Annotated in this window: 46 protein-coding genes and 1 other annotated feature (2 of these 47 cut by a window edge); of the genes, 9 read left to right on the top strand and 37 right to left on the bottom strand. The window is 43.2% G+C overall.

Features of this window, described 5'->3' with window-relative positions; genetic code table 11:
- From ACSYSH_RS05470 to ACSYSH_RS05455, 4 genes are all read right to left on the bottom strand, one after another.
- A protein-coding gene (locus ACSYSH_RS05470) for a hypothetical protein (protein ID WP_491702222.1) crosses the window boundary here: on the bottom strand, positions 1-17 show its 5' end (the start). 298 nt of this gene lie to the left of the window's left edge; the window shows 17 of its 315 coding nt (coding positions 1-17); it begins with the start codon at positions 15-17; its stop codon lies off the left edge, out of view.
- 31 nt (positions 18-48) lie between these two features.
- Positions 49-984, bottom strand: a complete 936-nt coding sequence (locus ACSYSH_RS05465; RefSeq protein WP_491702223.1) for a ribokinase — start codon at positions 982-984, stop codon at positions 49-51.
- Positions 985-1,102: 118 nt separating this feature from the next.
- On the bottom strand, positions 1,103-1,663 hold the full coding sequence (locus ACSYSH_RS05460; RefSeq protein ID WP_489816191.1) for a hypothetical protein: 561 nt from the start codon (positions 1,661-1,663) through the stop codon (positions 1,103-1,105).
- An 825-nt stretch (positions 1,664-2,488) separates the two neighbouring features.
- Positions 2,489-4,207, bottom strand: coding sequence for a BspA family leucine-rich repeat surface protein (locus ACSYSH_RS05455; protein ID WP_491702224.1), 1,719 nt, complete (start codon positions 4,205-4,207; stop codon positions 2,489-2,491).
- A gap of 582 nt (positions 4,208-4,789) precedes the next feature.
- Between ACSYSH_RS05455 and rpiA the strand changes: the two genes are divergently transcribed.
- On the top strand, positions 4,790-5,476 hold the full coding sequence (rpiA, locus tag ACSYSH_RS05450; protein WP_252773263.1) for a ribose-5-phosphate isomerase RpiA: 687 nt from the start codon (positions 4,790-4,792) through the stop codon (positions 5,474-5,476).
- Positions 5,477-5,643: 167 nt separating this feature from the next.
- A complete protein-coding gene (locus ACSYSH_RS05445; protein ID WP_491702225.1) occupies positions 5,644-7,005 on the top strand; it encodes a threonine/serine exporter family protein in 1,362 nt (453 codons plus the stop codon).
- Between the two features lie 264 nt (positions 7,006-7,269).
- Here ACSYSH_RS05445 and ACSYSH_RS05440 read toward each other — a convergent pair whose 3' ends face one another.
- The gene (locus ACSYSH_RS05440) at positions 7,270-8,226 is read right to left on the bottom strand and encodes an AEC family transporter (RefSeq protein WP_252773265.1); all 957 of its coding nucleotides are present in this window, start codon (positions 8,224-8,226) and stop codon (positions 7,270-7,272) included.
- A gap of 174 nt (positions 8,227-8,400) precedes the next feature.
- Positions 8,401-10,023 carry a malolactic enzyme gene (locus ACSYSH_RS05435; protein WP_252773266.1) on the bottom strand — a complete coding sequence of 541 codons (1,623 nt, stop codon included), beginning with the start codon at positions 10,021-10,023 and terminating at the stop codon, positions 8,401-8,403.
- Positions 10,024-10,224: 201 nt separating this feature from the next.
- On the opposite strand from ACSYSH_RS05435, the gene ACSYSH_RS05430 reads away from it, so the two are divergent.
- Together ACSYSH_RS05430 and ACSYSH_RS05425 are read left to right on the top strand one after the other, a co-directional pair.
- Positions 10,225-11,142, top strand: coding sequence for a LysR family transcriptional regulator (locus ACSYSH_RS05430; protein ID WP_252773267.1), 918 nt, complete (start codon positions 10,225-10,227; stop codon positions 11,140-11,142).
- Complete coding sequence (locus ACSYSH_RS05425) at positions 11,139-12,050, top strand: metal ABC transporter solute-binding protein, Zn/Mn family (RefSeq protein WP_491702226.1); 912 nt, start codon at positions 11,139-11,141, stop codon at positions 12,048-12,050. Before ACSYSH_RS05430 ends, ACSYSH_RS05425 begins: the two co-directional genes overlap by 4 nt.
- 139 nt (positions 12,051-12,189) lie before the next feature.
- On the opposite strand, the gene argH is transcribed toward ACSYSH_RS05425, so the two are convergent.
- The 25 genes from argH to ACSYSH_RS05300 all read right to left on the bottom strand — a co-directional run bounded on the left by argH (position 12,190) and on the right by ACSYSH_RS05300 (position 43,156).
- Positions 12,190-13,572 carry an argininosuccinate lyase gene (argH, locus tag ACSYSH_RS05420; RefSeq protein WP_491702227.1) on the bottom strand — a complete coding sequence of 461 codons (1,383 nt, stop codon included), beginning with the start codon at positions 13,570-13,572 and terminating at the stop codon, positions 12,190-12,192.
- A gap of 11 nt (positions 13,573-13,583) precedes the next feature.
- Positions 13,584-14,798, bottom strand: a complete 1,215-nt coding sequence (locus ACSYSH_RS05415; RefSeq protein ID WP_491702228.1) for an argininosuccinate synthase — start codon at positions 14,796-14,798, stop codon at positions 13,584-13,586.
- 113 nt (positions 14,799-14,911) lie between these two features.
- A complete protein-coding gene (locus ACSYSH_RS05410; RefSeq protein WP_491702229.1) occupies positions 14,912-15,655 on the bottom strand; it encodes an amino acid ABC transporter ATP-binding protein in 744 nt (247 codons plus the stop codon).
- Positions 15,648-17,111: an ABC transporter substrate-binding protein/permease gene (locus ACSYSH_RS05405; protein WP_252773272.1), complete on the bottom strand. Its 1,464-nt coding sequence runs from the start codon at positions 17,109-17,111 to the stop codon at positions 15,648-15,650. The genes ACSYSH_RS05410 and ACSYSH_RS05405 overlap by 8 nt, the downstream gene beginning before the upstream one ends.
- 58 nt (positions 17,112-17,169) lie before the next feature.
- Positions 17,170-17,397, bottom strand: a binding site (T-box leader).
- A 437-nt stretch (positions 17,398-17,834) separates the two neighbouring features.
- A complete protein-coding gene (locus ACSYSH_RS05400; RefSeq protein ID WP_252773273.1) occupies positions 17,835-18,509 on the bottom strand; it encodes an ABC transporter ATP-binding protein in 675 nt (224 codons plus the stop codon).
- 4 nt (positions 18,510-18,513) lie between these two features.
- A complete protein-coding gene (locus ACSYSH_RS05395) occupies positions 18,514-19,566 on the bottom strand; it encodes an ABC transporter permease (protein ID WP_489816184.1) in 1,053 nt (350 codons plus the stop codon).
- Between the two features lies 1 nt (position 19,567).
- Entirely contained in the window at positions 19,568-20,083 is a 516-nt protein-coding gene (locus ACSYSH_RS05390) for a TetR/AcrR family transcriptional regulator (RefSeq protein WP_491702230.1), read from the bottom strand.
- Positions 20,084-20,446: 363 nt separating this feature from the next.
- A complete protein-coding gene (gene pgmB / locus ACSYSH_RS05385) occupies positions 20,447-21,139 on the bottom strand; it encodes a beta-phosphoglucomutase (protein ID WP_491702231.1) in 693 nt (230 codons plus the stop codon).
- Between the two features lie 45 nt (positions 21,140-21,184).
- Positions 21,185-23,380: a glycoside hydrolase family 65 protein gene (locus tag ACSYSH_RS05380; RefSeq protein ID WP_491702232.1), complete on the bottom strand. Its 2,196-nt coding sequence runs from the start codon at positions 23,378-23,380 to the stop codon at positions 21,185-21,187.
- 14 nt (positions 23,381-23,394) lie between these two features.
- The gene (locus tag ACSYSH_RS05375; protein WP_491702233.1) at positions 23,395-24,726 is read right to left on the bottom strand and encodes an SLC45 family MFS transporter; all 1,332 of its coding nucleotides are present in this window, start codon (positions 24,724-24,726) and stop codon (positions 23,395-23,397) included.
- 492 nt (positions 24,727-25,218) lie between these two features.
- Complete coding sequence (locus ACSYSH_RS05370) at positions 25,219-26,385, bottom strand: PTS sugar transporter subunit IIC (protein ID WP_420842373.1); 1,167 nt, start codon at positions 26,383-26,385, stop codon at positions 25,219-25,221.
- A 283-nt stretch (positions 26,386-26,668) separates the two neighbouring features.
- A complete protein-coding gene (locus tag ACSYSH_RS05365; RefSeq protein WP_252774419.1) occupies positions 26,669-27,772 on the bottom strand; it encodes a PTS sugar transporter subunit IIC in 1,104 nt (367 codons plus the stop codon).
- 522 nt (positions 27,773-28,294) lie between these two features.
- A complete protein-coding gene (locus ACSYSH_RS05360; RefSeq protein ID WP_491702234.1) occupies positions 28,295-29,962 on the bottom strand; it encodes a formate--tetrahydrofolate ligase in 1,668 nt (555 codons plus the stop codon).
- 10 nt (positions 29,963-29,972) lie between these two features.
- Complete coding sequence (gene purD, locus ACSYSH_RS05355; protein WP_491702235.1) at positions 29,973-31,235, bottom strand: phosphoribosylamine--glycine ligase; 1,263 nt, start codon at positions 31,233-31,235, stop codon at positions 29,973-29,975.
- A gap of 18 nt (positions 31,236-31,253) precedes the next feature.
- Positions 31,254-32,780 carry a bifunctional phosphoribosylaminoimidazolecarboxamide formyltransferase/IMP cyclohydrolase gene (gene purH / locus ACSYSH_RS05350; protein ID WP_491702236.1) on the bottom strand — a complete coding sequence of 509 codons (1,527 nt, stop codon included), beginning with the start codon at positions 32,778-32,780 and terminating at the stop codon, positions 31,254-31,256.
- A complete protein-coding gene (purN, locus tag ACSYSH_RS05345) occupies positions 32,777-33,382 on the bottom strand; it encodes a phosphoribosylglycinamide formyltransferase (protein ID WP_491702237.1) in 606 nt (201 codons plus the stop codon). The genes purH and purN overlap by 4 nt, the downstream gene beginning before the upstream one ends.
- Positions 33,367-34,425 (bottom strand): phosphoribosylformylglycinamidine cyclo-ligase, encoded by a 1,059-nt coding sequence (gene purM / locus ACSYSH_RS05340; RefSeq protein ID WP_491702238.1) that lies wholly within the window; start codon positions 34,423-34,425, stop codon positions 33,367-33,369. Before purM ends, purN begins: the two co-directional genes overlap by 16 nt.
- Entirely contained in the window at positions 34,426-35,967 is a 1,542-nt protein-coding gene (gene purF / locus ACSYSH_RS05335) for an amidophosphoribosyltransferase (protein ID WP_491702239.1), read from the bottom strand.
- Between the two features lie 11 nt (positions 35,968-35,978).
- Positions 35,979-38,222, bottom strand: a complete 2,244-nt coding sequence (purL, locus tag ACSYSH_RS05330; protein ID WP_491702240.1) for a phosphoribosylformylglycinamidine synthase subunit PurL — start codon at positions 38,220-38,222, stop codon at positions 35,979-35,981.
- A gap of 30 nt (positions 38,223-38,252) precedes the next feature.
- The gene (purQ, locus tag ACSYSH_RS05325) at positions 38,253-38,927 is read right to left on the bottom strand and encodes a phosphoribosylformylglycinamidine synthase subunit PurQ (RefSeq protein WP_489816172.1); all 675 of its coding nucleotides are present in this window, start codon (positions 38,925-38,927) and stop codon (positions 38,253-38,255) included.
- A 14-nt stretch (positions 38,928-38,941) separates the two neighbouring features.
- Complete coding sequence (gene purS, locus ACSYSH_RS05320) at positions 38,942-39,190, bottom strand: phosphoribosylformylglycinamidine synthase subunit PurS (protein ID WP_252773287.1); 249 nt, start codon at positions 39,188-39,190, stop codon at positions 38,942-38,944.
- 16 nt (positions 39,191-39,206) lie between these two features.
- Entirely contained in the window at positions 39,207-39,959 is a 753-nt protein-coding gene (locus ACSYSH_RS05315; RefSeq protein ID WP_491702241.1) for a phosphoribosylaminoimidazolesuccinocarboxamide synthase, read from the bottom strand.
- Positions 39,960-39,977: 18 nt separating this feature from the next.
- On the bottom strand, positions 39,978-41,102 hold the full coding sequence (gene purK / locus ACSYSH_RS05310; protein WP_491702242.1) for a 5-(carboxyamino)imidazole ribonucleotide synthase: 1,125 nt from the start codon (positions 41,100-41,102) through the stop codon (positions 39,978-39,980).
- Positions 41,099-41,587, bottom strand: coding sequence for a 5-(carboxyamino)imidazole ribonucleotide mutase (gene purE, locus ACSYSH_RS05305; protein WP_252773290.1), 489 nt, complete (start codon positions 41,585-41,587; stop codon positions 41,099-41,101). Before purE ends, purK begins: the two co-directional genes overlap by 4 nt.
- A 249-nt stretch (positions 41,588-41,836) precedes the next feature.
- A complete protein-coding gene (locus tag ACSYSH_RS05300; protein ID WP_491706147.1) occupies positions 41,837-43,156 on the bottom strand; it encodes a chloride channel protein in 1,320 nt (439 codons plus the stop codon).
- A 1,115-nt stretch (positions 43,157-44,271) separates the two neighbouring features.
- Between ACSYSH_RS05300 and ACSYSH_RS05295 the strand changes: the two genes are divergently transcribed.
- Together ACSYSH_RS05295 and ACSYSH_RS05290 are read left to right on the top strand one after the other, a co-directional pair.
- Positions 44,272-44,493, top strand: coding sequence for a hypothetical protein (locus tag ACSYSH_RS05295; protein ID WP_491706146.1), 222 nt, complete (start codon positions 44,272-44,274; stop codon positions 44,491-44,493).
- A gap of 342 nt (positions 44,494-44,835) precedes the next feature.
- Complete coding sequence (locus ACSYSH_RS05290) at positions 44,836-46,587, top strand: RNA-directed DNA polymerase (RefSeq protein ID WP_491706145.1); 1,752 nt, start codon at positions 44,836-44,838, stop codon at positions 46,585-46,587.
- Between the two features lie 227 nt (positions 46,588-46,814).
- Here the strand turns inward: ACSYSH_RS05290 and ACSYSH_RS05285 are convergent, their stop codons facing one another.
- The 3 genes from ACSYSH_RS05285 to ACSYSH_RS05275 form a co-directional block, all read right to left on the bottom strand.
- Positions 46,815-47,015: a hypothetical protein gene (locus ACSYSH_RS05285; protein WP_489816160.1), complete on the bottom strand. Its 201-nt coding sequence runs from the start codon at positions 47,013-47,015 to the stop codon at positions 46,815-46,817.
- Positions 47,016-47,298: 283 nt separating this feature from the next.
- Positions 47,299-47,865: a hypothetical protein gene (locus tag ACSYSH_RS05280; RefSeq protein ID WP_491706144.1), complete on the bottom strand. Its 567-nt coding sequence runs from the start codon at positions 47,863-47,865 to the stop codon at positions 47,299-47,301.
- Between the two features lie 439 nt (positions 47,866-48,304).
- Positions 48,305-48,826, bottom strand: a complete 522-nt coding sequence (locus ACSYSH_RS05275; protein WP_491706143.1) for a hypothetical protein — start codon at positions 48,824-48,826, stop codon at positions 48,305-48,307.
- A 510-nt stretch (positions 48,827-49,336) separates the two neighbouring features.
- Here ACSYSH_RS05275 and ACSYSH_RS05270 point away from each other — a divergent pair.
- On the top strand, positions 49,337-51,649 hold the full coding sequence (locus ACSYSH_RS05270; RefSeq protein ID WP_491706142.1) for a heavy metal translocating P-type ATPase: 2,313 nt from the start codon (positions 49,337-49,339) through the stop codon (positions 51,647-51,649).
- A gap of 87 nt (positions 51,650-51,736) precedes the next feature.
- Positions 51,737-52,474 (top strand): MIP/aquaporin family protein, encoded by a 738-nt coding sequence (locus tag ACSYSH_RS05265; protein ID WP_252773299.1) that lies wholly within the window; start codon positions 51,737-51,739, stop codon positions 52,472-52,474.
- A gap of 43 nt (positions 52,475-52,517) precedes the next feature.
- Here ACSYSH_RS05265 and ACSYSH_RS05260 read toward each other — a convergent pair whose 3' ends face one another.
- Both ACSYSH_RS05260 and ACSYSH_RS05255 read right to left on the bottom strand, forming a co-directional pair.
- Entirely contained in the window at positions 52,518-53,429 is a 912-nt protein-coding gene (locus tag ACSYSH_RS05260) for an RluA family pseudouridine synthase (RefSeq protein WP_489816151.1), read from the bottom strand.
- 44 nt (positions 53,430-53,473) lie between these two features.
- Positions 53,474-55,681: an LTA synthase family protein gene (locus ACSYSH_RS05255; protein WP_489816150.1), complete on the bottom strand. Its 2,208-nt coding sequence runs from the start codon at positions 55,679-55,681 to the stop codon at positions 53,474-53,476.
- 159 nt (positions 55,682-55,840) lie between these two features.
- Between ACSYSH_RS05255 and ACSYSH_RS05250 the strand changes: the two genes are divergently transcribed.
- Positions 55,841-56,614, top strand: coding sequence for a TIGR01457 family HAD-type hydrolase (locus ACSYSH_RS05250; protein WP_252773302.1), 774 nt, complete (start codon positions 55,841-55,843; stop codon positions 56,612-56,614).
- A 70-nt stretch (positions 56,615-56,684) separates the two neighbouring features.
- Here ACSYSH_RS05250 and ACSYSH_RS05245 read toward each other — a convergent pair whose 3' ends face one another.
- Positions 56,685-57,671, bottom strand: the 3' portion of a protein-coding gene (locus ACSYSH_RS05245) for a DUF2075 domain-containing protein (protein WP_491702247.1). 228 nt of this gene lie beyond the right edge of the window; only the last 987 of its 1,215 coding nucleotides appear in the window; its start codon lies beyond the right edge, outside the window; its stop codon occupies positions 56,685-56,687.

Here is a 57,671-nt window from a genome sequence, read left to right as displayed (position 1 = left end):
ATCTCAGCAATTTTCAACGCTCAGGGCCTCCTTTCTTCTGTTATCTTATTACTTAGTCTTTGGTAATTGGGCCAAAATGGCATCCTCAAACGGAATCGATGGCAGGGCCCCCGGCTGAGCAACCGTCAAAGATGCCGCTGCAACCCCGTACTTGATTGCACCTTCGATATTGGCAAAAGATGGCATCAAACGTGATAATAAGGCCCCAATAAAGGTGTCCCCGGCTGCGGTAGTGTCGATGGCAGTCGTCTTAATGGCATTAACCATGACCTCCTTGCCATCAGCTGATTTATAAAAAGCACCCTTGTCTCCAAGAGTAATCAAAACGTGCTTAACACCCGCCTTGAAGAAGAAATCAGCATTCCGAATCAAAGACTCGCGGTCCGTGACCGGAATATTAGTCAGCAATTCCGCCTCATGCTCATTTGGAATAACCAAGTCACTTTCCGCCAGTAATTCTTTTGGAAAATTTTCTTGGTCTGGTACCGGTGCCGGGTTCAAAACCGTCACAGCCGCGGCCTCGTGGGCATCTTTAAAGGCTGAAAAAACCGTTTCCAATGGGATTTCCAGCTGTGCCAAGCAAAAGGCGGCATCCTCAAAGGCAGCCCTTTGGTCCCAAACGTCTTTTGCTAAAAGTTGACCGTTAGCGCCTTCATAAACATAAATAATATTATCACCAGTGGCCTTGGAAACCGTGATGTAAGCCTGACCCGTTTCGGCATCCTGCGATTGCAAAACATAGTCAAGGTTCAACCCCTCCTCGTGGACTCTGCCAGCTAAATCAAAGCCGGCACCCACCTTGGTAATAAAGTTGGCTTGGCCACCAGCGCGGGCAACAGCAACCGCCTGGTTGAGGCCCTTGCCACCCATGACCTCTTCTTGGTGCTGGGGCGTTGCGAGTGTTTCCCCGCTATTGGCTAACCGGGGCACCCGGGTAACTTTATCCAAATTAGTTGAACCGATAATTGTTGTCTTCTTGACCATGACGAAATCCTTTCGCAGCCGTCAGTTACTTCACTTTCCTTCTACTATTTTACAAGAAAAGCGACCATTTTTCTGCCTGCATGGCAGACTTTTCCAGACCAAAAGGTGTGTCCGTCAATTAAGTCGTCTTTTGTTGCCCCTGATAAATCAGTTTCGTAAACCGTTCTGATTTTGGATCATAGTGCGCTTGATAGCCATCAACAATCGTACTCTTCGTACTTGAACCGGACTTCGTCACGGTACTTTTAACCTCAATGGTCATATCACCGGCCGTCTTGCCCTTTTGAAAGGCTTGCGAGCCCTCATAGGTTGACTGGAGTTTCGTCGAATTGATTTGGCTTTGGCTGTCGTCATCTGGCATTACCTGATTAATCACTTCAGCGTTGGTCACATCATTTTGAATAATCTTCTGCTTGTTATTGGCGTACTCTTGATCATTTGACCACTGATAAAGGTTCTTCATCAAGTCATCCGCCTTCGTTCCTGCCGTTTTTGCCTGGCTTTGACTGAGTTTTACGCTCGGTTGCTTCTCCTGGTTGTTGCCAAAGACATGGGGCAAAACTGCCAAGGCAATAATCTCAACCACCGCTACGATGGCTAAAACTAGGTAAATAATTTTTGCTTTTTTACTCACTGATTTCCCCTTAAATCGGCCAAGTTGATCTTGGCCTACTCTCATCTCGATTCTTCTATTATAGGTTGCAGATAATTCGTAATCAACGCCAGAATTAGCCAAAGTTGCTCGAAGCGTTGTTAAAAATGGTCAAAACAATCGCTTTAGCCAGCCCTTAAAACAACCCTCGCTAATCCCGTTTTGGGCCCAGCCCCTCAGCCCCAGCAATTGATTGGACCAGACCAGAAATAAAATTTTCAAGTGACATCCTAATCATGGCCATTGCGGCTAAGAAAAGTCGATCGAACATAATGGCGATTAACGAAAATTAAAAAAGCAGGACCCTGTGATTGGGGCCTGCTTTTTCTTAAAAAATTTTTTTACTCAATTTAGACCGAAACAATTGGTTTGACTCTCAAAAAGCTATTCTCCTTTGTGAAATTAACCTTGCTGAGAATCTTGCTGCGCTCATTTTTTAAACCTTTTACTAACGATAAAATAAGCTGTCATCACAATATAAAAGACAAGTGTTGATAGTAAATCTTGTAAGAGCGAATTCGTATGGAACACAAAATGAAGAATCACAAAATAGACGAGTGCCCCAAATAAATTATTCATATAGATTGACCCGATAAATTTTTTCATCGATCCTTCTCCTATTTTCTGATTTCAACGTCAATATTGTATCTTACTTTTCCTCGTCAACAAAATGCACCATTTCTAAACAAAAATAGACTGTTTTTCGATTGACCTGATTGGCAGTAAACTCAAAGTTTAGAACAAATGGCGTCAGTGTTCATCTCATCAAAAAAACGGCCCTGAAACTCCAGAAACCGGTTTTTTTAGCTCTTTTCAGGAAACATACTGTTATGTCACTAAACTAAATGCCTTTTAGTTCTTCTTTTTCTTCATAGCAGTAAAGACAGTCGCGATTGCATAAAAAAGCAATGCTGCTAATCCTAACAAAATATTATTCTTTCCTGCAATCTGCTTTGTAGCAGTGTTCGGTAATGATGAATTAGCGCTATTACTGGTTGTGCCTTTGTTGGTGGTACCACTATTGTTGGCTGTGCCGCTATTTGTAGTGTCGCCATTGTTGGTCGTGTTACCACCATTATTGATTGCACTGCTGTTGGTGGTAGCGTTATTTGTAGTACCCGTTTTATTGGCGGTGCCGCCGTTGGTGGTTGTGCTGCTGTTGTTAGTCGTGTTACCGCCATTATTGGTGGTGCCACTTTTGTCGGTTGTTCCACCATTAGTTGAATCTTGGTTAGGCTGTGGATTGACATTTTCTTTCAATTCGTAGACACCTGGATTTTCACCGTTATAGCGGTTCATAAAGTCTTGACTACTGTTATACACAACACTTGGTTCACTTGGAGTGGTTCGAACCCACTGGCCCGCTTGGTCCAAACCAACACCTGCTATGCTTTTAACTTTCGATCCTAAAATGATTTTAGAAAGCTGAGAATCTCCATAAAACATACTTTCCATGTCGGCGACTTCTGATGTATCCCAATTTCTCATATTGGCATTCATTAAACTGGCGTTATTCATGAACATACCTGACATGTCCGTGACCTTTGACGTATCCCAGTTCTGCAAACCATCGACATTCTCTAAATTGGCGTCATTCGCAAACATATCTGACATATCTGTGACTGTTGATGTTTTCCAATTCTGCAAACCATCAACATTCGCTAAACTACTGGCCGCAAAAAACATATTAGACATGTTGGCGACCTTTGATGTATCCCAATTCTGCAAGCCACTAATATCCGCTAAACTATTGGTTCCAAAAAACATTTCAGACATGTTGGTAACTTTTGATGTATTCCAGTTCTGCAAACCGTTGAGATTTACTAGACTCGCGTTTCCAGCAAACATATCCGACATGTCTATCACGTTGCCTGTGTCCCAACTCTTCAAACCATCAACATTCGCTAAACCATTATCATTAATAAACATAAGCGACATGTCCGTCACATTGCTTGTATTCCAGTTCTGCAAACCATCAACATTCTTTAAATTTTTGTTTTTACTAAACATCTCAGACATGTTGGCGACTTTTGATGTATCCCAGTTCTGCAAACCATCGACATTCGCAACAGTGGTTCCATAAAACATATACGACATGTTGGTGACTTTTGATGTATCTAAATTACCATTAACTTCATTTAAATTAGCAAAGTTCTTAAAAAGATTCGAACTATCTTCTGGTGCTGAGACATTATCTCCAAAGGTAATCGTTTGAATATTATTTTTAATATCATTGCTTAATTGATTTGCAGTGCTATCTTGAGCCGATGGAAGTTCCCCATTAGAGACAGTTAATACTTTACTATCTGGATTATACGAGTAATCAGCCGTGCCCCACTTACCCGTTTGTAGGCCACTCTGATCAGCACCAGAACGATCTGATAGCCCATCATTATTTTGATCTGCCGTTCCATTAACGGCTGCCGTAGTAGTGTTAACACTAGCATTATTATCGGCAGATACTGGATAGGATTGCGTAAAACCTGCTAAAGTTAGCCCGACTAATCCGGCTAATCCAGTCATCCATACTTTATTTGACTTATATAATTTATACCGTTTACTGTCATTCATAAAAACGTCCCCCAAAAACACTTTCGTAAGTAACTTCGCTCATATTTTGTCCTGAAAATTAACTTGATAATTCAATTCGGATTTTCAACACTAAGGTTTCATTGCCTAAAGTCGATAGATGTCTTGAATCTAATCATAGACAAAGCATACGGGTTCATTTAACCACAATGTTTTTTTTGTGTCAAAAAAATTACATTTTAAATAAGGCTATTTTACGAAATTTAAATCACCTATTGTTGCCTTAGACAAATTGGATATTCTACCAATTTTTTGCTGAAGAATTTCAGGTCTATCTTTTGATCCTTACTTCTAGATCAATCAGGCCGTTCTTTCAGAATACCCTACTGCTAATATCCCCAACTCTTGACTTAAAAATATTTATCTAAGGGAGGAATCGGTTAATTAATCAGAAAATAAGTAAACTTCAACTTGTTACAACCGTATTAAATAAATTTTGTTGTGCCCACAAACTGGGCCTCAAAAACTCAGCCTACATTGACTGAAAGTCACAATTGGTTTAAGGGGCATTTCTGCTATAATAAGAATGATAAATATTCCTTGCCGGTTGTTGGAGGATCGAACGTGAATGATGACAAAGTAAAAGCGGCCCAAATGGCCGTCGAGTTGATTCCCAACCAGGCGATTGTTGGCCTGGGTTCGGGATCAACGGCCTCAATCTTTATTGATTTATTGGCCAAAAAAGCCCATGAAGAACAGATGGACATTACCTGCGTAGCCACATCCGTCCAAACTTCTCAACTTGCCCTTGGTTTTGGTTTAAAGGTTGTTGATATCGACGCCGTCGACCGTATCGACGTGACCGTCGACGGGGCTGATGAAGTCGATGGGAACCTGAACGGCATTAAGGGTGGTGGTGCCGCCCTTCTTTTTGAAAAGATTGTGGCCACGAATTCAACCAAGAATATCTGGGTTGTGGACTCTTCCAAGCAGCATCAACGCTTAGGCTCTTACCGTCTTCCTGTGGAAGTGGTGAAGTTTGGTGTCCACCATGTGTTTAATTATCTTAAAACCCGTGATTTAAAGCCTGTTTACCGTCAACAAGAGGACGGCAATTACCTGACAACCGATTCCGGTAATTACATCATCGACGTTGATATCACTGGTCAAGAGGATTTGCCCCAGTTGGCCCAAGACCTTAAGAGTTTGACCGGTGTTGTTGAACACGGTCTCTTTATCGATATTTGTGATGTCTTATTGGTCGGTAATACGGGTCAAGCAATTTACAAAGATCAATTAAGCAATTCATAATTACAAACAAAAAAGTCCGGCAAATTCGCCGGACTTTTTTGTCGCTTTTTGTTGGTAAAAGCAGCTTGACAGACCGCTGAAGACCGCCTTGAAATGCTGATTTAAAAGGCCTATCATATAATTTATATTGACTCTTTTTTAAAAGCTCATGAGAAGGATAAAGAACCATGACGACCCCCACCACAAAAGCTGCCATCGAAGATACCATTCATCCTGAACGCCTCCACCACCACATGGCAATTCGCTGGGAAAAAGTGATTGAAAATGATCAAGTACCCGCCCGTCAGGCATCCCTCCGGGTAAGAGCTTCAATTGTTGGCCGGGTTGGTCTCATGCTCCTTGCCTTTGGAACTGGTGCCTGGCGTGTGCGCGATGCCATGAACACGGTCGCTAGAGCGCTCAGACTGACCTGTTCCGCTGATATCGGCTTTACCTCCCTAACATTAACCTGCTTTGACGGAGTTGAGTCCTTTACCGAAAGCCTCTCGCTCGCCAGTTCAGGCGTCAATACCGACAAACTGAGTGAACTTCAAGACTTCGTCCAACGCTTTGCCAGTGACTATGCCGACCAAAAGCCGGCCCTGATCCACCGGCGACTTGACGACATCAAAAAAGAACCCGGAAACTACCAGCCCTACCAATCCGGCCTAGCAGCCGGCCTAGCCTGTGCCGGCTTTATCTTCCTGCTCGGTGGCGGCCTGATTGAGATGATTTGCTGCTTTGTTGGAGCCGGATTGGGACAGTTTACCCGTAAGCTCCTGGGAAAACGCCATTGGACCGCCGTCGCCACCACAACATTAGGCGTTGCCATTGCCTGCTTGTCTTATTTTCTATCATTACAAGTTTTGGGTCTCTTTTGGGCCAATACCTCAGTCCATGAAGCTGGCTATGTTGGCGCCATGCTCTTTGTCATCCCCGGCTTCCCCTATATCACGAGCATTCTCGATATCACCAAGAACGATATGCGGTCAGGGTTGGAACGTTTAACTTTTGCCCTGACAACCATTATCACGGCAACCTTTATTGGTTGGCTCTTGGCCCTTGGTCTGGGCCTCAAACCGCAAAATTTCTTGCCACAGGGGCTATCCCTTGGTCCATTAATTATCCTGCGCTTATTGGCCTCATTTGCCGGTGTTTATGGTTTCTCGATGATGTTTAATTCAAAGCAGAAGATGGCCATCACGGCTGGCTTGATCGGAGCCGTCGCCAACACGGTCCGACTTGAATTAGTCGATCTCGTTCACTGTCCGCCAGCGGCAGCGGCCTTCATTGGCGCCTTGCTTGCCGGGCTCCTGGCTTCCCTGGTCAACCAAAAATTACGGTACCCCCGAATCACTTTGACCGTACCATCAATCGTAATCATGGTCCCTGGACTCTACATCTACCGTGGCGTTTACAACCTCGGGCTCAACAACGTTGGAACCGGCGCTGAATGGCTGACTAAGACCCTCTTAATCATGCTCTTTTTGCCCTTTGGCCTCTTCGTGGCCCGGTTTGTCCTCGATAAGCAATGGCGAATCGTGGATTAGTTTGAGAAAAAGCCCCCTCCTCGATCAGAAAGGGGCTTTTTTGACATTCAAGGGATATTGCTCAAAAAGATTACAAATTTTTGATCTAAAAGCCGTCCATAAGAGCACCGCCCGCTGACGGTGATATGTTATCCTTCATTATTCAAGTAGAGCGGTACTTTTTTCACCTTTTTACAGGCCTATTTTTTCTTCAATTGTAACTAAATCAGTCAAAAACCCGCCCTCTCAAGACGAGAAGGGCGGGTTTTCTTACCGAAAGATTTCTTATTTAAAAAGCAGTGTCGCAATGGTATTTACGACGGGCACAATCACCACAAAGAGAACGGTTGATGTGGTGACGACGTTCGTGGCGTACTTCACGTCGCCATTGGCCTCATTGGCCAAGATTGGCAGAACTGCCAAAGCCGGCGTGGCAGCTTGCACTGCCAAGGTTTGAGCTTCAAGGTGTGGTAAGTGACCCAAAAAGCCGCCGGCGAAAACCAAAAGGGTCAACATAACGGTTGGTGCAAAGATAAAGCGCCCAACTAAGGCAACAACCGTGTCCTTGTCAAAGTGAATACTGGTTAAACCAGCATCCGCAAGAACAATCCCGATATAAATCAAGGACAATGGCGTGACCAAGTTACCAACGTAAGTCAATGTTGACGTTGCAAAATCAGGAACCGGAATGGCCAAAAGTAAGAAGACCAAGGCCACCAGGAACCCAACCAAGGGAGCAGGTAAAAGCTTCTTCCAATTGAAGGCCTTTTGTCCCTTATCTGGGCGATCATTGGCGATAATCAAAGCACCAATGGCCCAGGTTGAAATCGTGTTCATCACATAATAAACCAGGAAATAAGACAGCGCCTGATTACCAAAAAGCGCCACATTTAAAGGTAAACCAATAAAGATCGTATTGGCATTGACGACAACATTAATAAAGGTCCCTTTGCGGCCAGGACGGACCTTGAAGACATAAGCCAAAATGTAGGCAACTAGATAGCTGATGGCAAATGAGAGGAAGGCATAAACCAATCCTCCAGACAAGGACACTAATTTATCACGTGTCAAAAACTTTAATACTGAGACAAAAATCGATGCCGGTAAGGCAATATTAGTAATCAAACGAGAAATATTCCCGGAAAAACTATCAGCAAACCAGCCCCGCTGGCGCAAAACAAAACCCAGGGCAATCATCAAGATGATTGTCACAACACTTTCAACCGAATTTAAAAATGCCATAAAGAACTCCCTTCTACGGGTGGCGCTCATAGTAGCCCCATCCACTTATCAATCAGTATTTATGAGTACTGACCTGCCATGAACTTCACTAATTTTAAAAAATTGCACATAAAAAAGGACTTTTCGCCCTTTTCCATGTGTTGTTGCTTTGCTTTGTTTTTTGTAAGTTAAATCTTAATACTTAGGTTCCCACTTCAAGTCTTCGATGGCCTTCTTCACGTCGGCGATCTCTTCCTTCGTGATCTTTTGGTCAACGGCTGACTGAGCAGTGGCGATTGCAACTGTCTCTGAGAAGACAGTCAACTTTGAAACTGGTGGCAAAACGGCTGCCCCTGGCTTGGTTGCATCAACGATCCCACCCAATGAGTGAGCAGCGGCTGAAATCATTTCATCATTCAAGACCTTTGCCGTTGAAGCAATTGTTCCAAGACCAAGTCCTGGGTAAACCAAGGCGTTGTTGGCTTGACCGATTTCATAGCTAACACCCTTGTATTCAATTGGGTCAACTGGGATTCCAGTAGCAATCAAGGCCTTACCATCAGTCCATTCAAGCAAGTCTTCTGCCTTTGCTTCGGCCAACTTCGTTGGGTTTGACAATGGGAAGATGACTGGGCGCTCAGTGTGAGCAGCCATTTCTTGCACGATTTCCTTTGTAAAGGCACCTGGTTGCGTTGAAGTTCCAACCATAATCGTTGGGTGAATTTCCTTGACAACAGCTGCCAAGTTTGTCAAATCAGCAGCGTTTGCAAATTCTGAACGTGAGCGGGCGAATGGCTTTTGTTCAGGAGTCAAATCATCCATGTCGTCAAAGAGCAAGCCTTGCTTGTCCACCATGTAGATGTGTTTGCGAGCTTCTTCTTCAGACAAACCTTCTTGCAACATTTCTTCAAACATCCGGTTGGCGATACCTGCACCGGCTGAACCTGCACCAAATGTCAAGTAAGTCTGGTCAGACAACTTTTCACCTGTGATGGTCATGGCACCCAAAGCGGCTGCCAAAGTGATGATTCCAGTTCCCTGGATGTCATCATTAAACGTTGTAATCTTGTCCTTATACTTGTCCAAGATAACAGCGGCGTTTGAACGGCCAAAGTCTTCCCAGTGCAGGTACAAATTAGGGAACAAGTTTTCAGCAGCTTCAACGAAGCTGTCAACAAATTTTGTATACTTTTCGCCACGGACACGTTCGTGACGGTTACCCAAGTACATGTCGTTGTCCAACAATGATTGGTTGTTTGTTCCGTTATCCAAGACAACTGGCAAAACGTTTTCAGGGTTAACACCGGCAGCAGCCGTATAAACCATCAACTTACCAACGGCGATATCAACACCGTTCGTACCCCAATCACCGATACCCAAGATTCCTTCAGCATCAGTCACAACAATCAATTTAATGTCACGACCATTGGCACCGGCCTTCAAGGCTGATTCCATCACGTCTGGTTCGTCAATTGACAAGTAAACTGCGTTTTGTGGGTTAACAAACAATTCTGAGTAATTTTCAATCGTGTCAGCGATAACTGGATCATAAACGATTGGCATAAACTCAACCACGTGTTGTCCGAACAAGTAGTAGAACAATGTGTGGTTGGTGTTGAAGATTTCCATCAAGAACAAACGCTTTTCCAAATCAGAAGGCTTTGATTGGTATTGTGCGTATGCTTGTGCTGATTGTTCTTCCAAAGTTTGCACGCGGGGAGGCAAAAGACCGGCAACGCCGAGTTCCTTACGTTCTTCCATCGTGAACCCTGTTCCCTTGTTGAGGAAGGGATTATTTAAAATCTCAATTGGTGTCATGAGATAGGCTCCTTTTTTCTTTGTTTTCTAACTCGAATCGAAGTTCGAATCACTTAACGCTGTTATTCTATAACCCGAAGAAAATTATAGTCAAACAGGTGGCATACCCACACTTTTCCCTATAGTTCATGAAGGGGGGTTGACAGATTTTGCTATAATAGGAGTAGGCTTGAATGTTAAGAACTGAATTTGGAGAAAACCTTGCGCATAACCGATTTACAATACTATTTAGCCCTCGCAACTTACCGAAACTTTTCTCAGGTTTCTGAGAAATTTGGAATTTCTCAACCAACCGTCTCACTTGCGATGCAACGGTTGGAAAAAGAGCTTGGCGCCAAGCTCATTTTGCGACAGGCTGCGCATAAAAACGTGACACTCACCCATGCCGGCGAACTTTTGCGACAACATGCTACCTTAATTGTGGAACAATACCAAGTTGCCCAAACGGAAATCAAACGCGACAGTGAGGACTCACTTTTGATTGGTTTGCCACCCATTATTCAAGTTGCTTACTTTCCAGCCATTGCAACGGTCTTATCTGACGATTCCCTCGCCCATTTGAAAACAGTCGAGGTTGGTGCCCAAGAAGCCATCGACCAGTTAAAAAATGGTGAGCTCGACGCTTCCTTTGTCGGCTATCTCGATGACATCGATCAAAGCGAATTTAATTTAATCCCCTTTGACGAGCAGCCGTTTGCTATTCTGGCTGCCGACGACTACCCCTTGGTGCAAAAAGGGTCCGTGTCATTTGAAGAAATCAAAGACGAAAGATTCATCTTACTGAAAGATAACTTCGTTCATACCCAGGCTTTCGACCAGTTGGCCCGAGCCGCCCATTTTCATGCCAACGTTTTGTTTAATTCCTCGGAACCCTACGGAATTCTAAGCCTGATTCGACAAAATCGTGGGATTGGCTTTATGGTTCACCACCCAGCGTTGACTTTCCCGGGTGTGACCACATTGCCAATCACAGATGACGACCAGCCCATATTTAAGGTCGGCTTTGCTTACCGAAAAGACATCGTCTTAACGGACGAACAACAGCTGATTTTTGATGAGCTCTTGGCCGCCACCAAAATTGGCTGGCCGGATCACAGAACACCCCCATTGGAGGAATGATGATGCAAAAGAAGAAAACAACCATCGTGGTCACAATCTTAGTACTGATTTTGGCTGTCGCTGGTAGCTTAGTTGCTTGGCAAAGCAACAGTCAAAAAGATGACAAAAAGTCTGACAAATTAACCATTGTCGCCTCAACCAATGTCTATGCCGAATTGGCCAAGACGGTTGCCGGCAACCATGCTGATGTTTCAGCCATTATTACCAAACAGTCCGTTTCACCAGAAGATTATGAACCAACTAACGCCGTTGCGAAAAAGGTTGCCAAGGCTGATATTGCCTTTGGAAACGGCTTGGGCTACGATGCTTGGTTGCAGAAATTAGCCAAGACGTCGAAGTCAACCCAAGTGCTCTATGTTGGTAACGATATTTTAAACAAGAAGTCTGGCTCAAACCCCCACTTGTGGAACGACCCAGCCAACATGATTAAGGCCGCGCAGGGATTGGCTGACACGCTCAGCAAGAAGGACCCTAAGCACAAGGCTGATTATCAAGCCAATGCACAGGCCTACGCTACAAAGCTGAAGCCAGTGACCGACAAGATCGCCGAATTGAAATCTGCAGTCGCCGGTAAGGAAGTCATGGAAACTGAACCAGTCTATGAATACATGTTGGACGCCTTAGGTGCGAACGTGGTCGGAACTGATTTCGCCGAAGCCATTGAAGAAGGAAATGATCCTTCTCCAGCTGTCTTGACTGACATTCAAAACAAGATTAAGAACCACGAACTCGCCTTTTTGGTTTACAACACGCAAACCACAGGTGGTACAGTTGATAAAATCGTCAAGTTGGCCAAGGACAACAACATTCCAATCGTCAAGGTGACAGAAACTTCACCTGAGAAAACTTCTTACGTCGACTGGAAACTCAGTGAATTGAAGCAAGTTCAAGAAATTGTTGCGAAGTAAAAATCAGCAAACAAAAAGAGCGAAGGCAGGTTGCCTTCACTCTCATGAGCACCGAACGAACCCGTTCGGTGTTTTTTTATTGGTTTGAATTAGCGCAGTAACCCTAAGTTAGCGGTTATTCAAAAATCATTTGTGCCACCTACCGTGCTGCCAATCGTTCCTGTCCCCGACTGATTTCCTGGAGAACGTTTGCAACGGCCGTACCACCAAGGGAAGTTCGGCGGTTAACGGCCGCCTTGGAAGTCAGCTCTTCATAGACATCTTCTTCAATATGGCTATTAGCGGCTTGGAGATCAGCCAAAGACATCTCATTGAGTGTTTGCCCTGTCTGAATGCCCTTCAAAACCAACTCACCAACAACAGCGTGGGCCTGACGGAATGGCACCCCCTTCGTAGCCAAATAATCGGCCAATTCAGTCGCATTCGAGAAATCATCCTTCGTAGCGGCTTCCATCCGATCAGCATGAACTGTCATCGTTGATAACATTCCCGTAAAGACCTTCACGGAGGCCAAGATGGTATCCATGACCTCAAAGGTGGCTGCCTTATCTTCCTGCATATCCTTATTGTAGGCCAAAGGCAGCCCCTTCATCACCGTTAACAATCCCATTAGGCTACCAAAGACGTGCCCGGTCTTTCCCCGAACAAGTTCGGCAAAGTCCGCATTCTTCTTTTGAGGCATAATCGATGATCCGGTTGAGAAGTTATCCGAAAGTTCGATGTAATTGAACTCATAGGTTCCCCACAAAATCAGTTCTTCCGCCATCCGTGACAAATGGACCATCAAAATGGAGGCGTTCGAGAGAAACTCGAGGGCAAAATCCCGGTCCGAAACCGCATCTAAACTATTGTGGTAGATAGAGTCAAAGCCCAATTCGTCTGCCACTAGTTGGCGGTCAATGGGGAAGGTCGTACCAGCTAAGGCCGCAGCTCCAAGCGGAAGCATATCCGTATGCTTTTCATTAAATTCAAACCGCTCAAAGTCACGTTGAAACATCTCAAAATAGGCCAACAGGTAGTGGCCATAGCTAATTGGCTGGGCGTGTTGCATGTGCGTATAGCCGGGCATAATCACACCCGCATGTTTCTTGGCTAAATCAAGAAGGGTCTGCTGCAACTCAGTGATGGCTTCCTTGACTGCTGGCAAGCGGTGCTTAACCCACAGATGAAAATCAGTAGCCACCTGATCATTCCGTGACCGACCAGTATGGAGCTTTCCCGCAACCGGACCAATTTTTTTCGTCAACAAGGACTCGATATTCAGGTGAATGTCCTCATTGGCAACGGAAAATTCCACCTTGTCAGCGGCCAAATCAGCCTGAATAGCGTGGAGACCAGCACTAATTTGTTCAGCTTCCTCAGCTGAAATAATGTCTTGCTGCCCTAACATTTTCACGTGAGCTAATGAACCCTCCAGGTCTTCGGCTGCCAACCGATAATCAAAGCCGATTGAGGCGCCAAATTCATCGACCCATTCTGCTGCTTTGCCGGTAAACCGGCCACCCCATAATTTATCGGACATTTGATTCCCTCCTATTTCTTTTGTTCTGAATGGATGTGGTTGACTTGCTCAAAGACCATACTTGGCAATGACCACAACTTAATGAAGCCTCCAGCAGCAACTTGGTCAAAGCTATCGGCTGCCGTATAAGTGGCTAAGTTTTTGTTATACAGTGAGTTTTCCTCAGACTTCCGCGCAACGGCAACGGCTTGGCCCTTGTAGAGCTTCATCTTCACCGTGCCGTTGACAACCTGTTGTGTCTGATCCATGAAGGCCTGCAAGGCATCAAAGAGTGGCGTAATCCACAGTGCGTTGTAAATCAAATCCGTCACCTTCTGTTCCAATAAAGGTTTGTAGTGCGCAACGTCACGCTCCAGGGTCAGGTCTTCCAAATCCTTGTGGGCAGCCATAATCACGGCTGCGGCTGGTGCTTCATAAACCTCACGAGACTTAATGCCAACCAAACGGTTTTCAATTTTGTCAATCCGGCCGATACCATTTGCGCCAGCAATCTGATTTAACTTGACAATCAACTGCGCCAAGGTCATCTTTTCCCCATCAAGGGCGACCGGCAACCCTTCTTCAAAGGTCAAGTCCAAAAATGTCGCTTCTTCTGGTGCCTCTTCTGGTGCAACCGTCATGCCCCAAGCATCATCGGGGGCAATGTTCCAAGGGTCTTCGAGGATACCGGCTTCGTTGGCCCGGCCCCACAGATTGGCATCAATCGAGTATGGTGATTGCTTACCAATTGGCACCGGAACATTGTGGTCCTTGGCGTAATCGATCTCTTCTTCACGTGACCAGTGAAAGTCACGGATTGGGGCTTCGATGGCCAAATCAGGATCCAAGGCATGAATCGCTGCTTCGAAACGAACCTGGTCGTTGCCCTTACCAGTTGAGCCGTGAGCAATTGCATCGGCCCCGTTTTCATGGGCAATTTCAACTAATTTCTTAATAATCAATGGCCGTGAAAGTGCTGAAACCAAAGGATAGGCACCTTCATACAAGGCATTGGCCTTGATTACTGGGGCAACGTATTCGTTGGCAAATTCTTCCTTACCATCAACAACGATTGACTGAGCTGCGCCAACTTGAAGGCCCTTCTTTTGAATTTCATCCAAGTCCTTGCCGCCTTGACCAACGTCCAAGACAACGGCAATGACTTCATAGCCCTTATCAATCAACCATGGAATTGCCACAGAAGTATCGAGTCCACCTGAATATGCCAATACAATTTTCTTTGTCATTTTGTTTCTCCTCTATTTTTCCATCAATTTCACTTGTTTATTTGGAATAACTACTGGTCTTCGAATCAGCCACTTAGTTATTCGCACCGACTGCCACAGTTTAGTTCCTCTTTTTAATCAGCCAAAACTTTACTAATAAAGTCCTGGGTCTTTGGATTTTGTGGATGGCCAAACAACTCGTTCGGTGTATTCTTTTCTTGAATCACACCATCAGCCATAAACCAGATTTCATCAGCGACCTGCTTGGCGAAGTTCATTTCGTGGGTGACGACCACCATGGTCATCTTGCCATCCGCCAATGACTTCATGACCTTGAGGACTTCACCGACATTTTCAGGGTCCAAGGCAGAAGTCGGTTCGTCGAAGAACAAAACCTGAGGCTGCATTGCTAGAGCACGGGCAATGGCCACCCGTTGTTTTTGCCCACCAGACAGACTGTTTGGGAAGGCATCAGCCTTGTCAGCCAAACCAACACTCGTCAAGTATTTCATCGCTACGGCAGTCGCTTCTTCGTCGGACATGCCCTTGACTCGCATTGGCGCTAATTTCAAATTAGCCAAGACCGACATATTGGGGAAGAGATTAAAGTTTTGGAAGACCATGCCGATTTGTTCACCAAGCTTGGCCAATCCCTGATCAGATTGTTGAGCTAAGTCAACACCGTTGAAATCAACAACACCGCTAGTTGGACGTTCCAGCTGGTTGATGCAACGAAGTAAGGTACTTTTACCAGAACCAGAAGGGCCGATAATGCAGACCACCTGACCGGCATCAATGTCGCCGTTAATATCTTTGAGAACTTCATTGCCACCGAAGTCTTTTTTGAGATGTTTTACAGAAATTAATGGATTAGTCATGGTTCATCTTCCCTTCTAAGTAGTTCAAGCCCCGCGTCAAGATAAAGGTCATCAAGAAGTAAATCACCATGACAACCACGATTGGTGCAATACCACGGTAAGTGTCAGCGCGGACGATGTTCAATTCATAAACCAAATCAGTCACACCAATGATCGAAACAATAGAACTTTCCTTGATGACTGAGATAAATTCATTACCCAATGCTGGCCAAATGTTCTTAAAGGCTTGTGGCAAAATCACAAAGCGCATCGTGTCTTTTTGGTTCAAGCCAAGACTCTTGGCTGCTTCCTTTTGTCCCTTATCCAATGAAGTAATTCCACCACGGATAATTTCAGCAACATAAGCACCGGAGTTCAAGGAAACGGCGATGATACCAGCCGTTAGGGCTGGAATATTAATCAAAGCACCAAGACCAAAGTAAACCAAGAGGATTTGAACCATCATTGGTGTTCCCCGGACAATTTCGATGTAAGAAATAGCTGGCCAGCTCAAGACCTTAAACTTTGACATTTTCATCAAGGCCAAGATAATTCCTAAGATAATTCCAAAGGCAACTGAAACAAAAGCAATTAAGGTGGTGTTTAAGAAGCCACTATAGAAATAGTGCCAGTAGCGCAGCATTGACGTGTCCACCGTATTTTCGGACATGTTCTTACCGGCATTCTTCAAGTAAGTATTAATCCAGCCATGGTCCTCAATCTTATCGATCGACTTGTTGACTGCTGCTACCAATTCAGGGTTTCCCTTAGCAAAGGCAATCGCTGCACCGGTTTGGTTGATGTCCAACTGGTAACCGGAATCAATCATCTTCAAATCTTTGTCATTAGCAACGTAAGCTTGGGCCACTGGCTTCTCAACCCCAACAGCTGCTACCTTGTTGGTCTTCAAGGCAAAAATCAGGTTTGGTGTCTTGTCCATCCCCACAACCGTGGCTCCCGAAATTTTTTGTTGCGCCAAATCGTATTGCAAGGTTCCAGTTTGGGCGCCAATCTTAGTTCCCTGTAAATCACTAGCTGTCTTATATTTCGCAGCGTTTGTCTTACTAATCAAAAAGCTTTGGCCACCGTTGTAATAAATCTTTGAAAAGTCGACGCTTTGACGACGTTCGTCGGTTGGGTTGATTCCCCCAATGGCCATGTCAACCTTGCCGGTTTGGACGGCAACCAAGACAGAACTAAAGTCCATGTTTTTGATTTCTAATTTCACGCCCAGGTCCTTGGCAATCTGCTTGACAATGTCAACGTCCATTCCAACATCAGTTGAAGTGCCGTTTTTGTTCACCTGGAATTCGTATGGTGGGTAATCCGGCGAAATTGCTACCTTCATCACTCCCGCTTTTTTAATCTTTTGCAAACCATCATCAGCGTGGGCCACTTGGGTCATGCCTAATCCGGCGACAACCAAAATAGTGATTGTGATGAATGCTTGTTGCAACCACTTCGTTATGTTCTTCATCTTCTCGTCCTCTTCCCTTTTTTCCTAACCAATAAAAAAACGTCCTTTAGTCTTTCGACTAAAGGACGTTCTGCACGCGGTACCACCTTACTTATACCCAAAAAGGGTATCTCTCATTATTCGATCTAAACTTCCAATCGTCAGCTCTGTAATGGGAGCGCCCAGTATGGTTTTCATCGCATACAACTATAGGTGACGTTCATCTTCGCCTGTACGTGTTTCACACCAACCAACACTTCACTGAGCTACAAAACGGAGATTACTACTTCCTAATTAACATTTTATTATTAGTTTTTAATAATTATAGCACTGAAACCTAATCTTGCAAGAGTTTTTGCAAATTTTTTTCGTTTTATTCGTTCTTTTTAGGTAAAAAAGCTGATTTTAAGGGAAATGATCATGGAAAAACATTTGCTTATTTTAATTTAAAAGAACTTTATTAGAATTAATCACTCCAAAAAAATTTACTGACCGTTCTGAAGATCATTTTATGCTAGCGCATTTGCTTAGTTAGCTAAGTTATAACTTGCAAACTTCTCTTTAAAACATAGTTTTTTTGTTTTACTAAATTAAAACAAGGAATGGCACGATCACTTTTGTGATTGAAATAAAAAGGCGAAGACCATCAACCGGGTTCGCCTTTTTCTATTTTTCTTTTACTTCCTAATCAAATTAGAACAAAGAACCGACCTTCTAATTGACACGGATTTTAACGAAACTTTTCTAATTTGATCCCTTTATACGACCATCGACTAATTCGTAAATTCGATCAGCATCTTCTTTTAACCGTAAATCATGCGTAACGACGACCACGGCCTTATTTTCACGTCGAGCAATTTCCTGAAAAAGTTGACCAACCTCTGCCACCCGCTCGCTATCCAAAGCAGCCGTTGGTTCATCGGCCAAAATAAAATCAGGATCCGCATACAATGCCCGCGCGATTGCCACCCGCTGCGTTTGCCCACCGGACAACTCACCCGGATACTTATCTAATAACTGCGTAATTCCCAGTCGTTCTAAATAACCATCCATAGCTGCTGGTGACAAGTTTTCGGTTTTTTTAACCTTATCCACTAAAGCGAATTGTTCCTTGACCGTCAAATACGGCACTAAATTATAGGATTGAAGCACAAAGCCAATATGATCTAACCGAAAGCGGTCAGCTTCTTTGCCAGTTAACCGGCTAATATCTTGACCATTAATCAAAACTTTCCCTTTAGTTGGACGTTGTAAGCCACCTAAAATCGTCAGCAGGGTACTTTTCCCGGAACCAGATGGCCCCAAAATCAGCGTGAGCTCACCACGGTTGGCAATAAAATCGACACCCTGCAGCGCTTGAACCTGATTTAACCCGTGACCGAAGGTCTTATTCACTTGCTGTAGTACTAAATTTTCCATGTACTTATCCTCCAATCACTGTTACTGGATCAATTTTAGCAATCAACCGCATCGGAATCACAGCACCCAATAGCCCCATAACAACCAAAGCCAAGCCTGTCAGACCAATCAAACTAAAGTTAAAGAACATTGGCACCGCTGCTGGCATAATAGCACTCGTGCCGAGAGCCAAGGCCATGCTAACAACTACCGCTACACCCATCATTAAAATGGTTTGCGACAAAGTGTTTAACACTAAATAGCTAACCGGAATTCCCTGTGCCCGTAAGACAGCAAAGTTTTCCATCTTCTGCACCGTCAAAATATAGAGGAAGATGGCCACAATCACAACTGAAATCAGGATCAAAAAGGCAATCATCAACACGAAAGTCTTATTTTGCGCACTATAACCAGGCATTTTTTCAAACAATGCCGCCTTCGTAACTACCTGTAAGTTCCCGTCACGCACGGTCAGTTTTCCCCGGCTAACAAAGCCTGAACCAACAAATTGAGCAGTTGTCCCCTTAATGGCAGCCCACTGTGACTGGTCGCCATATACAACTGGTGCCATATTATATTCCGCATTTTTGGCAAAACCGACAACCGTTAGGGGCTGACTTTGCAGCCCTAGGGTTAATTGCTGCCCTAACTTGATCCCCTGATTGGCCAACTTACTAGAAATGACAACTTCATTCTTAGTTTGCCACAAGCGGCCCTTTGTCAACGAAATACTCTGGGCCACCTGACTGTTTTTACTCAAGCCAATAAACATCGCCGAGTCGCGGAGCTCACCCTTCTTTAAGATGCCTGGGGTTAAGGCGAGTAAATCAGCCCGCTTTCCCAAAACCCGGTCAGCATCTGCTTGCGTCAACAAGGACTGACTAAGGTCGCCGTTAGCATCTTTACTCAACACCACTGATTTGGTCTGCCAACTATTCACCGCCGCCGTATTTTCGTTGGCCAACCCAAGTGCTAAGGCACTTAGAATAAAAATTAAATAGGCAATCATCGCAATGACTGCTACGATCAACCCGTAACGTAACTTTTCTTTTTTAATTTCATGCCATGCTAAAAACATCTTAAACCTCCTGCTTGTTCCAGCCTGACAAGGCATCTAATAAGGCCAAAATTTGCTCTTTGTCGGTTGGTGCTAAAAAATATTCGCGAATCAAATGGTGAACGGCAACGTTGGCCAGCCATTGTGGCAAATCAGCCGTCGCTTGGTCCCAGTTTTTACTGCTGGTTTCTTGGTGATGAGCAGCCAAAATAGCCTCATCAACGACATAATAATTACTTAAAAAGGCGTAATACGGATTTTGTTCCACTCGGTCAATAAAAGATCGAGTCGCTTGAAATGGGGTATCCCCAACAAAACCCTCATGAATCGTCGCCATCACCTGGCCCAACGTGTAGCGGTAGGCATCTTCTAGGTCAGCAAAGTAAGTATAAAAAGATCCGCGAGCAATTCCGGCCGCTTTGACAATATTGTTAACATTGGCGTCTAAGAGCGAAGAGGTCGAAAATTCCTCTAAGAGAACCTGACTAATTTTTTCCTTTTTGTCTGCATTTAAGTTTAAAAATGTTGGTTTTGGCACTTTTATCCTCCCTAAAATGACACCGTGTCATTATTCATTCTCTAGTTTACTCGTTTATGACACACTGTCAACAATAAATCGTAATTCGCTCTTGAACACCCGCCCTTGTTTTGCTGAATAACTTAGTCGTTCGTTGCTGTTAGGCAACCTCACTAAATTTCATTTTTATTTAAAAAAAGCAAAAAAATAAGCCAACATAGTGGCTTATTAAAAAGAACCTGACCAAATATTGAAACAATAACGAGTTAATTCATGATCGACCGTTACTCTAAAATGGATAAACTTAACAGCTATTATTACCTGAAAAATGACAACCTTCACGTCAATATCATAACTGTATAGTCTGGCCATGAAAATCTATTTTTAAATTGTTTGTCGCAGTTCTCTTTGTTCAAAATATTCTCGGATATTGTTTAATGTTAACAAGTTAGTATTTTCAAAAACGATGCCAGCATCTTTTAAAATATCTTGCTCACCAATACCGATTGAAAAAATATTAGCTGCGTTAATCGCTTGTATTCCCATTGCAGCATCTTCAATACCTATGCATTGATCTGGTTTAAGGCTTAATAATTTTGCTGCCGTTGTAAAGATTTCCGGATCTGGTTTTCCCTTAGATAATTTTTGCGGGTCAACAATCTCAGAAAAATAATGACTCAGCCCTATTTTTTCTAATACCCTTGACGAATTTTTGGATGCCGATGCTAAAGCCAATTGATAATTGTTGTGTTTTAAACTTTCTAAAAACGGGACAATTCCGGGTAGAATATCATTTTTAGTCATATTATCAACTAACCTTAAATAATGCTTATTTTTATCATTGGCTAATTCTTGCTTTTCCCTTTCATTATATTGGTGGTCAGCAGGTACCGCTTGTAAAATTAATTCGAGTGAATCCTGTCGACTAACTCCTTTCAAGTTATTCGAAAGACTCTCCGTCCATTGTGCTCCGACTTGCTTGGCCACCTGCTGCCATGCAACATTATGCAGCCGCGATGTATTCGAAATAACACCATCTAAATCAAAAATAACTCCCTTGATATCCTCAAACTTCACTTTTTATTCCCTCCATTGCTAGCGGTACTTTCCCATTTGATTGCCTTAATTATTAATTTTGATTATTTTCGATAAGGTGTATTTTTTTTGATTAATAATAACTTCCAATGGGTCACCATTTATCAAGGTAATTTCTGTTGTCTGCTGATCGATTACAAACTTTAGTAACCGTTTTTTAAACATTAATCTAAATTCAAATGAATTCCATTCTTCTGGTAGATGTGGCAATATTTTCAGAATACCTTGAGCGGTTACTTGCATACCGGCAAATCCTTGAACAACATCGAGCCAGCTCCCACCCAAATTAGCCAAATGTAATCCGTCTTCTGTATTTCCTTGAAGGTCAATTAAATCCATCCGAACAGTATCAGAAAAATAACTATATGCCTTCTTCACGTTCCCCATTCTGGCAGCTACTGCACTAAAGATTGAGCGAGACAAGGAAGAATCATGTGTCGTAATTTTTTCATAATAATCAAATTCTCTGCCAAGTTGGGATTCAGTGATTGTTTCCGGAAATAAGAAATCAGCAAGGATGGTGTCGGCTTGCTTATTAACTTGATAGCGATAAATATGAAGTGGATGATAGTGCAGCAGTAACGGATATTGCGAATTTGGGGTCGTTTGAAACGGCCAGATTGGTTTACTGAAGAAACTATCATCCTGGGCATTAATAGCATATTGCGTATTTCTTGGAAAATATATATTGGTCGAAAGATGTTGGAATTGACGTAGCTCATTTTCGGAGGTATTTAATTTTAATAATATTTTCGGATTTGATACCGCTAATTTGTGCCCCACTGTGTAGGCCAGTTGAAGGTTATTTTCAGCCATTCGATTAGTAAAATAATTATTATCGACCATTGCCGTGTACTCATCTGGGCCGGTAACCGTCAAGAATTCAAACTTTTTTTGCCCATTTTTCTCTGTCCATGACCCGAATTCTCTCCAAAACCGAGCTGTTTCGAGTAGAATTTCGAAACCGTATTTTTCCATGAATTCATCATCGTCAGTGGCTTCATAGTATTTCCCAATTGCATAGGCTATATCCCCGTTAAGATGGTATGCTGCTGTACTTGCTGGATAATATGCTGATGTTTCTTCGCCATTAATTGATCGCCAAGCAAACAATGCACCACTATCAACACCTAATTCCCGCGCCCGTTTCCTTGCAAAAGCTAACGTATGATATCGATAAATTAACAGACTTTTAGCAATTTCTGGATTCGTATAAATAAAATAGGGCATCATATACATTTCTGTGTCCCAAAAAGTATGTCCTTCATAGCCAGGACCAGTTAAGCCTTTAGCGGCAATATTAGTGTGCCCATCCCTCCCTGCAGCCTGATTTAATTGGAAAATATTAAAGTGGAGAGCCAAGTTGATCTCATCGTTACCTGAAATCATTACTGCACTTTGTTGCCAAACTTTTTCCCAGAACTGATGGCTATTCTCTTTTATCTTTACAAAACTATGTTGCTCTATTGGAACAACCTTATTTTCATCTCCTTTACTAACTTGATAGATATAAGTGAGGTCAAAACTTGTTGTTAAATCACGTTCAGTTAACAATTTTTCGGATATTGAACGTCCTTGAATTGTGATTGATTGATTGGATTTTTTTGTTGCGATTTTTAGTATTTCTCGATCATCAGCACTAGCAATAATCTGCTTTGCTGCACTATTAACTCTGCGTGTTTTCCGTGGATCCTCCTGTGCCCCAATATCAGCAGCTTCACTGATTGCGTCCAATTTAAAACGTTTATCAACTATTAATTTTCCTTTGTACGAAAGCGGCTTAAAAGAAAATTTAATCCCATAAAAAGATAAATTCTTTTGATCAATGGCTGAAACCACTGTCATTTCGATTTTTTTATGAGCTTGATTACTGACTTCATAAACTTCGTGTAATTGTCCGTTCTCCAAATTGAGGGAAATATCTTTGATTGTGGCAGTATCAAACCGATGATGATTTTCATCTAGCAAAATGATTTTTCTCAGATTTAAGACCGGAACAATCGTTTGATTATTTTTTGGATAAAACGCGGCGGCTTCACCATATGTGATTGGACTATATTCAAAAAAACCGTTAACTAAAGTACCGGTATCATTTGACCCATTAATTGGATTACTAGCTTGTATGCCAACATATCCGTTTGACAAAGAAAATATAGCGGCAAGATTTCCATGTTTTTTAGAACTAATATCGTTTAATTTTAAAACCATCTGCTGACCATTCATCACACTACTCCTCATTAATCATTGACCGTTTTGACAAATCTAATCATTACTGCTGCTACTAAAGCTGAAATTCCTGCAATCAACATCATTGCACTCATCGATTTGTGTACCATAGGGAAAATTGCAAAGCTCGAAACGGAGGCGATAATTTGAGGAATACAGATTTGCCAATTAAACAAACCTAAATAGGCCCCTTCATTTTCGCCCTTAATACCACTTGTAATCATTGCAAAAGCTTCCGTTCCAATCGTTATATACATAATGCCAAATAAAGCAAATGGCACGATTGTTAACATTTTAGTCGAGATGAAAAACAGCATCATCAAGCCAATTCCGCCTAAAATCAGTGCAAAGAAGAGTGCCCCCCATCGCTTTGACGGTTTTAGTTGAGCCAAAACTAAAGTTCCCCAAAGCACACCGGTTAATGACTGCACAAAAGTTAAAATACCATTCCAATTGCCAGCCGCTTGGAAGCCAACACTAGCTGGATCTGTCGTATGCCACACATTTTCTGCTAATGCGCCAGTACTATAAGTCCAAACAAATTGAACAGAAATAAAACTAAACAACATCACAGCAGAAAGTTCCCAAAAAATTGATGGAGCGTTTTTTAAGAGTGAAATAAAGCTTGGTGTTTTTTCATTTTTATTTTTTTTCAATCCATGATACTGCTGATAATCTTGCGGGTTATATTCTTTGACATTCATAATTGTATAGAACGTCGTTGCCATAATAATGATTGCCCCCAGATAAAAAGAAATCTTAACACTGGCTGGAACCTCACCCTTCGGCGCAATATTGGAGAAGCCAATAATCGTAATTACAGCTGGTAGGATAGCGGCCAACATTCCTCCCGCATTCGAATAAATATTTTGTAACGACCATGCTTTATCCTCTTGTCGTTCATTAACCATGTCACCAATTAACATCTTAAATGGTTGTTGGCACATATTAGCAGAAACATCTAACATCATGATGCTAACAGCTCCAAAGATTAAAGCGGTCGAAGATCCATACCCAAATCCTAACGAACCAGCATTGGGTAAAAGAATCAAAACCAAAGCTGAAATAATTGCTCCGAATATCAAATATGGCAGCCGTCTGCCAAATCGATTCCAAGTCTTATCGGACATTCTACCGACAATGGGTTGAACAATCATCCCTGCTAATGGCGGTAAAATAAAGAACCAACCTAATTTAGTAGGATCCGTTCCGATGGTTTGGAATATTCTACTCATCTGTGATGTTTGTAAAAAAAAGGCCATATTTAATCCAAAATATCCAAAGGTAAGATTAAATATTTGTTTCTTTTCTAGAACAGGTAATTCATGTTGATAGTTTTCCATAAAGATTTCCTCCTTATCTTTTGTAATTTGATTATAGCATCTTTTTCTGAAAGCGCTTACACTTTTTTGTAAGCGTTTTTCTTTTCCTGAAAAAATGTTTATTTTTAAAATAAAATGATAAAAACAAAACATTTTAAATTTTTCTTTTCAAGTGACTTTCTACTAGCGCTAACCTTCACTATGAAACGCCAAAAGAATGTTCTTATTTTTACGTACCACTGAAACTTGCCCGCTCCATCATTGTTAGTTATGTTTTTCTTTTCACGACAGTGACTGATTCAGACTGTGTCCACTGGTCACGGTTAACACAATCACAATCCTAATCTAACTATCACTGTTTGAATTCATGAACCTTGGATTGGAACCCTGCAATACTAATGGATTTTTTCACGGATAATCACTGATTGACTTTGTCGACAATGACTAATTTAGACAGTATAAAACCCCAGAATTTGTCTAAATTCTGGGGTTTCTACAACCTTTACGGTGAAATTAGATAACATCCAAGTGCGTTTGACCGCTCTTGACCAAGCCCATCTTTAAGAGAACACGGTACAGCAAGAAGGACATCAAGGCAGGCAAAACAACTCCAAAGACTAGGAAGGTTCCCAACATCCCGGGATTCTTCGTTGCCAAATCAAGTGGCACAATTAATGAAGTCAAGCCCATTCCCGCCAAAGAGAATGGCACCGTCAAATGAAAGGCAACGGCAGCAATTGGTGCACAGACAGCTGCTGATACAACTGGTGGTAAGAAGAGCCATGGATTGCGGACCAAGTTTGGGAACTGGATCTTAGGCGTCACGAAAGCCTGTGCGATAAAGGTTCCTGGCTTGTTTTCGTGGAAAGACATCGCAGGATAAGCCGCAAACATAGCAGCCGTTCCAACTAGCATGGCACCAGCACCCATTGGTGAACTAACACCAGTTGCCCCGATGGCCACCGCTAAAGCTGCTGATGATGCTGGTGACATCAAGAAGACAGCGAACAACATGGCAACCAATGCTGTTCCAACAACTGGACTCCAACTAACAGTAGCAGCAATACCTTTACCCATTCCAACTAAGAGGGGCGTCGTCACACGAGCCAGGTAGTAACCTGAAACAGTTCCAACCAGCGTCGTTAATGCCGGCACGATAATCATATCTAACGGCGTTTTACCAGTTAACCACTTTCCAAAGAGAACGGCTACCACAGCAGCCATAACCGCTGAAATTGGTTGTCCTGTCGTCAAAACAATCGAACCCGGGGCTTGCACACTCGCAAAGCCAGTCACCGTTGATAATTTCATCGTCGTCGTCGTGAAAAAGGCCGCGTTAGCACCAACCGTTGCAGCAGCCATCGCTGAGAACATCACCATGGTATTTGTCTTTAACTGTGAGGCAACTGCCACGCCAAAGGCAGCCGGCAACATAACCTTAGCAATCAAACCTAATTGCACCAGTACTGGCCAATGAGTCAAGCCACCGATTGACTGCATCAAAAATCCCATTCCCAGCGTGACCAGGATCGCATTTGAAATCGCCGCACTAACGTTATAAACTTTCTCTTTTAATGTTTCTTGATCTTTTGGAGCTGCTTCAACAGCTGTTTCTGATTTTTCAAAGTCCAAAACATCTTCTTGAACTTTGTCTTCTGTTACTCGTGCATCCATATGCATCATTCCCCTTTTTTCTCTTAACCAATCGCAAATAAAAAAGGTCCTAACGCTAAGCGTTAGGACCTTTAACACTCAGTTACTAAGAACTAGTAACCGGTGCACTTAAAACCAACCTACTAGTTTAATTGTTTAGTAAGCTGATAATAATAATGACTTGTGATTGGGCCTGATTTGTTTGCATGAACTTGTACATAATCTTTACCCTCTTTTCTGCTCTTCTTTATATGATAAATTAATTATAACATTAGAATTTTATTAGTCAACACTAATTTTGATAATTTCATTAAACCATTTCCAGATGGGTTTGGCCTGACTTGATCCAACCAATTTTATGCATGATTCGATACAGAATGAAGGAAACCACCACTGGCACTACCACGCCGAAGACCATGTATGCACCAAAGACTGTCATGCCTCGACCGAAAAGAGCCAAAGGAACGATGAAGGAGTTGAAGCCAATTCCTGCCATTGCAAATGGTACGGTAATATGGAAGCCAATTGTTGCAATTGGTGCCGCAATTGCTGCGCCTACCATTGGCGGAATCAGCAACATTGGGTTCTTAATAATGTTGGGAAACTGGATTTTCGGAGTAACAATTCCTTGGGCAATTGTTGCCCCAATCTTATTTTCATGGAAGGACATCGCCGGATAAGAAACAAAGACAGCCGTCGTCCCAATCAAAATTGCACCAGCTGCTTCAGGTGAGCTAACACCGGTGGCACCAATCGCTACCGCCAAAGCAGCTGCAGAAGCAGGCGTCATTGTCAATGCCCCGAAGACCATGGCCACACAAGCCGTCCCAATAACAGGATTAACTGCAATACTTGCTGTAATCATTTCACCCATCTTAACCAGAATTGGTGTAGTCACAATTGCTAAGTAGTAACCAGATACCGTTCCGACAATCGTCGTCAAGGCTGGCACAATCACCATATCTAACGGTGTTTTACCAGACAACCACTTACCAAAGAGGACGGCAATCAAACCAGCCAAAACGGCTGAAATTGGTTGTCCGGTCGTGATAACGGTTGATCCAACCGCCTGTGCACTCGAAAATCCTGTCACCGTTGCCAGCTTCATGCTTGAAGTAGTAAAGAAAACGGCGTTTGCGCCAACCGTTGAGGCAGCCATCGCTGAAAACATCACCATCGTATTCGTCTTTAGTTGTGAAGCAATGGCAGCACCAAAGGCAGCCGGCAAAATGATTTTCGTAATCGCCCCCAACTGAATCATTGGTGCCCAGTGAATGAAGCCGGCAATCGTTTGCAACAACAAGCCCATCCCCAAAGTAACCAAGATGGCGTTTGAAACCGCCGCACTAACGTTATAAACCATCTCCTTCACGGACTCTTTGTCCTGTTTCCCTTCATTTTGATTGACCACCATTGCTTCGGCCTTTTCAAAATCAGCTACGTCTTCCTCAATCTTTGCTTGACGACTAATGTCCATCGCTTCTCTCCTTTACTAAATAAAAAAGGCCCCGGCAGTTTTACACTGCCGGGGCCTTTTGCCCAAGCAGCTACTGGAAGTTTCCTCCCAGTAGCTGACAAACTCAAAAATCAACTTACTAGGAGTACATTAGCAAGCTGAGCAACAACGCGAATTGAGATTGGGCGATTTGACTTTGATTCATAATATTCTTCATCAGTGAAACCGCCTTTCTTTCTTCGTCTTGTTTAATAATGATTTTATTATAACATGAGAATTTGATGAGTCAACACTAATTTTATTTTTTTTATTAATCGCTTATAAAATACGACCAACACGTTGGTCGTATCACCACATCAGTACAAAAGGTTTCTGAAAATTCAGAAACCTTTTTATTAATCGTGCACCTAATTTTGCGGCCACCGCCAGCTTAAGTAAGAAAAAGGCTAGCCAAAACAAAACCTTTCATCATTGATATCATTAGAACAAACCGGTAATCTGGCCGTTTTCATCGATATCGATATCCAAGGCGGCCGGATGCTTTGGCAAACCAGGCATAGTCAAAATGGACCCAGTCAGGGCCACTAAGAATCCTGCGCCAAGCTTAGGTACAAACTCACGGATATGAACCGTAAAGTCCTTTGGTGCACCTAATTTCTTCGGATCATCAGAAAGCGAGTATTGCGTCTTCGCCATCACGATTGGCAATTTATCCCAACCGTATTGCGCAAAGCCCGTCAATTGCTTTTCCGCTTTAGCAGATAGTTCGACAGCTACGCCGCCGTAAATATTTTCAACAATGGCCTGCAACTTCTCTAATGCAGGCGCATCTTCCTGGTACAGTGGGGTAAAATCAGCATCCGCCTGGGCGCTGGTTTCAATCACCGCTTGGGCGAGGTCCTGGGCGCCAGCACCGCCTTGTGCCCACACATCGGCCAAGAAGACCTGGGCACCAAGCGTTGCCACAAAGTCCTCGATCAACTTAATTTCAGCGTCGGTATCAGCCGTAAACCGGTTCACGGCGACCAAAACTGGGCGACCATAGCGTTGCATGGCCTTAATGTTTTGACCAAGGTTTTCCAAGCCGCCCTTTAAAGCCAGCAGGTCTTCTTGGTTCAAATCAGCTAATGCGGCACCACCGTGATGTTTCAAAGCACGGACGGTCGCAACAACGACAACCGCATCGGGTGCCTTACCAAGCTTTGGCACCTTGATGTCCATAAACTTTTCACCACCAAGGTCCGCACCGAATCCAGCTTCCGTGACAACATAATCCGCCAGCTGCAATGCCGTCTTCGTTGCCAAAACTGAGTTTGTTCCCTGGGCAATATTGGCAAAGGGACCGCCATGAATAATAGCTGGTGTGTGGGCCAACGTTTGGACCAAGTTTGGTTTAATCGCGTCTTTCAAGAGGACTGTCAGGGCACCAGCCACACCTAAGTCAGCAACCGTTACCGGTTTTTTATCATAATTATAGGCGACGACAATTTTTTCAATTCGCTGTTTCAAGTCTTGCAAATCAGTTGATAGTGTCAAGATAGCCATCAACTCGGAAGCAACCGTAATATCAAAGCCATCTTCACGCGGCACACCCGAGGTGGGTCCACCAAGACCAATCGTTGTGTGCCGCAAAGCGCGATCATTAATATCTAAAACCCGCTTCCACAAAATGCGACGTGGATCAATCTTTAACGGGTTACCTTGGTAAATACTATTATCCATCGCTGCCGCTAACGTATTATGGGCACTAGTCAGGGCGTGGAAATCACCAGTAAAATGCAAGTTGATATCAGCCATTGGAATCACTTGTGAGTAACCGCCACCGGTTGCCCCACCCTTGAGACCCATTACTGGTCCTAAAGAAGGCTCCCGCAAGGCAATCATGGTCTTTTGTCCAGCCAGGCTTAAGGCATCCGCCAAGCCAACCGTTACAGTTGACTTTCCTTCACCAGCTGGTGTCGGATTAATCGACGTTACCAAAATCAGCTTGCCCAAGTCTGATTGACGATCAACGCTTTTATCTAGGTTAATCTTAGCCTTATCATAGCCGTAAGGTTCAATTTCATGCGCTTTCAAGCCTACTTTTTCAGCAATCTCGCCGATTGGTTGAACAACCGCTTCTTGTGCAATTTCGATATCTGTTTTCACTCGCACATCCTCATTCTTTCGCTAAGTCAACCGCCCAATGACCAATGTCATGACGGTAAACTAAGTCACCATGGGTCTTATCCAAAACATCATATACTAAGGCTTGCGCACGCACCGTGTCCTCGCCATGACCAACAACCGTGGCCACACGACCTCCGCTAGCAACCAAGCCATTTTCAGCAAGTTTAGCACCAGCATAATGGACCGTCAATGGTGACAACTCGACCGTCGTTGGTACCACACCACCCTTTTCGGGTGCCTGTGGATAGCCTGGCGCAGCCAATACCACCCCTAAGTATACATCATCGCTTTGCCAGTGTACTTCGGGCTTTTTACCTGCTAGCAAATCCAAAATCAATTGATAAAAATCAGATTGGAGCTGAGGCAAGACCACCTGGGCCTCTGGATCACCAAAGCGAACGTTAAACTCAATCACCTTTGGCCCGGCTGCAGTTAACATCACTCCGGTATATAAGACACCGGTAAAGGGTGTTCCCCGATCAGCCATAGCGGCTAACATGGGCATTACTAATTCATCAACTGCCTGTTTCGCATCTGCTGGACGCAACCAAGAAAGTGGGCTATAGGCCCCCATCCCACCAGTATTTTGTCCACGGTCATGGTCATAACGACGCTTATGGTCTTGGGCCATTGGTGTATGCACAACCCGGCCATCTTGGCCGACTAAGGAAAAGATGGAAAATTCAACACCGTTCAAGAATTCCTCAATCACTAATTTAGCAACCGGGTCTTTCTGATACAAGCTTTGCAGATATTCATCGGCGCTCGATTGGTCTTCAATAATCGTAACCCCCTTACCAAGGGCCAACCCATCAAGCTTAAAAACCATTGGCCAATCAAAATTTGCAATCGCTGTCTTGGCTTCGTCTTGGCTTGTCACCGTAACAGCCTTAGCCGTTGGAATTTGGTTAGTGGTTAAAACTTCCTTGGCAAAGGTCTTTGACCCTTCCAATTGTGCAGCAACGGCATTGGGGCCAAAAATCTTCAAACCGGCGGCCTCAAAACGGTCGACAATCCCTAAAATCAAAGGATCTTCGTTGCCAACGAAGGTCAAATCGACCTGTTGCTCTTGAGCAGCCTGCACCAAGGTGTCTAAGTCGTTTGCTCCAATGGGTAACCGAGTCAGGTTTTCTTCCTGCATGCCATCATTACCAGGCGCTACGAAAACTTCATCGACCTGGGGACTTCTCAAAAATGTTTGGGCGAGCGCATGTTCACGTGCACCTGAACCAATTACTAATACCTTTGCCATAACGATTGTTCCTCTTGCTTAATGCTTGAAGTGACGACGACCTGAGAAGACCAAAACCAAGCCCAATTCATTGGCCTTATCAATTGAGTCTTGGTCCTTGATTGAACCACCAGGTTCAACCACTGCCTTGATACCGTTTTCAGCGGCATAAGCCACTGAATCGTCCATGGGGAAGAAGGCGTCGGATGCCAAAACAGCATCCTCAAAGCCAGGCTTTGTCTTAGCCTTTGCAATGGACATCTTCACTGAATCGATTCGGTTCGGTTGACCAGCCCCAACCCCCAATGTTTGGCCATCGCGGGCCACTACAATGGCGTTGGACTTGGTATGCTTAACAGCCTTTTGGGCAAAGACCATTGCCTGCAACTGTTCGGCAGTTGGCTGTGCCTTTGATACTACCTTAAAATCAGCTGCCGTTTCGGACAACAAATCACGATCCTGGGCCACAAAGCCACCCAAGACAGAAGTGACTTCAGTCTGATTTGGAATAGCCGTTGTAAAAGGCAAAGTCAAAAGACGTAAGTTCTTCTTCTTAGCCAAAACTTCATAGGCTTCCTTGGTAAAGCTTGGGGCAATAATGATTTCCAAGAAAATCGCGTGCATTTTTTCGGCAGTTGCCAAGTCAACTTCGCGGTTCAAGGCAACAATACCACCAAAAATTGAAATATCATCAGCAGCAAAGGCTTGGTCCCAAGCTGCTTCAACCGTTTGACCCTGACCAATTCCGGCGGGGTTCATGTGCTTAACTGTGACGACTGTCGTTTCCTCATATTCAGCGATGATGCGTAAAGCCGCATCGGCATCGCGGATATTATTGTAAGACAATTGCTTCCCGTGCAAAATATCAGCATTTAAGATTGAATACTTTTCAGGCAAAGCGCTCGTATAAACGGCAGCGTTTTGGTCTGGATTTTCCCCGTAGCGCATGTCGTCAAACTTTTCACCAGAAATCGTCAATTGTTCTGGGAATTCCTTGTCAGTCAAGTAAGAAGCAATCAAGGCATCATAAGCGGCTGTGTGTTGGAAGACCTTCGTTGCCAATTGGCGGCGGAACTTTTGGTCGTTTTCGCCACTCTTCAAGTGGGCAATCACTGCTTCGTAATCAGTTGGATCAACAACTGGCAAAACAGCAGCAAAGTTCTTGGCTGCCGAACGCAACATTGATGGGCCGCCAATATCAATGCTTTCAATCGCATCCGCATCGGTTACGTCAGGCTTCAAGATGGTTTCCTTAAATGGGTACAAGTTTACAACTACCAGATCAATTGGTGTAATGCCATGTTCTTTCAAAGTCGCCATGTGTTCAGGCAAGTCACGCCGGGCCAACAATGCACCGTGCACGCGGGGGTGCAAAGTCTTAACACGACCATCTAACATTTCTGGAAAGTTCGTAACCTCTTCAATCCCAATCACATCCAAACCAGCATCGGCCAAAGCCTTGTGTGTACCGCCGGTTGAAACCAATTCAAAGTCTAATGCTACTAATTGCTTGGCAAAGTCTACCAAACCCGTCTTATCGGAAACACTTAACAAGGCCCGTTTCATTGTAAAAATACCCCTTTTTCTAGTAAATCAGCTAATACTGCTGGATAAAGTTCATGTTCAACTGCGTGAATTCGTTCAGTCAAATCTGCCAGTGAATCTTCTGGCATTCGTGGCACAGCCTGCTGGGCAATCGCTGGTCCAGTATCAATGCCGTTGTCGATGAAGTGCACGGTCACACCCGTTTCCCCTACACCAGCCTCATAAGCATCGAGGATACTATGGCGACCTGGGAACTTAGGCAACAACGCAGGGTGCAGATTCACAATTTTTTGCGGAAAGGCGCAAAGCAGTGTTTCTGTTAAGATACGCATATACCCGGCCAGCAAAATACCATCAACTTGGTGCTCCTGTAATTCGGCAACAATCGCTTGTTCGGCAGCCGCCTTATTTTCATAACTTGGGTACCGAACCTTAAAAACCGGAATAGCCCACTTCGCTGCGCGCTGGATAACCGGCGCATCCTGGTGGTCAACCACGACTAAAACGATTTCTGCCGGTAGGTCCTGATTAACAATTGCTTCCTGCAGGGCGGAAAAGTTTGTTCCCGTTCCAGAAGCAAAAACCGCCAACCGGGCCTTTCGTTGCTTTATTTTTCTGGCCATGGCGCATCCCCCTCAAAGAAGACCGGTTCACGATCTGCTTCAGCTGGCACGATTTCACCGATCCGATAGGCTGGTTCAGAGCGTTCTGCCAATTGATCCAAAATCACACCCGCTTTGTCAGCCGGAACCATCAAAACCATGCCCAAGCCGTTGTTAAAGGTCAACAACATATCATCGAGCGATAAGTTACCGGCCTCTTGCAACTTCTTAAAGATGGGCAAAATCGGCCATGTGCCCCAGCTGATTTTTGCTTGAACATTCTTTGGTAATGCTCGTGGTAAGTTTTCAACAAGGCCACCACCCGTAATATGGGCGGCTGAGTGTACCAACTCCTGCTCAACCAATGGCCACAAGGCGTTAGTATACAACTTCGTTGGCGCCAAAATTTCTTCCTGCAAGTGATCTGGCAAATCATTAAAGGCTTTGGCATCATCATGGATACCCAAGACCTGACGAACCAGCGAATAACCGTTGGAATGAACACCAGAGGATGGCAATCCAATCAAAACATCGCCTACCTGAACGGTCTCATTTGTTAGCAATCGGCTTTTTTCAGCCACACCAACCGCAAAGGCAGCTAGATCATAGTGATGAGGCTGGTACAAACCGGGCAATTCTGCGCTTTCTCCCCCAACCAAGGCAATTTGCGCTTCCTTAGCCGCCTTGGCAATCCCCGTCACGATTTCAGCAGCAACTTTTGGTCGCATCTTATCGACGGCCAGGTAATCCAGCATAAAGGCTGGCTTGGCACCCTGAGCTAAAATATCATTCACAACCATCCCAACCAGGTCTTGACCAATCGTATTATGCCGGTTAGCGGCAATTGCTAAAAGGAGCTTAGTGCCAACACCATCAGTTCCGGAAATCAGGACCGGTTCCTGCATACCCGCATCAAGGGCATAAACAGACCCAAATCCCCCTAGTCCGGAGACAACATTTGGTGTGTAAGTATCCGCAACGGCCTCGGCCATTAACTCAACGGCCTGGTTACCGGCCTCAATGTCAACCCCAGCTGCCTCATAAGCGTTGTGCTCTTTTGCCATTTAATTTGCTCCTTCTACTCGCTGATCTTCTGCTGGATTTTGTGGAACATACAAGCTGGTTGGTTCTTCAGCAAAAGTGACCTCACCACTTGCTTTGGCTTCAGCCATTTCTGGGCTATAATCATAAATCGGGCTTGGATAATGGCCGCTAAAGTAAGCCGTCGTTAAGCCAGTTTCACCATCTGGCATCTGCAAACCGATTGATGCCACCAAAGCCTCGTTACTCAAGAATTCCAATGAATCCGCTTCGATTAATTCAGTCATTTCGTCCAAGCTATGATTATTGCCCATCAATTCAGCCCGGGTTTGGACATCAATCCCATAAAAAGCTGGGTACTTAAAGATTGGACTCGCAATCCGAACATGGACTGATTTCGCCCCAGCTTCTTTGAGCATCCGGACAATATAACGACAAGTTGTACCACGAACCAAGGAGTCATCAACGAGGACAACGTTTTTGTCCTTCACCACAGCTTCAACGGCAGATAACTTCATCCGCACGGCGCGTTCGCGCTTATCTTGGGTGGCCTCGATAAATGTCCGGGCAATATACTGATTTTTGACCAAGCCCATTTCGTTTGGCAGTCCAGCGCCTTCGGCATAACCGCTGGCGGCAGACAAACTGGAGTTTGGTACGCCAACAACGATATCAGCTCCAGGAACCGGCTGTTCCTTTGCGAGCGCAGCCCCCATTCGCTTCCGCGCTTGGTGAACATTAATGCCGTGAATATCCGAATCAGGACGGGCGAAGTAAACATATTCCATCACATCGACATTCAATGTCGTCTTTTCTGTGTAATGAGTGATGTTCATGCCATCCTGATCAATACGAATCAACTCACCAGGTTGGACATCACGCACATACTTTGCCCCAACAACATGGAGCGCAGCCGTTTCGGAAGTAACCACGTAAGAACCATTATCCGGCATTTGTCCAATAACAAATGGTCGAAAACCGTGTGGATCCAACATGGCATACAAAGCGTGTGGGGTCAGCAACAAGAAAGCAAAGCCACCACGCAATTGATTCAAGGCGTCCTTGATTTTTTCATCAAAGGTCTCGGCCTGTGAGCGACGAATCAGGTGCAAAATAATTTCAGAATCCGATGAGGACTGGAAAATAGAGCCATCTTCTTCCAACTGGTTGCGCAATGTTTGTGCATTAGTTAAGTTCCCATTGTGGGCCAAAGCCAGTTGCATGTCATGAAAATTAGCCATCAAGGGTTGGATATTTTCAATTCCATGGGCCCCGGCCGTTGCATAACGCAAGTGGCCAATCGCTGCCTGGCCCTTGAGGGCTTCCAAACGACGGGGGTCAGCAAAAACTTCGGCAACAAGGCCGATCCCGCGTTCCTGCCACAGGTGTCCCTGATTATTGGCAACAATACCAGCTCCTTCTTGACCACGGTGCTGCAAAGCGTGCAGACCATAATAGGTCAAATTGGCCGCATCATCACGACCCCAGACACCAAAGATGCCACATTCTTCATTTAATGATGAGTAAGCCACTTGTTCGGTCACTTCATTCACATATTGATCCATTGGTGTGCTCCTTATTCAGCCATCAATTGCGGAATCGCGTCTTGATAGCTTGCCTTGGCGGCCTTTTGGTCAACCATTACTTGGCCATCCTGTGTTTGAATGGCGATGACTGCATCCGTCGTTACTTGACCCAACTTAGCAACCACTGCCTTCGTTTCGGTCATCTTTTGTTCAAAAGCAACTGCTTGTTCGCTCGGTACTGACAATACAAAGCGGCCTGGCACTTCCGCAAACAGTTGTGCAGTCGTTCCTGGAAAATCAGCTTGCACTCCAAAGTCATTTGGGAAGGTCGCTTCAGCCAAAGCCACGGCCAAACCACCTTCGCTTAAGTCGTGTGCACTGGTAACCAAACCGGCTTCGATTGCCTGCAAAACAAATTCCTGATTTACTTGGGCAGCGTCTACGTCAAAATCAGCTAACTGACCAGCAATTTCACCAGTCTGCATCTTTTGAATTTCGCTACCGTTAAAGGAATCCCCAATAGTTCCTACCAGGTAAACCTGGTCGCCTTCGTTTTGGAATTCGGCACGGGTAATGTGTTGATTATCAGCAATCAAACCAACCATGCCGACCATGGCTGTTGGCAAGATGGCCTGGTTGTCAGTTTCGTTATAAAGACTGACATTGCCAGAAATAACGGGAGTATTTAAGCGCTTGGCCATCTCCGTGATGCCTTCAACTGACTGATGTAACTCATAATAAACTGCTGGATTATCGGGCGAACCAAAGTTCAAGCAGTCCGTCATTCCGATTGGCAAAGCACCTGTCGCTACCAGGTTTGAGGCAGCTTCGGTCACAGCCATTTGACCACCCACAAAGGGGTTCAAGTAGGCGTAGCGACTGTTAACATCGGTCGTCATCGCCAAAGCCTTCTTTGTTCCGCGAATGCGCACAACCCCAGCATCCCCGCCCGGCTTGACCACAGTATCGGCACGGACTTGGGAATCAAAGTGACGAAAGAGGCTGGCCTTGGAGGCAATCGTTGGCTGTGCCAAAAGATCAAGCAAGACCTGGTTGGCATCTGCCACGTTTGGTTGGTATTGGTCAGCACGAGCTTCCTTCAAACGAGCAGGTTCTTCCTGGGCCAACTTTGGCTCAGGTGCGTTTGTCAAAAAGTCAATGTCCACATCAGCCACTGTTTCGCCGTGGAAGTTCAAACGGTAACGGCCGTCGTCTGTCACCGTACCAACTGCAACGGCATCCAAACCGGCCTTTTCAAAGAGGTCGATTACTGGTTGTTCCTCGCCCTTTTGGACGACCAGCAACATCCGTTCTTGTGACTCGGACAACATCAATTCGTACGGTGTCAACGAAGCTTCTCGTTGGGGAACCAAATCAAGGTTCAATTCGATTCCAGTACCGGCCTTTGAGGCCATTTCAGAACTTGATGACAGTAAACCAGCAGCGCCCATGTCTTGGATTCCGATAATGCTCTTACCATATTTCTTAATAGCATCAATCGTGGCGTCCATCACCAACTTTTCCAAGAAAGGATCTCCAACCTGAACAGCAGAACGGTCGGATTCTTCTGTTGATGAAAATTCTGCTGAGGCAAAGCTTGCCCCATTGATGCCGTCTCGACCAGTTTTCGCGCCAACATAGATAATCGTGTTGCCTGACCCCTTAGCCTGACCAACTTGCATTTCATTTTGGTTAACCAAACCAACTGACATCACGTTGACCAGTGGGTTTCCCGCATACGATTCATCAAAGGCAATTTCACCACCCAAGTTCGGAATCCCGATGGCATTCCCATATCCGGCAATCCCGGCAATGACACCATCAACGATTTGACGGGTCTTGGCATTGTCTAATTGACCAAAGCGCAAAGAATCCAAAACGGCGATTGGTTGGGCACCCATGGAGAAAATATCGCGTAAAATACCACCAACACCGGTTGCAGCCCCCTCATAAGGTTCGACAAAGGAAGGATGATTGTGGCTCTCAGCTTTAAAAACGACGGCCTGGCCATCCCCAATATCTAAGATACCGGCACCTTCACCAGGGCCTTGTAAGACACGTTCGTTTTTCGACCAGAACTTGCGCAACGCGGGCTTTGACTTCTTGTAAGAGCAGTGTTCTGACCACATTCCAGAAAAAATACCAGCTTCGGTATAATTTGGCTGGCGGCCAAGGTGTTCCACAATCAAATCATATTCATGGTCTGTTAGGCCCCAATCGGCATAAATCCGCTTTTCAGCGATCATATCTGGGCTGGGCTCATTTGCCATTGGGTTAGTTTGTTGGGTACTCATCCAAATTCTCCTTTAAAACGGATGTCTTGCTTAAGCGTGGGCTTTTTGATCAACTGCGTGTAAGAGGCTTTCGAAGAAAGCACGGCCACTGTCATTACCAGTTAAAGCATCAACAGCTCGTTCAGGGTGGGGCATCATGCCATAAACGTTGCCTGCCTTATTTGTGACACCGGCAATTTTATTCATTGAACCGTTAACGTTTTCTTGGTAGCGGAAAATGACTTGCTGGTTATCTTCCAACTCTTTGAGAGTGGCTTCATCAGTAACATAGTTTCCTTCACCGTGAGCGATTGGAACCTTCAAGACCGCCCCCTTACCCATCGTGTTGGTAAAGTTACTCTCTGCATTTTCCACCACTAAGTTGACTTCATCGCAAATAAAACCAGGCTGCTCATTAACCAGGAGTTGACCAGGCAACAGCCCAGCTTCCGTCAAAATCTGGAAACCATTGCAAATACCAACAACCAACTGACCGTTTGCAGCAGCGGCCTTCACAGCGTCCATTGCCGGTGAAAACTTAGCAACAGCACCTGAACGGAGATAATCACCGTAAGAAAAGCCGCCTGGAATAAAGATGGCATCGTATGCTGAAAGGTCACTGGCCTGATCGTCTAACAAATCAACATCAACATCAAACGATTCCAAAGCGTGATACATATCCATATCACAATTAGAACCTGGAAAAGTAATGACAGCAGCTTTCATGGGTGGTCTCCTTTTTAAATTTCTTCCAAATCGTAAGTATAGGTTTCGGTATTATGGTTAATTAATAATTCTTCAACCAATGATTCAACTTCCTTGGCAACGGCAACCTTATCGACACCGGTTAACTTCACCTGGAAGTATTTTCCTTGACTAACATCTTCGATTCCTTGGTATTCCAAGCGCTCTAAGGCTGATTTAATAACAACCCCCTGCGGGTCCAAAATTGATGGCTTGTAGGTTACGTAAATTTTTGCCAAATACATTTTTCCTGTACTCCTTTTACTTCAACGCGCCTTGGAGGCGTGCCAATACATCCTGGTAGCCAACACGCAAGTCCCCCTGCTTTTGGCGGAAAACATCTTTATCAAGTGACTTGCCCGTCTTTTGATCAACCAAACGCATGTTATCCGGTGAAAGTTCATCGGCCAAGATGATTTGCCCATCAGCTAAACGGCCAAATTCTAATTTGTAGTCAAGTAACGTAATGTCAACCTTGTTAAACAAGGCCACCAAGAGTTCGTTGACCCTGTCAGCCAACCCATAGACCGTCTTTAAATCAGCTTCGCTGGCAAAGCGCAAGGATACTGCCTGTGAGTCGTTCATAAAAGGGTCATCCAGCTCATCCGACTTGTAATACAGTTCCTGCACACGGGGTGACAACTTTTGCATTGGTTCGACCCCGAAGCGAGAAACAAAGTGCCCCGCTGTATAGTTACGAGTAACCACTTCCAAAGGAATAATGTCCACCTTCTTCACCAGCTCATCGGTTGCAGAAATTGACCCCAACCAATGGTGTTGCAAGCCTTGGTTAGACAGGTAAGTAAAAAGGAGATTTGAGATGTTTGAATTTAACTCGCCCTTGCCACTGTATTCTTCCTTAACTTTTCCGTTCAAGGCTGTGACCTGGTCCATGTAATGCATCCAGATAATGGCCGGATCATTAGTCGCAAAGACCTGCTTAGCCTTTCCTTCATACAGCAAGTCACCGCGGGTAAGCTGCTGTCCGTCAAATTCAACTGTATTTTCTATCATTTTTCCTTACTCTCCTGATTAAATTGTTTGGAAATATGTGCTTAAATCTGCAATAGCCGGTTGACCAACCACCGTAAGGTGACCCATTTTCCGACCGGGCTTGACGGCCGCCTTGCCATAATCATGGAAATGCCAATCGGCATGATCAGGGAAGGCTTGGCGTGCCTTTAACAATTCATCGCCAAGTAAATTGACCATCATCGCACGGTCATGGAGCTTAATTGCTGGAATTGGTAGGCCGACAATGCTGCGAATATGTCCTTCAAACTGAGAAATATTGCAGGCTTCAATCGTGTAATGACCAGAATTATGTGGCCGTGGCGCTAACTCATTGACCCACACCTGATTGCTCTCCTGGTTAACAAAGAGTTCGATGCCTAAGACCCCGCGCAAGTCAAGCTGATCGGCAATCGTCTTGGCAATTTCATGGACTTGGCTATCTTGATCTTTGGCAATCGCTGCGGGAATCATGCAGGTCTTCAAAATATGATTTTGGTGGACATTTTCAGAAATTGGCCACGTGACCAATTGACCCTGCTTCGTTCGAGTTACCATGACGCTGACTTCCTTGGTAAAGGCAATCTTTTCTTCTAAAATCAGCACGCCACCAGGCCAATTCCCCTTCAACTCTTCAACATCAGCAGCGGTGTTCAAGTCAAATTGACCATGGCCATCGTAACCACCACTAACCGTTTTTAAAATAGCTGGCAAGCCCACCTTGGTGATCGCCTGCTCTAAATCCGCTGGGCTCTCAACCCGGGCAAACTTAGCAACCGGTACTTGTGCTTCATCACGAATAAAGGCTTTTTCCGCCAAACGATTACTGGTGATTTCTAAGAGTCGCACGCCCTGTGGGATATAGGCATCCTTTAATTCCTGTAAGGCCGCTTGGCTGACGTTTTCAAATTCATAAGTCAAAACATCCGACCGATCCGCCAACTCTTGGAGGGCCATTTGATCGTCGTATTCAGCCACGATTTGGTCATCACAAACTTGAGCGGTGGGACAGTCTGGGGTTGGATCTAAGACCAGTACCTGATAACCCATTTCTTTTGCTGAAAGGGCCATCATTTGCCCCAACTGACCACCACCGATGATTCCGATGGTCTTCCCTGGTTCGAGGTAACGGTTTGCCTCTGTCATTGCAACTCCCCTTCGCTTTCAATCGAGCTAGCAGTTTGCTTAGCGCGGAAATCAGCCAAATTAGTGGCAACTTCTTCATCTTGTAATGACAAAATCGAAGCGGCATATAGGGCCGCGTTCTTGGCACCAGAATTCCCGATGGCCATTGTGCCAACCGGCACCCCGCCGGGCATTTGAACAATACTCAAGAGTGAATCAAGACCATTTAAGTTACTGGACTTAACTGGGACCCCGATGACGGGGATTGTTGTACTGGCAGCTAACATGCCAGGTAAATGAGCGGCCCCTCCCGCTCCGGCAATAATAATTTCTAAGCCATTCTCTCTGGCCTGTGACCCAAACTCCTGTAGTTGAACTGGCATTCGGTGGGCTGAAATTACGTGCTTCTCTGCTGCAATCCCTAAGTCTTGCAACAAATCAACAGCCAGCTTCATCGTTGGCCAATCACTTTTAGAACCCATCACCACTGCTACGCGCGCTGTCATGCGGTACGCCTCCTGTATTGTTCGTGTTTTATCTATATAGAGCCACTTTAAAAAAATGCAGTTCGCTTTAAAGACATGATAACAAAACTAACATGACTTGTGTTCGTTATTTAATAATAATTTTCTCATATAAAGAGGGAATTCCAGACCAAAACCGAACAATCGTTTAAAACCCGCATCTTTCCTATGTATTATCTGTAATAAAAAAATGCCAGAATGTTAAATAACATTCTGGCATTTCTAGTGAAATTAGCCTAATTTAGATTTTACTGCAGCACGGCGGTCACACCAGTTCAGATAAATCTTAGCTGTTGACGATGACAGGGCCACCGCAAGGGCGAAGATAATCAGAGCCGAATAGTCCAGGTGACTGATTTCAAAGACCATAAACATTGCCATCAATGGTGCTTGCTGAGAGGCTGCTAATAGGGCAACGGCACCAATCAAAGCAAACTGCCATGGTAAGATTCCTGGAAAAAGTGGTGCCAAGGGCACGGAGAAAACCAAGCCCAAGACACTTCCCAATGCAATCGAGGGTGTCAATGTACCACCAGTACCACCAGCGTAGAGACTCAAGAAGGTCATGACAAATTTAGCTAAACCAAGGGCAATGAAAAAGTACAGCAAGTGATGGTTCGTTTGCAAAAAAGCATACTGGGCCGTGGCACGGCCATTCCCCATCACGTAAGGGAAGACCCAGGCAGTTAGCCCAGTGACGATTCCGACCAATGGCATCGTCACCCAAAGCCACTTTCCCTTTGCCTGGTATTGCTGTGCCCAAGCAAAGGCTTGCTTGGCCCACGCCCCAAAGATTCCGGCAATTGGGCCGATAATCAAGGAAACGACCAATAAAATCAGTGAGAAGTGGTCAGCCTTTGATAAGGCATAGTATGGATCAAAGCCCTTAACAATCGCTCCCATTAAAGCAGCAATCGTCGACATAATCAAAGCCACCGAAATGGTCTTCACAGATGCTTTCTTCAATAGCAGTTCAACGGCAAAGAGCATCCCCGTAATTGGCGAGATATAAACACCGGCAAAACCAGCACCAGCCGCGGCCGCCAAGAGTAGCTTTTGGTCCTCTTGACTTAACTTCAAGAACTGCCATTTAGCTGTTTTCTTTTGATAAGCTTGGGCTAGCATGACCCCGGCCTGCCGAGGTGCTAACTCACGACCAACGGACCCACCCGTTCCGACAAAGAACATCTGAGCCAAGACGTTGAAAGCCGTCTTAATTGGTGGCATTTCGTCACCCTTCAAGGCAGCATTAATACCAACGATTTTGCGGCCACGAGAACGAATCGCCCACCAGACAAACCCGGCAATTGTTGATCCGATGACAACCGATAGAAAACGGCGCATTGGACTAGCGCTGTTTGGGCTATAGTGCCGGAACGATTCATGAAAATGTAAGAACAAAACTTCCACATGTTCTAAAAAGAGTGACAGCAAGAGTGCAGCAAAGCCGATAACCACCGCCAAGACGATTGTCGCAATCCCCAGTGACCAAAAGGCGCTGTCCTCTTCTTTGAATTCAGCCGCTAACGGCTGTTGATTTTGATTAACCATAATTTCCCCTTTAGATCGGTAATTGGATTATTTGAAAACAATTAAATTCTGACAATTTCATTGGGCAAATCAGGGTCTCCTTTTGGCCGAAAATGGCTCAACCATGCGCAGAATAAGTGGTAAATAACCGCATACTAATGTACATAATTTGTCCAGAAAATGCAAGAATCTGGTTAAAAGTCTTTACTATTGAATTCCGCTTTTATGCCAGCTTGATTTTTACCGGAAAAGAACGGTCGCGTTATAATGCAAGAATAAATGCCTGCGGCCATTATTGTGCTAATCGATTAAAGTTCAACTTGTCATCAATGTCTTTAACTTCCCTTTTTTGAGCAGTACACTAATTGATTTGGCTGAAATTGAGCAAAAGACTTTTTGAGAAAAGAAACGCCCCTAAAAAATAAAGTCTAACACTTTGGCTTTCCTATCAGCACATATCAATATTCCTTTGAAAAAAGTACTATCAATATTCGAAGGTTTAAATTATGCTGTACATTACTATGCTGCTTTGATCGGAATTATCATTTTACTAACACATGCCAAAAGCTTTTTTAAGAAACTCGACTTACTTGAAAAAATAGGATTTACCATTACTAGCATTGGTATTATTATTCCCATAGTGTATGGCCTTATCAACGGATTCTTACACCACTAAAATTCGACTTAATATAATGTAAATTAACGAAAACAAACTGGGGAATCATGAAAATAAACACAGAATAATACAGATATTAGGTATTGTTTTTAGCAATAGGAGTTATTGGATTTTTTGAAGGAATCACTGTTGATCTCTCTCACGTTAATTCTATAGGATAAACACTATCTTTCTAGGTATAATCAGTCGCTGTTAACATAATGTGCGTTAACGAAAAAAGCAGATCCCATTAATTGGGGTCTGCTTTTTCTTTTGTTAAAAAGTCTTTTGCTCATATTGCTATCATTAAGCCGTTTATACAGTGTTTGACGACTAATACTCAGTTCTTTTTCTAGTGCTGTTAGGATGTCAAGTTTTGCATTGTCCATATTGACAGTATAACATTGACACTGATGACCATTAAAAATACAATTCTATCTTTTATTAACGTATACTTAAACACAAAAATAAGGAAAAATAAATGTCCAAAAATAAAATAAAAGACTTACATGACATGGTAAAAGAAAACTATGAGAACGGCACATATAGTCGTGATTATAGTTACCATGGACCATATGCCCATAACGATGAAAAGGGTGATAATCTATCAGATTTTGAAATTCTAGGTGCCGTGGGTTTATTAGCTACTGGTTGGCTATTCATACTGTTTTTTAGTTCATCCATGTTATCTTCAAATGCATAGTATTAATCCTTTCAATTGAATAGCGTGCTATGTTATGGCGTGACTTGATGTGTTGTGTTATGTTTCTTGATTAGTGAAAGTATCAAAAATATTGTCGATGTTCTCAAAAAATTCCTAGTTCCCTCAATGAACAGAAAAAAGACTTCTTGCAAAAAATGTTTGTATAGTGGTTGTAATTTGGTCCATCATAAATAAATTTTGAAAATATCAAGGCTACTAATTCTAAACAAAGTAAGCACAACAATCCAACTTTGCGGTGCGTAAAGTTAATGATTTAAAACAAAAATTCCGACGGGAATTTTAGGTAAGAATAAAATTTAACCATGTTAGGATGTGAAAATAGTGGATACTCATTTATTTGAAAAAAGTTATGATTCATACACTCTATTGAACGGTATGTTTGCTACACAATTGCCTCCACTGCTTAATAATTTGATCACTGAAAATTCTTCTACGGCATTAATTAAAGAATTAAGGGATAATCCTAAAACAACACTGTTTACTATAGATGAATCAAACAATCTAATTACAAGACTTGATAAAGGAATTAAACCTCCAGATTATATTTATGGAAAAAATTGGGCTGCTGAATCAATTAAGTTTTTTACGATAAAAATAAATGATTCTTGGAGACCAATGGCTATACCAAATATTAAGCATTCACTTATGTTTGCATATAACAGCCTCATTATTGCCGATTCAGTACTCAGTCAATTGTATTCTAGTGAAGAGCGCTTAAATGGAAAAACAAGTCATTCTGAATCCCCCATAATTGGTCGAGACGGATTTTTTTCATCTATGCTCTATGAAGAAGATGAAGAAGTTATCCTTGAAGAAGATATAGCTGTTGGTTTTATAGGATACGATGAAACCAACAAATTTTTTAAGGAAAGTAAATTACAGCGTTTTAAGATAGAATCAACATACCCTTATGTCTTACAAATGGACTTAAGTAAATTTTTCGAAAACATATATACACATTTATTGTCTAAAAATATGCTTTGTGACTCTGAAAGGTTTGGAAGCTATCTACTTTGGTTGGATGAGTTCAATCAAAAAATAAATGATGCACATACAAAAGGAATAATACAGGGGCCAATCTCCTCCAAAATATCTGCAGAATTGTTCCAATTATCATTGGATCAAGAAATAGTTGAGTTAATCAAAAAATTAAAATTAGATATTAACTTTACGCGCTATGTTGATGACTATCGCTTTTTTTCCAAAAGAAATTCTGATTTGGAATTCATAAAACACCATTTAATAAAACTATTTAGGAAATATGAATTATCTTTTAATGACAGCAAACTTCAAATCTATAAAGGGTTTGAAATACAAAAACAAGCGCACCTAGAACGTTATCCTAAAATAAAAACTTTTACAAATGGACATATAGAACAGTTTTTATTTGACGATTACCTCTTCCTCCGAGAGACTATTATTAATCTACTTGAAGAAAGCGATCTATCTACTGTAAAAGCTATCTTATCCATAATTACAAAGCAAATCCAAAACAAAAAAATAAAATTTAAGGATAATAAAGTCGTGGTATCCTTAATACTTTTTTTGACAAAAGTAACATATGTAAAACCTGTACTAGCTATGCATATTTACCAGGCTATTTCTGCGGCTGTTTCTACTGCGATACCACCTGTTAGACACAATATTTGGAACACTCTTTTTAAGGAATTAGATTATATTGAAGACAGCTTTTCTGATACCGATTTAGAAGTATGGTATTTCTATGTCTTGGGCCAAGCAGGTACATCTAGAGAAACATCTAGAGTGTTTTCTGCGTACAAAAAAAAGAAAAAGCAAACAGATATTAATGTATTGGTTTTAACAGTTCTGCTGAAGAAAAACAGCAAACAAACAAATAGCCGCATTGAATCAGAGATTATGAATATACTAGCCCCTAAACATTTGGCAAACGTCTCTCAATCTAAATGGTGGCTCCCTATATCAAAACTCTGGATAGTGACTGAAAGAAACGTTTGTCATGAGATTAAAAAATTATTTATCTCAAGTAATAGATCGGAAATTCAATGGAATAATCTGGGTATAATAGAGTTTTTACTACAAAACAATAGTTAGATAAGTGCTATATGACCTTTTGACGTTGACTAATAACCACAGGGGTGATATTTAACTAATCACCCCTATAAAACACTATTAAAACAGCCCCTAACAACTCAAGTTGGTTTGTTAGGGGCTGGTCTTTTTTTTATGATAAGCACGCTTGCTCAATTTGGACCCCAACAATTGGTCTACTTCTCAGAAAGCTGTTTTCAAGGGCTTGAGCCTTTGTGAAACAGTCAATTCTAAGAACGCCGATGAGAAAGCTCTGTTCTTAAGACTCCTGTGACAAAAAAAGACATGCCGACAACGTATACACTAGCAACAATAAGGTCAAACCAAAAACTCAATTTGTTCGGATTGCCATTCATAATATCGGGTACGAGATAAAAAATAAAAACCAATAAACTGGTGACTGTTATTAAAAAAACACCTAAAAATTTCATCTGAAACTCCTTCTCAAACCTTTGTTGTCAGATATTATACCTGACTTTTACTCGTCAACAAAAGTCATTTTAACACTAAAATTCGGTACATAAGCTGTACGTACAAACGGTGAAACCGACAAAATTTATCAATACAATGAATCAGATTCCTTATGTGAGGCTAACTGAGAAAGAAGGAATTCGGTCATTAGTAGACGATTGAATCCAAAACCCAACTTGACTTCTATGATGTCATTATATCGATTTTTGTTCGTAATGACATCATGAAGGATATTAAATCAAGTTAGCTTTGAAGACTTTTTCCTTCAATATAGGACTTTGCCGAATTATCAGGAATAAATTGATAAGTATATTTATTCCCATTTGAATAGTCATCCCAATTAGGAAAAAGCACCGTATTATCTTTTATTTGATAGGGAATTTTAAATTGAGCGCCGGCGTCCATAGTCAATATTATATGTGTTTCATCAATCTTCCAACTTCCCCCAGCTGCTCCTGCATAGCTTCCCACACTTGTGCTTCTGAAAGTAGCGTCACTATTGAAATAATAAAATCGTTTGCCATCGTGTGCTAGGTTTTGTGGAGTTCCTGGTATAGTATCCATGGCTTTATCAACATCCACATCATTATATTTGAATAGAACTGTGTCAAACCCCTTACCTACTAAGGCTTTGTTAACCATTTCTTTATTGTCTATCGTTGACTTTTTTTTATTTGCATTTGTCTTTTGATTCTCTGATTGTTTTTTTACTTCTTCTTTTAGTAAATCATTATGGTGTTTTTCTTTAAGCAGCAAAAATCCTAAAAGAATGACGCCAATTAGCATCACAATGCTAAACATTTTTTTCATAATTTATACCTCTGAATAAGTATCACATTTTCTAATTGGTATTGCAATTGGCTTCATTACCCGTTTATTTATTTGTCAATGTTAAACTGTCAATGAAAAATGACATTTTAACAGTCCTAGCATGGAACTGGGTATTTATATACAAACACCTAAATGACAGCAATATAAAGGGACGACTTTCTTTTATAAAAAACTCTCATTGTTAAAAATGCCCAGCTAATAAATCAATCACACGCTGAACAGCTAACTAGGGCATTACATGAGTTAAAGAAAATCAGAAACCCTTTATATCCAAAATAATTAAGGAACTGAATTCAAATTCTCTTATTGGATATTTCATGTTATTGAAAAGATATTTGTTAGATAGGATTAGCTGATTATCATACTATTTAGATATCTCTGTTACATCATCGATAGAACGTCAGTGCGCTGAGTTATATTAAAAAACAATCAGGCCAAAATGACCGTTTGGACTGACGCTATAAATTCCTGCTGTGCCACTCCCTCCGGCCATTTTTGCCGATTTTATAATTGTTTGGACATCAAAGTTATGCGAATTAGGATCTCTAGGGTCTTGATAAACATCAAATTCAAAGTCATTGACGTCATCACCAATACTTGATGCAAAAGCTGTTTTAACGACATCTAACGCATCTTGGGCATTATTAACAACATGACCCTGACCTGCTGATGGTATGGTCCCAGTGCTATTAGCACTGTTTGCTTGATTGGATGTCTGAGATGATGACTGATCACCGCTAGAATTATTGTCGCTAGTATTATCGATTTGACTAGATGTCTGACTAGATAATGAAACAGTAGTATTGTCTTTTTTCTGACTAGACTGGTTACTAGAAGTAATTGAATTGTTGTTGCTTTTACTTTTGTTTTCACTACCGATATAAAAAAAAGTAGCTAATAATAGTATCAAAATAATAATAGCGATTGTAATTTTTTTCATAGATAAATTCCTCAAGTTATGAGCGTAAGAGTCTGGCTATAAATATTAATTTTTTGCTTTATGCTGTTTTTCCCTAAAATTTTCCTATGTAATATCACCAGAGAATGCATGAGTTTTAATATCATGCATGTCTTGTCACTATTTTTTATCAGGGTTAGTAATGACAATTATATCGTATCGTTTTATCCTTTCCGTACTTTTGATTAAATTTAGTTTTATTATAAACTGCTCGCCCGTTTCTTTTCTTAACACTAGCACCAATGAAACCTCTTTGTCATTCCAATTAAAAAGAAACTATACCAATCATGTAAAAATAAACGACGGTTTCTAACTTCACCACAGATAATTTTTTCGATTCAAAAGGCTGTTAATCATTATTTTAACAGCTTTTTGATTAGAAATTAATCTGGCTGATTTTTTTAATCAACTATCAAGAACTTGCATAATATTAGAATTTGTTTTAAGTTAGACCAGTAAAGGAATAAATTTGTTTTTAGAAAGGAAGTTTTTATGGCAGACGACTTTGACAAGAACCGTCACATGAATCACAAAAACCATGAAGAAAACATGAAAAAAGACATGGGCCAGACGCAGATGGGTCATCCAGGTCATGGCGGCCACAACAACATGGATAACATGGATATGGGGCACAACCATGACGGACACGATAACCACATGCAAATGGGCCATGGCCATGGCGGCCACAACAACATGGACAACATGGATATGGGGCACAACCATGACGGACACGATAACCACATGCAAATGGACCATGGCCACATGAAGATGGATCACGGCCACATGAAGATGGATCACGGCCACATGGATCATGGCATGGGGAGCATGTCCGGAATGGATCATGACATGGCTGGAATGTCTGGAATGGGTGCCATGGGCGGGATGCCAATGAATCATGGCAACATGAAACAACGATTCTGGTGGTCTTTCGCCCTCTTGATTCCGCTCCTCTTCGTTGCCCCCTTTATGGGCGTTGACCTACCAATCACGTTGACATTCCCTGGTTCCAACTGGGTGATGCTGCTTTTGGCGGTCGCCATGTATGCCGTTGGTACCCAACCTTTCTTTTCAAGCGCGAAACTTGAGTTGAAGCAAAAGAAACCAGCGATGATGTCGCTGATTTCCATGGGACTTTTGGTGACCTTCTGGGTTTCCGTTTATGCCTTTATTGCCAAAACTTTCTTTAAGGTCGAGGCCATGGACTACTTCCTGGAGTTCGGTACCTTAGTCGTTATCATGCTCTTGGGGCACCTAATTGAAATGCAAGCCACCATGAAGGCCGGCAATGCAACTTCCGAACTGGCAAAGCTCACACCAGCAACGGCCCACGTCAAAGACGGCGACTCCTTCACTGATAAGCCCGTCAGTTCGCTCACAAAGGGTGCGGTTGTCCAAGTCTTGGCTGGTGAATCCTTTCCCGCCGATGGGACCGTCCTTTCAGGTTCATCTCAAGTCGATGAATCTCTGATGACTGGGGAATCAAAGCCGGTCCAAAAGACTGAAAAGTCCTCTGTCATTGGTGGAACGATTAACGGTGAAGGCACTCTGCTTGTCCAGGTTTCGGCCGTCGGCAATGACTCATTTATTGGTCACCTCAAAAAGACTTTGAACCAAACAGAAGCCAGCTCTACCAAAGCTGAATCATTAGCCAATCAGGTTGCCGGCTGGCTTTTCTGGGTTGGCTTGACAGCTGCCGTCTTGGCCCTAGTTATCTGGACCGCCATCAGTGGCCTGGCCACTGCCTTTAACATTGCCGTGACAACGCTAATCATTGCTTGTCCACACGCTTTAGGCCTGGCCATTCCATTGGTGATTCAACGAACCAAGGCACTGGCAGCCAAAGACGGTATTTTGATTAAGAAGCACGGTGCAGTGCTGTCAGCTAAACATCTGGATTATGCATTAATGGATAAGACCGGTACTTTGACTAACGGTCATTTCCAAGTACAAAAATTAGTCACTAACAAAATCAGCGACCATGACGCCCTAGCCATCATGGCCGCCCTTGAACAGCAATCTTCTCACCCACTAGCTAAGGCTATTGTCCAAAAAGCCAAGGACGATGGTGTGACCGTCACAGCCGGTCAAGACGTTCAAACCATTTCCGGGGCTGGAATTAGTGGAACCGTCAATGGTCAGCAATACTCACTGGTTTCAGCCCGTTACCTAACCGACCAACAGATTGACTTTAACCCATTAGATGCCGATGGTTCAATTTCCTACCTAACGGATGGCCACCAAGTTTTGGCTGCTGTCTCCCTTGGTGATAGCATTAAAGCCACTGCCAAAGACTTCGTTGCCCAACTTAAGGCTCACCAAATTACTCCAGTCCTTGTCACAGGTGATGCTCAAAAGACGGCTAATAAGGTTGCCCAAGAATTGGGCATCGACTTGGTTCAGGCAGAGGTTTCACCAGAGGACAAGATTAACCTGGTCAAGCAGTATCAACAAAAAGGTCAGACGATGATGATTGGTGATGGGATTAATGATTCTCCTGCCTTGGCCCAAGCCGATTTATCAGTAGCCATTGGTGCAGGAACCGATGTGGCCCAGGCGTCAGCCGACGCGGTGTTGATTTCGCAATCCTTGCCAAAGATTATCGACTTAATTAACTTAGCCCATAATGCTAACCGTAAAGAAATTGAGAACCTTTGGTGGGGGGCCGGCTATAATATCTTAGCCATTCCGACCGCCGCTGGCCTCTTTGCCTTTGCTGGCATCATGTTAAACCCATTAATTGGCGCTATCGTGATGTCGCTTTCAACGGTTGTTGTGGCAGTCAATGCGCTTCTCTTACACAAGTAAGCGAGCAAAAATTAGAATCTTTAAAGTTTCTTTTATGTCAAAGCTGTATAATTAGCAGTTGAGTACAAATAAAAGGAGCTTTTTTTTATGCGCAAGTATTTTGCAGAATTCTTTGGGACGATGCTGTTGGTTATCTTCGCCACCACCGCCTTGATTTACGTCACGACCTTCCAAACAGGTCAGCTCTTCGATGCTATGGCAATCTTTGGCCTATCCCTAGCAGCGTTGATGTTTATCTTCGGGCCGATGGCGAACGGTGGCCACTTTAACCCCGCCGTTTCTCTAGGAGCAGCCATCAATCAAGACATCTCGTGGAAAACCTTTGGAGCCTACTTTTTGGCCCAGTTCCTTGGAGCCTTTGCTGGATTGACCCTTGCAGTTTATACATTAATCCCAATCATTAATGCACAACAAAGTGGTTCATCATCTTCATCAACGTCTTCTGTCAAAGCTAGCCAATTATTTTCCTTGTTAGAGCCATCCGCAGCAAGTGCCATTTCCGTTTGGCTAGCGGTGGCCATTGAATTATTCTTTACCTTCGTCTTAGTCTTTATTACCCTAGTGGCATTGAAAAAGCACATCAAACAAAGTGCCGCTATCACTGGGATTAGCTTCACCCTGATTTCCTTTGTGACCTATCCACTGACAAATGGCCTGGTTAACCCAGCCCGTGTTCTTGCCCCCGCTCTTTACAAGGGCTTGGCATCCTCTGCCCATCTCTGGTACTTCTTAATTGCCGAGATTTTGGGCGGTCTCTTAGCTGGCCTAGTCGTTAAATATTTCATGAATGAAGATGATCCCGCTGTTAAATCAGTTGCCGAATAATCCTTCGTATCAAAAAGGTCCTGACTTTCTAGTCAGGACCTTTTTAATTGTTATTTTTTGAAATTAACCCAGCACGTTCTTCCAATAAAACTTGCTCACCGGTAAAGGGCAACACCAGTAAAAGAGCCGTTGAATGCAGGGCTAGTCGCTTGTCAGCCTTGCCGTGATACAAGTCATCCCCATTAATGGGATGACCATTTCCGGCTAAATGGACCCGCAGCTGGTGCATCCTACCCGTCTGTAATTCAAGGCGAACAAGGCTCTCATTGCGTTTTCTATCCTCACTTAAAACCTGATAATGGGTCGTTGCACTTTGACCTGTGGCATCCAACCAACGCAAGCGATCATCACTTGGATGCCGTCCAATCCTTTGTTCAAAGATGCCAACCTTCTGGTCAAAAAGACCCCTGACTCTGGCCAGATAGGTGCGCTGAATAATTTTTTCTTTTATTAAACGGTTTAAGATTGGGACCACAATTGGATTTTTAGCAATAATCACTAGGCCAGAAGTTGCTCGATCCAAGCGATGAACCATCAAAGCCTGAGCAGGTTGGTCAGCCGATTTTTGTGGATTTGTTTGAAAATAACCATTAACGTAATTTAGCAACGTATCCGTTTCTGTCGGCGAATGCGGGTGCATTTTCATCCCAGCGGGTTTGTTTACCACCAAGAGGTCCTCATTTTGATAGACAATGGCAAATGTACTGTCAGTATTAGCCGGATAAGGGCCCTGCTGGTCCAAGAAGACCGCCTCTTGGAAGGCCAAGGTTAATTGATCGCCGGTCTTTAAAACATGGGCTGTCGAGACCTGTTGGCCATTAACCTGGAGGCCCCTTTCCTGTCGCAAATTCCCCCGCAAATGCTTTGGCAGAAAAATTTGTTTCAAGTAATCTTTCACTGCCAAACCAGCAAAGCGATCCGTAATGGTAATTTCTCGTTGATATTTTGCAAACATTTTCTTTTCCCTAGTAAAAAATCAGGGTTTCCCCTGATTTCATGTTAGTTGCCACTGCTGCTACTTGCACTACTTGGTGAAAAAGCAACTGACGCACCTGGATAGTCCGCTTGCAATGAATCTGGGCTATCATTAATTTCCGGCGCATTAGTGACATAGTCACCAACAGTACTCTGATCGCCATGCTGAGTGTATAAGGAGGTTGAACTTTGATTTTCGTTTGCCTTTTTGAAACGTGCCAATGTCTTCGACTTCGAATAATCATAAGCTGCTGCATCAACTGCCTTAAAGCCGTCTGGATGGTAGAAACGCAACAAATTCTTCTGGTTTAGCGTGTCAGACATAGCAAGCTTTTCATTTGCTTCCGTCTGATACTTGTTAAACAATTTTTCCTGATCAGGCGTTGGATCAATGACCTTTTCGCCTGTCTTAGTATCCCAAATGGTACCAGAAATCGAAGCATACTCTGGCGTCATCCAATCCTTATTACGCATCACAACCAATTGACTTCGTTTTGTCGACAAAAGGTCCTGACCAAACTGAATATAACGTTTACTTGAAATACCCAAAAGATGTTCGATTGTTGGGGCTACATCAACTTCACCCCCATAGGTGTGGTTAATTCCACCATTTTTCAAACCTGGAATATGAATAATCAACGGTGTTCTTTGCAAGTTTTCGTTATCCAGGTCGGTCCATTTGCTTGGATCCTTGCCCAAAAGTGGGGCCAAATACTTATTATCCGTGTTATTGATACCGTAGTGGTCACCATAGAGCACAACCATCGTATTGTCGTACAAACCTGATTTCTTCAAATAATCGAAAAATTCTTTAATGGCCTGATCCAAATAATGGTTAGTAATAAAGTAATTATCAATATACTTGGAACCAGAATTAGACGTTTGGAAATTAGGATCCTGGTCATCCTTATCAATTTCATATGGAATATGGTTGGAAACCGTAATGTACTTAGCATAAAACGGCTGTTGCAACCGTTCAAGGTATGGGACTGAGTCTTTAAAGAGCAACTTATCCTTCAAACCCCATGCAGTTGAATTTTTACCACTCGTATCAAAGTATTCACCCGAAATCCAATTCTGATAACCCATGTTCTTGTAAACATTCGTTCGATTCCAAAACGATCCGGTATTACCATGGAAAACTGCTGATGAATAGCCAGCCCGTTGGTTCAAAATGGCAGGCATAGCCTGGAAGGTCTGGTCATTGCCCAATTTAGCAAAGAGCGAACCTTGTGGCAGACCATAGGTCGACGTCTCCAATAGATTTTCAGCATCGGAGGTCTTTCCCTGGCCGACTTGGTGGAAGAAGTTATCAAAGGCAATCGTATCCTTGCTGTGATACAAAGAATTTAAGAACGGTGTTACTTCTTGCCCGTTAACCTTACGGTCAATTGAAAATTGTTGGAATGACTCCAGATGAATTACAATAACGTTCTTGCCCTTAGCCTTTCCAGCATAGGTTGGATTCATGCCAACATAGTGGTCTTGAACGTACTTTTTTACCTTTTGCAGTTCTGCTGGTTTCGCTGATTTTCGTACCTGACTGGTTTTAAAAGTATTATAAGCATCTAAGATCGTAAAGGGGCCAATCCCCAAATACTTAACCAGGTATTCCCGATCAAACTGCCGGGTCAGCAGCTGGGGCCGATCAACATCAGCCAACGCCAAGTTGGCCATGATAAGCAACCAGCCAACTGCTATCAAAGTTGATGTTTTCCCAGGACGCACCTCTTTTCGATCACGGTTAATCTTTTTAAACAACAAAAGACCTATGAGGATCACAACGTCAATCCAAAACAAAAAGTCGTGGGCACTAAAACTAATTGCACCGGCGGCCTTACCACCTTGGTTAACCGACGAGTAGTTCAAAATCACGTTAACACTCAGATAGTCAGTAAATTCACGATAATAAGTCACGCTAATATAAAGATAGGTGGTCAGCGCCGTATATAAAACCATCATCCCACCGTAATAAAGATTACGATTTTTAAAGAATAACGGTAGTGCAAAAATTAGCATCGTAAATCCGATTGGATTAATCAGCATCAAAAAAACTTGATATAATGACGACACGTGCATCCAGTTAAAATCCATGCCGTAAGCCAAAAAAGTTTTCAAGATGAATAACGAAACTAATAGTGTATAAAAACCTAAGCGAGTCTGAACTCTTGCTCGACCTGCTTGGTAAACCGCCTTTAAAAGATGCGGATTTTTTTGTACGTCTTTTTTCATAATAAGGCCATTATACGCCTATTTCTGGGGGCTTTCAGTTAAAAATCATTTCAAGCACGTATCTTTTTTTCTGTTTTTAAAACCTGGTCTTTTTCACTTGCTAATTTTAAATAAATACGTGACAATAGAATCAATCGAACCACTAAAGAGGATATTTTTATGCCAAAGTATAATGCTTATTTAATTGACCTTGATGGAACAATCTACCATGGCAAACAACCAATTCCAGCCGCTAAAAGATTTATTGAGCGGTTGCAAACTGCCCAAATTCCTTACCTTTTTGTCACTAATAATTCAACAAAAACAGCCAAGGATGTCGCAGATAACCTAACGATTAACCACGGTATCAAAACAACGGTTGATCAGGTCTATACCTCAGCTATGGCAACCGCTGACTATGTTAAGGGTTTAGCTAGCAGCGGGCAAAAGGTTTATCTAATTGGTGAAACTGGACTAAAAGATGCCCTCGAAAATGCCGGCATCGACCTGGTCCCCGCCACTGAAGCCAACGTTGTGGTAATGGGTCTCGACCGCAACTTTACCTACCAAAAGCTCAAAGAGGCAACTTTTGCGATTGCTCGCGGAGCAAAGTTTATTGCTACGAATGCCGATACAAACCTGCCAAGTGAAGAGGGCATGCTTCCTGGTGCCGGCTCACTTGTCGCTGCTCTCAAAACGGCAACCGGGGTCGAACCGACTATTATTGCTAAGCCAGAAGCTCCAATTATGGAAGGTGCTCTGGCTAAGCTTAATCATCCCGACCATCCCGTCATGGTTGGCGATAACTATAATACGGATATCCTTGCCGGTATCAAAAACGGGCTCGATACTCTTCTAGTCTACACCGGCGTTTCTAAGCCAGCCGATGTGGCCAAAGAAGTCAACCAACCATCTGATTTTGTCGCTAACTTTGATGAATGGTCTGTTGAATAATTTAATTGAATCAAAATCCGGATAACCGGTTTTTCTCGTTGAAGCCAAGCCTATCATGGTTTGGCTTCTTTTATTTTGCTTTATTTTGTAAGGCCAGTAAACGTGCGTTAAGGGCTGGGTCAGCTGCCTTTAGATACAACCCTTTTTTACCACGCTTAACTAAAATATTTAAAGCATTGTACATAAAATCAGTTTTAGCCTGAGCAATGGCATCTGCATCTGTCAAATTGGGATTCTTTTTATAAATTTCTTTATGCGTAACCTTTGCTGGATTAACTATCATCCGGTCACTTTCTTCATCGTACTCAAATGCCGGGCTCAGCAAAACCCCAGCATAATTTAAATCAAAACCCTGGACAGTATAAATCGATCCCACCTGGTTAATTGATTCTGGTCGGTTTGGCCACGTTTTGACTTGCGCATCAAACTCGTCCCATGGTAAATCAAAACCGTCTAAAACAACGTGGTGGGCGCCATCAGACCGGCGTTGAAACCCAGTTGTTGCCAGTACTCGGGCCAAGCCAACTTCTTGGTTGCGGGCCTTGATCGTTTTCAAGAGGACATCTGCTCGTTTAAAAATTCGCAGATCGTAATTTCCTAGATCAGCTGGCAAAGGTGTGAGCTTGCTTGTAACAAAGTCATCAATCCAAGCGGAAACAGGGGCGTTGGCTTCCATTCGATATTGAAAATCCATTGGAAAAATCCGATGATCATAGGGGGCTAAGACCTGGTTTAACAGTTTTTGGTTCCAAAACATCTTACCCTGAATAACCTGCTGAAAGTCAAAAACAACCACGACAACTTTCGCCAATTTAATAATTTCGGTTAACTGATTGTCTTGAAAAAAACGAATATAGGGCTCTCTCTTACTTAGTAGGAGGTGGCCCTCGTCGATCAAAACAACATCATAGCGACTATCCGTCTTATGTCCCCCATTAATGAGTGATGTAGGCCGAACATAATCTTTTTTATAAAGATTTTGATAACGCGCGCCCATTTCCTGGTAAACCTTTAAAAGTTCTGGATGATTAACGGTAAATACCGTTTTTAACCCTTT

It is taken from the genome of Fructobacillus sp. ESL1117, from assembly GCF_058508565.1.
Note: the sequence above shows the minus strand (reverse complement) of the source record. Positions and strands in the feature narration are given on the sequence as shown.

Excerpts from the sequence above, each read along its gene's own strand:
- purS (WP_252773287.1), bottom strand. The coding sequence starts at position 39,190 with ATGTATTTGGCAAAAATTTACGTAACCTACAAGCCATCAATTTTGGAC.
- ACSYSH_RS05275 (WP_491706143.1), bottom strand. The coding sequence starts at position 48,826 with ATGAAAAAAATTACAATCGCTATTATTATTTTGATACTATTATTAGCT.
- purM (WP_491702238.1), bottom strand. The coding sequence starts at position 34,425 with ATGGCAAAAGAGCACAACGCTTATGAGGCAGCTGGGGTTGACATTGAG.
- ACSYSH_RS05465 (WP_491702223.1), bottom strand. The coding sequence starts at position 984 with ATGGTCAAGAAGACAACAATTATCGGTTCAACTAATTTGGATAAAGTT.
- ACSYSH_RS05410 (WP_491702229.1), bottom strand. The coding sequence starts at position 15,655 with ATGACTAATCCATTAATTTCTGTAAAACATCTCAAAAAAGACTTCGGT.
- ACSYSH_RS05295 (WP_491706146.1), top strand. The coding sequence starts at position 44,272 with ATGTCCAAAAATAAAATAAAAGACTTACATGACATGGTAAAAGAAAAC.
- ACSYSH_RS05250 (WP_252773302.1), top strand. The coding sequence starts at position 55,841 with ATGCCAAAGTATAATGCTTATTTAATTGACCTTGATGGAACAATCTAC.
- ACSYSH_RS05400 (WP_252773273.1), bottom strand. The coding sequence starts at position 18,509 with ATGGAAAATTTAGTACTACAGCAAGTGAATAAGACCTTCGGTCACGGG.
- ACSYSH_RS05300 (WP_491706147.1), bottom strand. The coding sequence starts at position 43,156 with ATGGTTAATCAAAATCAACAGCCGTTAGCGGCTGAATTCAAAGAAGAG.
- ACSYSH_RS05455 (WP_491702224.1), bottom strand. The coding sequence starts at position 4,207 with ATGAATGACAGTAAACGGTATAAATTATATAAGTCAAATAAAGTATGG.
- ACSYSH_RS05395 (WP_489816184.1), bottom strand. The coding sequence starts at position 19,566 with ATGTTTTTAGCATGGCATGAAATTAAAAAAGAAAAGTTACGTTACGGG.
- purK (WP_491702242.1), bottom strand. The coding sequence starts at position 41,102 with ATGACAGAGGCAAACCGTTACCTCGAACCAGGGAAGACCATCGGAATC.
- purE (WP_252773290.1), bottom strand. The coding sequence starts at position 41,587 with ATGACAGCGCGCGTAGCAGTGGTGATGGGTTCTAAAAGTGATTGGCCA.
- ACSYSH_RS05405 (WP_252773272.1), bottom strand. The coding sequence starts at position 17,111 with ATGAAGAACATAACGAAGTGGTTGCAACAAGCATTCATCACAATCACT.
- ACSYSH_RS05445 (WP_491702225.1), top strand. The coding sequence starts at position 5,644 with ATGACGACCCCCACCACAAAAGCTGCCATCGAAGATACCATTCATCCT.
- purQ (WP_489816172.1), bottom strand. The coding sequence starts at position 38,927 with ATGAAAGCTGCTGTCATTACTTTTCCAGGTTCTAATTGTGATATGGAT.
- ACSYSH_RS05425 (WP_491702226.1), top strand. The coding sequence starts at position 11,139 with ATGATGATGCAAAAGAAGAAAACAACCATCGTGGTCACAATCTTAGTA.
- ACSYSH_RS05375 (WP_491702233.1), bottom strand. The coding sequence starts at position 24,726 with ATGGAAAACTATCAACATGAATTACCTGTTCTAGAAAAGAAACAAATA.
- argH (WP_491702227.1), bottom strand. The coding sequence starts at position 13,572 with ATGTCCGATAAATTATGGGGTGGCCGGTTTACCGGCAAAGCAGCAGAA.
- purN (WP_491702237.1), bottom strand. The coding sequence starts at position 33,382 with ATGGCCAGAAAAATAAAGCAACGAAAGGCCCGGTTGGCGGTTTTTGCT.
- ACSYSH_RS05260 (WP_489816151.1), bottom strand. The coding sequence starts at position 53,429 with ATGTTTGCAAAATATCAACGAGAAATTACCATTACGGATCGCTTTGCT.
- ACSYSH_RS05285 (WP_489816160.1), bottom strand. The coding sequence starts at position 47,015 with ATGAAATTTTTAGGTGTTTTTTTAATAACAGTCACCAGTTTATTGGTT.
- ACSYSH_RS05435 (WP_252773266.1), bottom strand. The coding sequence starts at position 10,023 with ATGACACCAATTGAGATTTTAAATAATCCCTTCCTCAACAAGGGAACA.
- ACSYSH_RS05365 (WP_252774419.1), bottom strand. The coding sequence starts at position 27,772 with ATGGTGGTCAATCAAAATGAAGGGAAACAGGACAAAGAGTCCGTGAAG.
- purH (WP_491702236.1), bottom strand. The coding sequence starts at position 32,780 with ATGAAACGGGCCTTGTTAAGTGTTTCCGATAAGACGGGTTTGGTAGAC.
- ACSYSH_RS05440 (WP_252773265.1), bottom strand. The coding sequence starts at position 8,226 with ATGGCATTTTTAAATTCGGTTGAAAGTGTTGTGACAATCATCTTGATG.
- ACSYSH_RS05370 (WP_420842373.1), bottom strand. The coding sequence starts at position 26,385 with ATGCATATGGATGCACGAGTAACAGAAGACAAAGTTCAAGAAGATGTT.
- ACSYSH_RS05315 (WP_491702241.1), bottom strand. The coding sequence starts at position 39,959 with ATGATAGAAAATACAGTTGAATTTGACGGACAGCAGCTTACCCGCGGT.
- ACSYSH_RS05265 (WP_252773299.1), top strand. The coding sequence starts at position 51,737 with ATGCGCAAGTATTTTGCAGAATTCTTTGGGACGATGCTGTTGGTTATC.
- ACSYSH_RS05280 (WP_491706144.1), bottom strand. The coding sequence starts at position 47,865 with ATGAAAAAAATGTTTAGCATTGTGATGCTAATTGGCGTCATTCTTTTA.
- purD (WP_491702235.1), bottom strand. The coding sequence starts at position 31,235 with ATGGCAAAGGTATTAGTAATTGGTTCAGGTGCACGTGAACATGCGCTC.
- ACSYSH_RS05380 (WP_491702232.1), bottom strand. The coding sequence starts at position 23,380 with ATGAATGGTCAGCAGATGGTTTTAAAATTAAACGATATTAGTTCTAAA.
- purF (WP_491702239.1), bottom strand. The coding sequence starts at position 35,967 with ATGGATCAATATGTGAATGAAGTGACCGAACAAGTGGCTTACTCATCA.
- ACSYSH_RS05255 (WP_489816150.1), bottom strand. The coding sequence starts at position 55,681 with ATGAAAAAAGACGTACAAAAAAATCCGCATCTTTTAAAGGCGGTTTAC.
- ACSYSH_RS05460 (WP_489816191.1), bottom strand. The coding sequence starts at position 1,663 with ATGAGAGTAGGCCAAGATCAACTTGGCCGATTTAAGGGGAAATCAGTG.
- ACSYSH_RS05415 (WP_491702228.1), bottom strand. The coding sequence starts at position 14,798 with ATGACAAAGAAAATTGTATTGGCATATTCAGGTGGACTCGATACTTCT.
- ACSYSH_RS05270 (WP_491706142.1), top strand. The coding sequence starts at position 49,337 with ATGGCAGACGACTTTGACAAGAACCGTCACATGAATCACAAAAACCAT.
- purL (WP_491702240.1), bottom strand. The coding sequence starts at position 38,222 with ATGAGTACCCAACAAACTAACCCAATGGCAAATGAGCCCAGCCCAGAT.